The organism is Thermosipho japonicus (assembly GCF_014201655.1).
GTDB lineage: Bacteria > Thermotogota > Thermotogae > Thermotogales > Fervidobacteriaceae > Thermosipho > Thermosipho japonicus.
On record NZ_JACHEX010000005.1, the window covers coordinates 57,672 to 115,342 of the forward strand.

The window sequence follows — 57,671 nt, forward strand, 5'->3', positions numbered from 1 at the left end:
ATTATTATCGCTCCATCCATTTTTGCAAGTTCATATAACTTTTCTGGTAAAAAGGGAATTTCTAATTTAAATCCCGCTTGAAAAATATCCGAATATTTTTCATATTTCTCCTCTGAAATAAAAACAATTAGTGCTCCAAAATTTGCTAATACTATGTCATCAAGTGCCTTCCTTAATTTTGTTCCTGGAGCAAGAAGTTTTATTTTTGAAATTAATTCCTGTGGAATACTCAATTTATTAACCCCCATTTAACATTTTCTTATCTAAAAAATATTATATCATATCAATAAACGAAAAAAAGGCCCCAATTTATATAATTGGGGCCTTAAAAATTTACTTATTAATCTTCACATTATTTTTTCACCATATTCAAAAAATATTCGTGAATTCTTGTATCTTCAGTCAATTCTGGATGAAATGATGCTACAAGAACATTATTCTGTCTTAATAGCACTGGACTATCCATATAAGTTGCTAAAACTTCAACGTTCTCATCGTAATCTACTACCTTAGGCGCACGTATAAAAATTGCATTAAATGGTTTTTCAAATCCTTTTACCTCAATCTGTTCTTCAAAACTATCAACTTGTCTACCATATGCGTTTCTTTCCACCTTAATATCAATTACCCCTAGAGAGTCTTGAGGAAAGTTTACAACTTCTTTTGAAAGTAAAATCATTCCAGCACATGTTCCAAATACCGGAAATCCTTCTTTAATTTTTTGTTTAAGTTTTTCATATAAGTTAACCATTTTCATAATTCTAATCATTGTAGTTGATTCACCGCCAGGAATAACTAAACCATTAACTTCATCTAACTCTTCAGGTTTTCTTACTACCTTAACATCTATTCCAAGTTTTTCAAGCATAACTTTATGTTCTCTAAAATCTCCTTGGATCCCAGAAACACCTATTTTCAACTTTTACCAACCCCTCTCTTGGAGTTTTACATCAAGTTCTTCTATCTCTAAACCTTCCATTGGCTGTCCAATATCTCCAGAAATTTTTAACAACATTTCTGGATCATTCCAATACGTAACAGCCATAACAATTGCTTTTGCCATTTTTGCTGGATCTTTCGATTTAAATATTCCACTTCCAACAAAAACTCCATCAGCACCAAGCATCATCATTAATGCCGCATCTGCTGGAGTTGCAACACCACCTGCAGCAAAATTAACAACAGGAAGTCTTCCTAATTCTTTAACTTTTGCTACTAAATTTACGGGAGCACCAATATTTTTAGCAAAGGTAACCAATTCTTCATCAGGCATATTTTGAACCATTCTTATCTCGTCCATCACAGTTCTCATATGCTTTACAGCTTCAACAACGTTTCCTGTACCTGCTTCTCCCTTCGTTCTTATCATCGCAGCACCTTCGGCGATTCTTCTTAATGCTTCTCCCAAATTCCTTGCTCCACAAACAAATGGAACTTTAAAATCCCATTTGTTTATATGATACTTATCATCTGCAGGAGTTAAAACTTCAGATTCATCAATAAAGTCTACTCCTAAAGCTTCTAATATCCTTGCTTCTGCAATATGACCAATCCTAACTTTAGCCATAACAGGAATAGAAACAGCTTCCATAATCTCTTTAATTTTACTAATGCTAGCCATTCTTGCAACGCCACCAGCTTTTCTAATATCTGCTGGAACCCTTTCAAGTGCCATAACTGCAACTGCACCAGCTTCTTCTGCTATTTTTGCTTGCTCTGCAGTTGTGACATCCATTATTACTCCACCTTTAAACATTTCAGCAAAACCTTCTTTTACCATCCATGTTCCCTTTTGTGTCATTTAAAACACCTCCATATAATTAAATTATTATTGTCTCAGTATATTCACCAAATACTTCTCTTAAAGCATTACTTATTTCACCAACAGTAGCATAAGCTTTAACGGCTTCTAAAATATATGGCATTAAGTTTTCATCACTCGATGCGGCCTTTTTTACATTATTTAAAACCTTTTTAACCTTTTCATTGTCTCTTTTTTCTTTTAATTTCTTTAATTTTTGTTTTTGCTTTTCTTCTAATTCTGGATCAACCTTTAACACTTCTTTTTGAGAAAGATCCTCTTCAATTTGGAATTTATTTACACCTACGATTATATCCTCTCCATTTTCAATTGCAAGTTGCGCTTTATATGCACTTTCATGTATTTCTTTTTGTATATAACCCATTTCAATTGCTTTTACCATTCCACCCATCTGGTCAATCTTTTCAATATATTCCATTGCTTTTTTCTCGATCTCATTAGTCATTGTTTCAATTGCATAAGAACCTGCAAATGGATCAATTGTATCTGCAACCCCAGATTCGTATGCAATTATTTGTTGAGTTCTAAGTGCTATTCTAACAGATTCTTCAGTTGGAAGTCCTAATGCTTCATCGTAACTATTTGTATGTAGAGATTGAGTACCACCTAAAACTGCAGCTAAAGCTTGAATTGTAACCCTTACAATATTATTCATTGGCTGTTGAGCTGTTAACGTCGAACCACCTGTTTGAGTATGGAATCTCAAAAGCATTGCTTTAGGATTTGTAACGTTAAATCTTTCCTTCATTATTTTTGCCCAAAGTCTTCTTGCTGCTCTAAACTTTGCAATTTCTTCTAAGAAGTTATTGTGTGCAGCAAAGAAGAAAGATAGCCTTTGGCCAAAAACATTTGGATCTAATCCTGCCTTTATTGCGGCTTCTACATAAGCTATAGCATCTGCTAAAGTAAATGCAACTTCCTGAACTGCAGTTGAACCTGCTTCCCTTATATGATATCCACTAATGCTTATTGGATTCCATTTTGGCATGTTTTTAGAACAGAAATCAAAAATATCAGTAATAATTCTCATTGAAGGTTGTGGTGGGAATATATAAGTTCCTCTTGCAATATATTCTTTTAATATGTCATTTTGTATAGTACCTGAAAGTTTTTCCATTGGCACACCTTGCTTTTCAGCTACTGCAATATACATAGCAAGTAAAATTGCTGCGGTACTATTAATTGTCATTGAAGTACTAACCTTATCCAATGGAATTCCATCGAAAAGAACTTCCATATCTTCAAGAGAATCTATTGCAACACCAACTTTTCCAACTTCACCTTCTGCCATTGGATCATCAGAATCGTATCCAATTTGCGTTGGAAGATCAAATGCAACCGAAAGTCCCATTTGCCCTTGTTCTAAAAGGTATTTATATCTCTTATTTGATTCTTCAGCAGTTCCAAAACCTGCATATTGCCTCATTGTCCAAAATCTTGCACGATACATTGTCGGTTGAACACCACGCGTATATGGAAACATTCCTGGAAAACCCAAATCTTTTTCATAATCAAGATCTGCAATATCTAATGGGGTATACAATCTTTTAATTTCATATCCTGATGTAGAAGTAAATTTTTCCTTTCTTTCTGGGAACCTTTGTACAGCCTTCTCAACGTTTTGTTGATACTTTTCCATTCCCAGCTTTATCTTCTCCAATTTTTCTTTTTCAAACATCACTTAACCCCCTCATTGCTTATTATTTCTAACATTATTATCTTACATCTTTCTCAATCTGTCTATAACTATTCAAATACTTATTCCTAAGCATAATCGCGTCCTCTTCACTAAGCGTTGAAAATTTACCAATATTCAAAGCATATAAATATATTTCAGCTGTTTTTTCACAAACTAAACTTGCAGTCAAAGCTTCTTTAATATCTACACCTACGGTAATAAGTCCATGATTCTTAAGCAAAACAGCATTATTATTTCCAAGTGCTTTTACAACATTTATGGCTAAATCTTCGGTACCAGCAAGTGCATATTCGGCTACCAATATTTTAGAGCCTAATATCATAACAGAATCTTCTATCAATGGAGGAATATGATCTGCAACCAATGAAACTGTTGTTGAAAAAATGGGGTGCGTATGAACAATTGCATTAACATCTTCGCGAGTTCTATATATTTCTAGATGAGTTGGAAGTTCTGATGAAGGATTTAAACCTTCGATATGATTTCCCTTTAAATCTACAACACTTACCATATCCTCAGTTAATATATCATAAGGAATACCAGAAGGGGTTATATATATTTTATCTTCATACCTTATAGATATATTACCCCATGTGCCTTTTACTAAACCATTTTCAACAATAAATTTCGAAGCTTCTAATATTTTCTTTTTCATCCTTTTCCTTTAAACCTCCCACCAGTATTATTTAGGCCATCAATACCTCCATAGCCTTTTAAAGCCTTCTCACCTAATTTTATATTCTTTGCTTGAACTCCAAGTTGTTCCATCATTTCTAAAATCTTATTTTTCCTTTGCTTATCTTTTTTTAATATCAATTTTGCAAGTTCTTTACTTATACCTTTTTTTAGAAGATTTTCTCTCTTTTCAAGAAGTTCATTTAGCAACTGAAAATTCTCTTCTTCAATAGCTTTATCAATCATTTCCTCAATCTTTATAATTTCTTCATCTGCCAATTTATTACCTCCCAATTTTCCTCAAGACTAGAGTAATATTCATTCATACTCATATTAAAAATAGGATCCACAAAATCTTTTGCAATTTCGTACATGGGAGCTATGAAAAAATCTCTATTTTTGAAATCATAATGAGGAACCTTAAGATTTTCATTTTCTACAACCAAGTTTCCATAAAATAATATATCAATGTCTATATTTCGCGGTCCCCACTTTATTTCTCGTTTTCTCTTCATTATCCTTTCTATTTCCATAATTGTATTTAATAATTCAAATGGAGATAAATCAGTGTCAACCTCTATTGCTATATTAAAAAAATCATCCTGCTCAAGATATCCATAAGGTTTTGTTATATATATACTTGAAACTCTTAAAATGTTTATTCCAAAATTTTCAATATATTCTAAGGCTTTCTTTAAATTTTCTTCTCTATTTCCTATATTACTACCAAGACCTAAAAATATCTTTCCTTTAACTTTCTCAAGAATTACCATGGAACTTGCAAACTTATCGTGAGAAAGTGTAATATGGCAAAAATTAAATCCTTTAAAATCTTTATGCATAACAAAATAAGGCCTCCCATTTTTGTTACTTAAAAAAGAAATATCTTTAAATGAATTGTTAGATACTCCAGTACCAATTGCTTTAAAAAATGATTCCTTTAGAGAAAAACGCCCAGCAAGATATTGGGCGTTTAATTTTTTGTTCTCTTTTTCTATATTTGTTAAAATTCTATCAACAAGTTTTAGATCAAATCTATTTATCTCTACAATATCATTTCCCAAACCTACAATCAAACAGGATAACCTCCCCCAAGTTCATCAACAAGCTGAAGATCAACTTTAATTTTTTCTTGATACTTATTATATAAATATTTTCTTCCTACTTCTCCAAGTAAAATATAAATTAATAACTCTTCATCAGTTTCTGCTAAAACCCCAATTTCTTTTCTTGCTCTTTCAACCTCAGGTTCAATTAAATCAGCTGGCCTACAATCTATTGGTTTCTCATCGCCGAGAATTTTTCTCTTGAGTTCTTCGTCAATTGGTGCAGGTGGTTTTCCATACATTCCTTTAACATAGTTTTTTACTTCATTAGTCACTTTCTTGTACCTTTCACCTGTTAGAACATTTAAAACTGCTTGAACACCTACAATTTGACTTGTAGGAGTTACAAGTGGTGGATAACCTAAATCTTTTCTTACTCTTGGAATTTCATTTAAAACATTTTCAAGTTTATTTAGCATTTTTTGTTCTGAGAGCTGTTTGACAAGATTTGAATACATACCACCAGGAACTTGTGAAACTAAAATTCTATAATCTATGCTTTTCATCATAACATCATAATCTTTATACTTTTCTCTAACTGCTTTAAAATGCTCAACTAAAACTGATATTTTCTTCCAATCTATATCAGGTAAATTTCTATATTCCCTTACAGCATAATACATTGCTTCAAACGGTGGTTGAGATGTTCCAAGAGCAAATGGAGATAGTGCCGTATCTAAATAATCTGCCCCCGCTTCAACCGCAGCTAGATAATTCAAATCACCGAGCCCTGCTGTACAATGAGTATGTACTTCAACCGGTACATTAAATCTCCTTTTTAACTCACTAACTAGTTCGAACGAAGATTTTGGAGTCAAAAGTCCTGCCATATCTTTAATACAAAGTGAATTAACGCCTTTTTCAACTAACTGTTGAGCATAACTAAGATAATACTCAAGTGTATGAACAGGACTAATTGTATAAGAAATCGCACCTTGAACATGTACACCATTGGCTAAAGCAATTTCAATACTTTTTTCCAAATTTCTAATATCATTCAATGCATCGAAAACCCTAATTTTGTCTACTCCATTCTCTATTGCTTTTTTGACGAACAATTCAACTACATCATCGGCATAATGCCTGTAACCTACAAGATTTTGACCTCTTAACAGCATTTGAGTCTTAGTTTTTTTCAAATGTGATTTGATAGTTTTTATTCTTTCCCATGGATCTTCATTTAAAAATCTTACACATACATCAAAAGTAGCCCCCCCCCAGACTTCCATCGCCTCAAATCCTAACTCATCCATGTCATTCAAGGCTGGGAGCATATCTTTAATACTCATTCTTGTCGCGATAAGTGATTGATGACCATCTCGTAAAGTCGTATCTACAAACATCTTTATTCCTCTCCTTTGTCTTCCTCAAAAGTTAGCTTTCTTGCCACTTTCTTTAATACTGAAAATTCAAGTTCATCTCCCTCTTTTATATCATCAAAATTTTCAAGTTTTATTCCACATTCTTGAGGTGCATCAACTCTTTTAACATCCTGTTGATAATGCTTTAAAGATTCTATCTTTCCTTCATAAACTAGTTTACCACTTCTGTAAACTTTAACAAGCCCTTCTTTCTCCACATAACCTTCAATCATTTGAACACCTGCTATGGAACCAACTTTTTTTATCTTAAATACCTTTTTAATTTCACCACGACCAGTTATTTCCTCAACTTCTTCCGGCTCTAACATACCTTCTAATGCTGCTTGTAATTCCTCTATTAGTTTATATACAATCGTGTATGTTTTAATCTGAATACCTTCAGCTTCAGCCATTTTTCTTGCTTGACTGTCTGCCTTAACCCTAAAACCAAGAATAATTGCATCTGATGCAGTAGCTAACATAACATCACTTACAGTAATTGAACCAACCCCAGAGTGAATAATATTTATACTAATTTCCTCACTCTGCAATTTATTTATAGCACCAGATAATGCCATTAGTGAACCTTGAGTATCTGCCTTTAAAACCAATCTCAATTCTTTTTTCTCAGATTGCTCCATCATTTTCAAAATTTCTTCCAATTTCATATGTCTTTTTCTTCTAAGTTCTTTCTGTTCAATTTCTCTCATCTTTTCAGAAATTTCTCTTGCTTTATCAAGTGAATCAACACTATATACTATTCCATGAGAATCTGGTAGTTCTTCAAAACCAACTATCATAACTGGAGTAGATGGTCCTGCTACTTTTATTCTCTTTCCCTGATCGTTAACAAGAGCTTTTACTTTTCCCATTACTTTTCCTGAGATTATATAATCACCAATCTTTAAAATACCATCTTTAATTATCACGTTTGCAACTGGTCCAAAACCTTTGTCAAGTTTTGATTCAATAGTTACAGCTCTAACAGGCCCATCAGGAATTCCCTTAATTTCTTGCATTTCAGCAACTAAAAGGATCATTTCAAGTAATGTATCAACATTCTGTCCTTTCTTTGCAGATATTGGAACAACTATTGTATCCCCACCCCATTCCTCTGGAATGAGGTTTAATTTGTTTACAAGTTCTTGCTTAGTTTTTTCAACATTTGCATTTGGTTTATCAATTTTATTAATTGCAACTATAATAGGAACATTTGCAGATTTTGCATGGTTATATGCCTCAATAGTCTGAGGCATTACACCATCATCAGCAGCAACAACTAAAACGACTATATCAGTTGCCTGTGCACCACGTGCTCTCATTTCCGTAAAAATTTCGTGTCCTGGTGTATCAATAAACGTAATTTTCTTGCCGTTAACTTCAACTTGATAAGCACCAATGCTCTGGGTAATCCCGCCTTCTTCTCTTTCAGCAACTCTTGTTTTTCTTATATAATCAAGCAACGTTGTTTTACCATGATCAACGTGCCCCATTACCGTAACTACTGGTGGTCTTTCTTTCAAATTTTCAGGATCTTTGTACTTTTCTTCAAAGTATTTTTCTATTCCACTTAGAGGATTTTCTATAACTTCTTCCTTTTCCTCAGTTTCAAATGAAATTCTCACATCATACATTTTGGCAATTTTTTTCGCAAGTTGCAGATTGAGCGACTGACCTGGTTTCAGGATTTCACCTTTCATAAAAAAGTCCTGTATAATCCTGTTTTGTGGTACTCCAATTTTTTCAGCAAATTTGTCCAATTTTAGATCTTCTTCAGTTATTTTTACTGAATTTTTCTTTTTGTTTGTTTGTAGCTTTTCTAAAGAACCTTCTTTGTTTTTAAAGTGTTTCCCATTAACTTCTTCATCAATTTCTTCATATTCTTCATACTCTTCAATAAGTTCCTCTTCTTCCTCATTAGTCCCATACATCTCGAGAAGAAGATTAACTGTTTCTTCATCGATATAACTCATATGACTTTTTATCTCTATTCCCAATTCATGTAACTCCTTCATTAACTCTCTTGTATCCATCTCTAGCTGCCTAGCAAGTTCATATACTCTTAATCGAGCCAATAGAATCACCTCCAAAAACATTTCTCTACTTCTGCTTCGTCTTTTTCATGAATTCATGCTCCTTTTCAATTTCAACTATCAAATCTGATAGTTTCCATTCTAAATTAGTTGGGGTCGTCGTTGCAAAAATCAGCTCCTTTTCTGGAAAATTATCTTTTAATAGCTTTATTAATTTAAATAATTCATCCTTTTGCTTAAAACCATGTATTATTAAAAAAGCTTTTTCTTTCATTAATTTCCTTCCTTTCTACAACTTTAAATCTTTTAAAGAATTTTGTGCTTTGACAATAGAACGAATAACTTTACTAATCGTATTAAATTCATTAGAAGTTTCACCCAAAATTTCTACAGCATTTGACAATAGTTCATATTCATTTTTCAAACTTTCACTCGTATTCTCATACAACTTTTTTGAACTTTCCAACACCTGAATATTATTTTTCATATAATTCAATGCTTCGCTTAACGAATTTTGAACAGCATTAAACAATCCTTCTATTTGCTTCAAAGAATTAATTGATTCATTCACAGAGTTTGAAATTTCAGAAATTATCTTTGAAATATTAGTCGACGCTTCTTGTGATTCTTCAGCCAACTTTTGAATTTCAGCAGCCACAACCGAAAAACCTTTTCCATATTCACCGGCTCTTGCAGCTTCAATCGATGCATTTAATGCTAACAAATTTGTTTGCTTTGCAATTCTTTGTATTGCTTTTATAAGTTCTTCAACTCTTGAAAATTTTTCAAAAGTTTCCGAAGTTTTACCTATTGTATCTTTAAATTTGGATGAAACGTTATCAACATCAGTTCCAAGATTTTTTAAATCATCATTAATTTTTTGATTAACCTCGGTTGCATAGTTCACATTTTCAACTATACTCTTACTTTCTTTCGAAAAATTATCAAGAAGATTAAAAATGTTATTATTCAACTCTTCAAATTTATTGGTAATTTTTTCAATATCAGATTTTAAATTCGTTATTCTTGAAACTAATACTTCATCTAACTGTGACATAAAAGATAACATTAAATTTTGTACATAAAAAGCTGATGATAAAGTATTTAATGTTTTTTTATCCATTTTCATACATATCATCTCCCGTAAAATTGTTCAATTATATCACTACCACACTTCAAAGTCTTAAACCAGTTTAAAAATTCTTTAATTACATTTCCCTTTAAAACGGCACCATGCTGTGGAGCAATCATATCTATTTCATATTCTGATACTCTATCAACCCAACGCTTACAAGCAGCATTTGAGGTCATATACCTTCTATGAAAACCTTCCATGGCATTTTCTAAACTTTTAAAGTCTCCTTCAAAAATTTGCACTCTTTGATTAAATGGTAGTAAAGAAACACCTATATCACCACTGAACAATATTTTAGATATTGGATCATAAACATTAAATTGTCCTGGAGCATGTAAAAAATGCGCAGGAACAAAATCAAGTGTGTAGCCAGAAAATCTAACTCCTTTTTCTCCACTATCCTTTAGCCCGACTATCCTCTTTTTATCAAAAACACCAAAATGAGGTAAAAATCTTATCCAAAGTTCTGAAATATAAATTTTTGCTCTACTTGCAATTGTAAGCCACATCGTTATTCCTGAAGAAACGTCTGGATCCTGGTGTGAATAAAATATTCCTTCAATATTTTCCGGTGCAATAATTTCAGAAACATTTGCAAGTACCCTTGGAAAAACATGAGCTCCCCCTGGATCTAATAAGAAACCCTTATTTTCATGTACAATTAGGTATTGATTAGTTGGAACCATATTTGCATCCTCTGTTTCTTCCCATCCAAGAAGGTAATATTTATGCTTACCATTATCATATAAACATATGCTTTTCATATTCTTTCCCTCCCTTTTTACTACTTTACTATTTATTATACCAGAAAAATAAACATTTTTCAGTTTTTTTGAATTATAAAAAATATTAACAACACAAACTTTTAAATTTATAAATATTTAAGGTTATTAACTTTATTTTTACTTGAAATCTATTACACAATGTTATAGAATAAGATGCTAAATGAATTGTTAATTTATAGACAAGGAGGTTGATCATGGAAAAATCACAGGAAAAATTAATACTTCTAACAGGATTATTTACTGCCGTCATTATCATCTCAAACATAATAGCAGGAAAACTAGTTAATATTGGCCCATTTGTTATCACTTTATCAGTTTTGATTTATCCACTTAGTTTTGGAATATCTAACATTATATTTGAAGTTTACGGTTCTAATATAGCTAAAAAGGTTATCAAAATAGGCTTTTTAGCTTCTCTTATCTTAGTTGCATATTCATATCTAGTAATATTTTATCCACCATCGAATATTTTTGATAAAAATGATGCATATATTACAGTCTTTAATTCAACGCCAAGAATAATTCTAGCAAGTTTTCTAGCCTATCTTTCTGCACAATATACAAATATTTGGGCATTTAATTTACCAAAAAGATTATTTAAATATGAAAATATTACATTTAGAAATGTTTTTTCAATGGTAATAACCCAATTTATTGATTCCATAGTATTCGTTGTAGTATCATTTTTTGGATTATATGATCTTAACGTATTGTTTAATATGATATTATCACAGTATATAGTAAAGCTGGCTTTATCAATTCTCAACAGTCCAATAATCAATATGAGTGTAAAAAAAATCAAAAACGAATTTGCTTTCGAAGAATAATACGCAATTAATTGGCTTTTTCTAAAATAATTAAAGATTACAAAAATTATAATTTTTGTTATAATTCTCTAGAAAAGTGAATATTATTTTGGAATAAAGGTGCCTATTTGGCTTAAAAGGGAAGCTGGTGAAAAACCAGCGCGGCCCCGCCACTGTAACCGAGGACGAAATCCACAACATGCCACTGGGAATATTCCTGGGAAGGCGTGGAGAGTAGGATGATTCGGAAGCCAGGAGACCTGCCTTTATTCCAAAACGTTTCTCAATCTCGAGGGAAGATTGAGAAAAAATTTTTTATTTAATACTTTGGAGGTGAGATAGTGAAAATTCATGAGTTTGTTGGCAAAAAACTTTTAAAAGAATCAGGAATTGAAACACCAAAAGGCTATGTAATTAAAAACTCAGATAGTCTACAAGTAAAATTTCTTCCAGCAGTTTTAAAAAGTCAAGTCCTTGTTGGAAGTAGAATGAAAGCAGGTGGAATATTATTTGCAAACACAAAAGATGAATTTTTCACCAATGCATCAAATTTATTAGAAAAAGAAATTCGTGGTGAAAAACCTTATGCAATTCTCGTTGAAGAAAAAATAAATATTAAACATGAATATTATATTTCTTTATATATTGACAGAATAGAAAAAGATATAAAAATTCTTTTCTCAGAAAATGGTGGTATAGAAATTGAGAACAATAAAAATAATATTTTAAATCTAAGCATAAATGATTATAAAAAGCTGCCCGATAAATTTCACGATATTGTTATTAAGCTACATAAATTATTTACTGAAAAAGACTTGATTCTTCTTGAAATTAATCCTTTTGCAGAAGATGAAAATGGCAAGTTAATCGCGCTTGATTGTGTAATGCATCTTGATGACAATGCATTATTTAGACAAAAATGGGCTCGAGAATTTGTAAATGATTCATATCCATTTCATTTCGTAAAATTAGATGGTGATATTGGCATTATCGGTTGTGGGGCTGGAATAGTTATGGCAACAATGGATGCAGTAAATCTATATGGTGGAAAACCTGCCAACTTTTTGGATCTTGGTGGTGGCGCAAATTCAAATGTGACTTTAGAAGCGTTGAGATTACTAAAGTCACTAAATGTAAAAAAAATCATAATGAATATATTTGGTGGTATTACAAAATGCGACGAAATAGCAAAAGCAATCGTAAAATTCAAAAACGAAAATAAAAATCTTCCTATATTTGTAAGAATTACCGGAACTAATGAAGAAGAAGCCAAACAAATATTAGACGAAAATAACATAGCTTATTTTGATGATATGTACGAAATGATTAAATTTGCAATAAGGGGGGAGTATCAATGATTAATGGAAATGAAAAAGTCTGTGTTCAAGGTATTACTGGAAAATATGGTAAATTTCACACAAAAAAAATGATTGAATATGGAACAAATATAGTTTGTGGAGTTTCAAAAAACAATAAAGTAACAAATATTGAAAATATTCCTGTTTTAGATAACATGTTCGAAGCCGTTAAAAAATATAAATGTGATACTAGCATTGTTTTTGTTCCGGCCCCTTATGCTAAAAGTGCTATATTTGAAGCCATTGATTCAGGAATTAAAAAAATTATCACAATAACTGAACACATTCCAATTCACGATATGATCGAAATACATAAAAAAGCAAAAGAGAAAAATATAACATTTGTAGGTCCAAATTGTCCAGGAATTATTCTTCCAGGAATAAGTAAAATTGGAATAATGCCATCATCTGCTTTCAAACCTGGGGATATAGCAATTATTTCAAAAAGTGGTACTTTAATGTACGAAGTATCCAATTACCTTTCAAAAAAGTCCACTGGCATTAAAATTGCAATTGGATTAGGCGGTGATCCAATAATTGGAACTTCAATAGATGAAGCTTTAGAATTTGTTACGCATTTAAATCCAAGAAAAATCGTTATCATCAGTGAAATAGGCGGTAATGATGAAATAATAGGTATAGAAAAATTTCTAAAAAAAGGTTATAATGCTAATATACAAGTATTTTTTGCTGGAAGAACTGCTCCAAAAGGTAAAAGAATGGGACATGCAGGAGCTATTATTGAAGGCTATGAAGGTTCAATAGAATATAAAGAAAACAAATTAAATAATATAGGGATTTTTGTTGCTAAATATATCGAAGAATTATTGGAGGGGTAAAATGAACAATCCATTTTTTCTATTATTCATTTCAATTTTAAGTGGGTTATTGCTCGGAAAAATTCATTTTAAAAACTTTAAACTAGGTGCTTCAGGTACACTTTTTGCTGGTCTTTTCTTCGGCTGGCTATTTCCATTGTTTACAAACTCTCAAAAAGAATTAATTAATATTCAAAATACTTTAAACACGTTTTTTAATTTCTCACTTATTTTGTTCGTCTCTTCCATAGGTTTAATTGCTTCGAGTGATATTAAAAAAATTCTCAAAACTCACGGCTTTAAATTTATAATTTTAGGTTTTTTAATAACTTTTTCAGGATTTATTTCAACATTACTTTTTACCTACTTTACCAATTTAAACAACCTTAATCTGTTAGGAATTTTTTCTGGGAGTATGACAAGCTCACCTGGTCTAGCTAGTGCTCTTGAAAGCGTAAAAGAAGGCTCTGCCGATATCATTTATGGCTATACAGTTGGTTATATACCTGGTGTTTTAGCAGTAATATTTTCAATCTATTTTATCCCGATAATTTTTAAAATTAATATATATGAAGAAAAAGAATCATATAAAATTGAAAGTATCGATAATTCTAAAAATTACAATTTTAATTTTATTAGCTATTCAATAGTTATAATTTTAGGTATATTAATTGGAAATTTAAATTTTAACCTTAAATTTGCATCGCTTAAACTTGGAAACACTGGAGGAATATTATTAAGTTCTTTATTTTTGGGCTCACTTGGAAAAATAGGCAATCTAAGTTTTGAATTTAATAAAAATATACTTAAGGTCTTCCAAAACCTAGGACTTGTAATATTTTTATCATCAATTGGTCTAAGGAGCGGTTATAAGGTAATTTCAAATTTCAACAGAGAAAGTTTATATCTTATGGTGATTTCATTTGTCTGCGCCATCTTTTCAATTTTAGTTGGTTATATAATAGGAAAATATATCTTCAAACTTGATTGGATAATACTTGCTGGTGCAATAACTGGTGGTATGACTAGTACTCCAGGACTAGGAGCTGCTTTGGACTCAACAAAAAGTGAACTTGTAACAGCAGGATACGGTGCAACGTATCCTTTTGCACTGCTTGGAATGGTTATATTTAACAAACTATTTTCTATATTAACTAATTTGTAACATATATTTTCTATAATTCTGTTATAATAGCTAATAAATACGATCGGAGGCGCGTCCGAGATGAGTAAGATTCTCCATCAACGGGAGAATATTGGGAGAATCTGAAAGGCGAGGACGCCGAAGGGTGTAAGGTTTCTCCCGCCTTACATACCTGGGGGTACAGGGAATACCTGTGCCACTGTCACGGAAATATCCGTGGAGAGCCGATCGTTGAGAATAATTTTATATTTTCTCAACGAACGCCTCTTCACGAGGCGAGTTTTTTTATTAGGAGGTGTTCAAATGAAAATTGGTATAGTTGGTGCAACAGGTGAAGTTGGAAGAACAATGATTAAAGTACTAGAAGACTTTAAAATTCCTGTAAAAGAATTAAAACTCTTTGCATCTAAAAGATCTTCTGGAAAAACTTTAACTTTTAATAACACTTCAATTGTCGTTGAAGAATTGACTGAAGACTCAATGAAGCAAAAATTCGACTTTTTACTGTTTTCAGCTGGTTCAACTGTTTCAAAAATCTTTGCACCAATTGCTGCAAAAGCAGGAAATATAGTAATAGATAACTCATCCGCTTTTAGAATGGAAAACGAAATTCCTTTAGTTGTTCCTGAAATTAATGGGCATTTATTAAAAAACTATAAGGGAATAATAGCTAATCCAAATTGTTCAACAATTCAAATGGTTTTATCTCTATATAAAGTTCATGAAAAGTTCAAAATCAACGAAATATTTGTTTCAACATACCAAGCTGTTTCAGGAGCTGGTCACAAAGCAATTGCAGAATTGCAAAGACAATTAGCTGGGGATAAATCAAAAACAATTTTTCAAAAGCAAATTTCTCACAATGTTATTCCATTAATCGGTGAAATCGAAGAAGATGGTTTTACTACAGAAGAACATAAAATGATTAATGAAACAAGAAAAATCCTTGATGATTACTCAATAAACGTCTATCCTACTACCGTAAGAGTCCCTGTATTTTATGGACATTCAGAAACTATTGTTGTTAAAACAAAAATCCCTTTTAATAATATTTCATTAATTGAAAATCAAATTAAAAATTCAAAGAATGTTATTCTTACTAATGAAATAATAACTCCTATCGATGTAGTAGGAAGTGATTATGTATATGTTTCAAGACTTAGAAAAATTGATGAATTTACATTTTCTTTTTGGAATGTAGCAGATAACATTAGGGTAGGAGCAGCAACAAATGCGATTAGAATTTTAATGCTAATGGTGGGATTGTTATGATAGTTGAAAAGTTCACAGCTACTGGAAATTCATTTATAGTATGTGATATTTTAGATTCAAAATTAAGCGATGAGGAAAAAAGTAATTTCGTACTTAAAAATTCAAAAGATAGAGATGGCGTAATTTTTGCTGAAAAAAGAGATGGTCAATTTTTTATGGATTATTTCAACAAAGATGGAAATAGAGCTTCATTCTGTGGTAATGGAGCAAGAACATTTTTATATTACTTGATGAAAAAAGGGTACGTTAAAGAAAATTTTGTTAAATTTAATACATACGCTGGAGAAATTACTGGAAAGCTCACAAAAAATGGTGTCATGATTAAAATGCCTGCACCAAATATGCCACAAAAACTAACAATCGATTCTTTCAGTGGTTTTCTTTTAAATGTTGGAGTACCACATTTTGTAATTTTTGTTGGTAACGTAGAAAATATAGATGTTAGCAAAATTGGAAAACATTTAAGAGAAAAGCTAAATAGTAACATTAATTTTGTCCAAGAATTAGATGGAAAAACAATTAAAATTAGAACTTTTGAAAGGGGTGTTGAGGCTGAAACCCTTGCATGCGGAAGCGGAACAACAGCTAGTGCATATGTCTTCAACAAAAATAACTTAGAAAAAATAGAAGTAAAGGCACGTGGCGGAACTCTTTTTGTTCATTTCTTAAATGATGGTATCTACCTTGAAGGAGGTGTGGAAAATGTTTGAAGGAATAGGAACTGCAATTGTTACACCTTTTAAAGAAGGGAATTTAGATATAGAAAGCTATGAAAAACTATTAAGTTTCCAAATTAACAATCAAATTAATGCAATAATAGTTTTAGGAACAACAGGTGAAGCCCCAAACATTTCTCTAGATGAAAGAGAAATATTGATAAAAAAAGCAAAGGAAGTATCTGGTAATAAAGCCCAAGTTATTGTTGGTGCCGGATCAAATGGATTAAATCATACAATAGAATTAATTAAAAATGCCGAAAAAAACGGGGCAGATGGTCTTTTAATTGTAACCCCTTACTATAACAAGCCAACCCAAAATGGGTTGTATGAATATTATAAATATATCGCTGAACTTACAGATTTAGATATAATTGTATACAATGTTCCTAGCAGAACTGGCATAAATATACTCCCAGAGACCGTATACAAAATTGCTAGTGACTGCAAAAATGTTAAAGCATTAAAAGAAGCAAATTCATCATTTGAACAAATCAATAAAGATTTACTATTATTAAAAGAATTAAAAGATTTTAAAATCTTTTCAGGAAATGATGATACGGCTTTTCAACTACTTGCAAGCGGTGGAGATGGTGTAATTTCAGTAGCATCAAACGTTATACCTTTACAAATGGTTCAAATGTTTAAGTTTATAAAAAACGGGGAAATAGAAGAAGCTAGAAATATTCATTTTTCATATTATAAGCTATTTAAAAACTTATTTATTGAAACTAATCCAATTCCTGTAAAAGCTGCTTTATCAATAATGGGATTTATAAATAATGAATTGAGGCTGCCACTTGTCCCGGCTTCAGAGCCAACAATGAAAATAATAACTGAAACACTTAAAGGATGTGGTGTTATATGAGATTTGGAGTTGTTGGCTTTAAAGGGAAAATGGGAAAAGTAATTTTAGATGTCTTTTCAAATGATGGACACACACCAGTTTTACTCATTGATAAAGATGAAATAATCGAAGAAGATTTTCCAGAAGTTATTGTAGATTTTTCTACACCGGATGCACTAGAAAAAACTTCAAGTTATTGTGAAAAATACAATAGCAATCTGGTAATTGGAACTACTGCACTTACTGAAAAGCATTTAAAAATATTAGAAAATTTATCAAAAAAAGTTGCTGTTGTGCAATCGTACAATTTTTCAATTGGTATTAATATACTTTTAGATCTTTTAGAAAAAGCAACAAAAATGCTTAAAGATTGGGATTGTGAAATAACTGAAATTCATCATTCAAAGAAAAAAGACAAGCCTTCGGGTACTGCTATTTTATTAAAAAATGCTTTAAATAGAGAAGTAAAAATTCATTCTCTTAGATTAGGTGGAATCCCCGGGGATCATACTGTTTTGTTTTCAAACGAAGGGGAATTAATTGAAATAAAACATAGAGCAATCTCAAGAAAAGTTTTTGCATTAGGAGCACTAAAAGCCGCAAAGTTTATTTTAAATAAAAAAAGTGGTTTTTATACATTCAAAGACATTATAAAGGAGGCTTCCATATGAATACACAGGAAATTATAAATTTAATTGCAAATTCAAAAAAGAAAACTTTAACAGTTGCTTACTTAACAGGGGATCTCAAAAATATCAACTTTAAATCCCTTGAATTTTTTGGAACTGAAAATTTTGGAATTTTATTTGGTGAGTATGAAGAAATAGTTAAGTTAATTGAAAATAACAAAGAACATATCGAAAAATACAAGTTAGAAATCAAAGCAAGAAATTCTGCGACCCCCCTTGCTAACTTAGCAAAATACAATGCAAGGATTGAACCCGGAGCCATAATTAGAGATTTAGTCGAAATCGGCGACGGTGCAGTAATAATGATGGGAGCAGTTATCAATATAGGAGCAAAAATAGGCGAAGGAACAATGATAGATATGAATGCAGTAGTTGGCGGAAGAGCTATAATCGGCAAAAATTGTCATATTGGTGCTGGTGCTGTTATAGCTGGTGTAATTGAACCTCCCAGTGCTCAACCAGTAATTATTGAAGATAACGTAATGGTTGGTGCAAACGCAGTAATTCTTGAAGGAGTACATATTGGACAACACAGTGTAATCGCCGCCGGAGCTGTTGTTATAGAAGATGTTCCACCAAACTCAGTAGTAGCTGGTGTTCCTGCAAAAGTTATTAAAAAAGTTGATGAAAAAACAAAACAAAAAACACAAATCGTAGAAGGATTAAGAAAATTGAGGTGATCAAATGATTGTTGTACAAAAATATGGTGGATCATCTGTAGCAGATGTGGATAAAATTTTAAAAGTTGCAAAAAGGATTAAAAAAAGAATTGAGAAAGGTGATAAAATAATTGTAATTGTCTCTGCAATGGGAAAAACTACCGATAACCTTATTAATCTTGCTAAATCTTTAAGTAAAAATCCTCATCCTAGAGAAATGGATATGCTTTTAACAACTGGAGAACAAATGTCTGTAGCTTTACTTTCAATTGCATTAAATGAACTTGGAATTAAATCAAAATCGTTAAACGCTTTTCAATTAAATATAAAAACAACAACCGATCATACAAAGGCTAGAATAATTGATATCGATATAGATAAATTAAATAATGAGCTTCAAAAAAATGAAGTTATTATTGTAACCGGTTTTCAAGGTATAACAGAAGATGGTGATCTAACAACACTTGGAAGAGGTGGATCTGATACTAGCGCAGTTGCAATAGCTGCAAAATTAAATGTTAATTGTGAAATTTACAGTGATGTAGATGGAGTATATACTTGCGATCCAAGAATAGTTAAATCAGCTAAAAAATTAAAATACATAACATATGATGATATGTTAGAATTATCTTCTCTTGGTGCAAAGGTATTACATTCTAGAGCTGTTGAACTTGCAAAAAAATACAATATAAAAATATATTGTGCTTCATCTTTTTCTGAAGAGGAGGGAACTTGGGTGGTTGATAAATTACCAGAATGGCTAGAACAACCTGTAGTTACAGGCGCAACTATAGAAAAGGATCAAATAAAAATAACTTTAAATAACCTTCCCAAAGACAAAAAAATAATTGAAAAAATATTTAAAACATTAAGTGATAATAAAATAAACATTGACATGATTTCAATGTTTGCTGATAATGAAAAATTCCATTTATCATTTTCAGTATTAAATGATCTTAGAGAAACTATAGAAAAGTCAATAAGGACAGCAAATCCATTAATTGAAATGTCTTATCAAGGAATGTTTGATAAAGTATCGATTGTTGGAGTTGGCATGAAATCAAGTCCAGGTGTTGCCGCAAGATTCTTCAAAGTTCTTTATGAAAATAACATTATTCCAGAATTAGTTACTACTTCAGAAATAAAAATATCTGTCTTAGTTTCTAAAGAAAAATCTGAAATATTGTTAAAAGAACTTGCAAAAGAATTTTCACTTGGAGGATGAAAATATGTTTATTTCAAACACTTACAAAAGATTACCAATAAAAGTTAAAAATGCTAAAGGTATATGGATTTATGATGAAAGTGGTGAAAAATACCTTGACACATTTTCTGGAATAGGAGTTCTTTCATTTGGGCATTGCGATGAAGAAATTAATGAAGCAATTTCAATGCAAATAAAAAAATATACGCACATTTCAAACTTTTTTATCGATGAAAATGCAATTATTCTAGCAAAAAGACTTGTAGAAGAAACTAAAAAAGATGGTACTGTATTTTTTGCAAACTCTGGAGCAGAAGCAAACGAAGCAGCTTTGAAAGCTATAAAGAAATTAAAAAAAGGAATTATTATTTCATTTGAAAATAATTTTCATGGAAGGTCTATTGGTTCTCTTTCTATAACTGGATTTCTAAATTTAAGAGAGCAATTTGAACCATTACTTTCAAATATTGCATTCTTACCATTTAATGATTCAAAAAAACTTGAAAATTTTATTGAGAAAAAAGGTAAGAAAATATCAGCAATTTTTGTCGAATGTGTACATGGAAGTGGTGGCCTTGATACCGTCAACAAAGATTTTGTAGATGTAATAAATAAGTATAAAGATATTTATGATTACATTATCATTGCAGACGAAGTTCAAGCTGGTTTAGGAAGAACTGGAGAATTTTACTCATATCAAAATTTTAATCTTAATTCTGATATTGTGACAGTCGCAAAATCACTTGGCGGCGGCTTACCACTATCTGCCGCTATATTTACAGGGAAATATAAGGATGTTTTTTCTGTTGGTGATCATGGTTCAACTTTTGCACCAAATCCTGTTTCTCTTGCTGCAGGAAAAACTGTTATCAATAGAATAACAAAAACATTTTTAGATAGTGTGAAAGAAAAATCAAGCTACCTAAAAAATAAATTATTAACTTTAAAGAAAAATTATCCAATAATTAAAGAGATTAAAGGTATTGGTTTAATGCTAGGTATTGAAATTAATAATAACAATTATTCAGAAAAAATCATTGAATATGGTTTAAACGAAAAAATACTACTAAATGTTGTAAAAGGTAATACTATTAGATTACTTCCAGCACTTAATATTACGCATCATGAAATAGATGAAATGCTATACAGACTTGAAAAAGTAATTAAAAAACTTAATTCATGTTAAAATCATGTTAAAATAGAATTATATAAATAATGAATATGTTGAAAATATGTACTACTGTTTTGGAGACAGTTTAACAGAAAGGAATACCAGGAGTGTCATACGTAAAATATTTAGGAAAAGAATTTCTTAATTATGGAAAAGGCGGGGATACTACTCTTGGTCTATACAATAGGCTTAAAAATTTTCTAAATAGTCAAGCTGTAGAAAATATCATAATCGAAATTGGAACTAATGATATACTTTTGCCATTCTTATATAACTACTCACCAGAATGGCAAAAAACAGTTAAAAAGATTATTGCTTCAGGAAGAATTCCCTCAAAAAACATAGAAGAATTTGAAAAAAAAACTATAAAAACTTATTAGAACTATTGGTAGATAAAAACGTCTTAGTCATAAATATACCATGTATAGGAGAAGATTTAAATAATGAGTTAAACAAAAAAGTTGATGAATACAATAAAATAATACATAAATTATGTAAAGATTACTCGTTTAAATTAGTTGACTTCAATTTCTGGAAAAAATCTCAATTAAAAACTAATACAAACAAATATTTTATTCCTAAAAAGCCGTTTAAGATGGTACTTGATTTTATTTTTGTTAGATCTCCAAAAATTTCAAACATTGTCAGCAAAAAAAGAAATCTTGTTCCAACAATTGATGGTGTACATCTTAATGATCATTCTGCAAGAAAGTTAGCAGAATTAATAAAAGAAAAAATTTCTAGCAAATGATATAAAAATAAAAACAAAAAAGACTTTTTCTTATCAACGCAACTAAATCTGCTAATTTATTATTATTAAACTGCCTGACTTATCTATGTTTCCTCCATAAACCACTAAATTTATCCATTGACTAAAATATAAGTTATTTTAGTTTATCTTTCTAAAAAAGTTAATACCTGCAAATTTTCTAATAACTGTGTTATACTTATTAGTGAATTAAAACTCAATAATTAGGGGGAATTAGATGAAAATACCACTTTCAAATGCTTCGATTTCAAAAGAAGATATTGATGAGGTTTTAAACGTTTTAAAAAGTGGTAGATTAGCGTTAGGTCCTTACCTAGAAAAATTCGAAGATATAGTAGCAAAATATATCGGAGTAAAATATGCTATTGCTGTCAATAGCGGAACTTCAGCACTACATTTGATACTAAAATCATTATCTTTTCAAGAAGACGATATAATATTAGTTCCTTCATTTACTTTTATTGCCTCTGCAAATGTTGCACTTTTTGAAAAAGGCGTTCCAGTATTTATAGATATTGAAAAAGATACAGGTAATATAGATCCAGATGCTATAGAAGAATTCATGGAAATGGTACATTCAGGTAAAACAAAATATGATCCTAAAAAAGTAAAGTTTTTAATGGCCGTAGATATATTTGGGCATCCATTAAATTGGGAAAAAATTATAAAAATTGCGGAAAAATATAACATTCAAATCATTGAAGACTCATGTGAGGCTTTGGGAAGTGAATATAAAGGAAAAAAATGTGGCACTTTTGGTAAAGCTGGTGCTTTCGCTTTTTATCCTAACAAGCAAATAACCACTGGTGAAGGTGGAATAATAGTAACCAACGACGAAAAAATAGCTCATCTTTCCAGAGCTATGCGTAATCAAGGAAGAACAAACAATGGCTGGCTATCTCATGAAATAATTGGTTATAACTATAGGTTAGATGAAATGTCTGCTGCTCTTGGATATTCACAAATGAAAAAAATTGACTATATTATTGAAAAAAGGAATAAAGTTGCAATGTATTATAACAAAATTTTAGATTTTGTTGAAACTCCAACTATAAAAGACTATGTTACAAAAATGTCTTGGTTTGTTTACGTTGTAAAATTGCCTGAAGGTGTTGATATAAATAAGGTTATAAACTATTTAAGTGAAAATGGCATAGAATCCAGAAACTACTTTTCTCCAGTACATCTTCAACCATTATACAGAAATTTGGGATACAAAGAAGGTATGTTACCTGTAACAGAAGAACTTTCGAAAAGAACACTTGCAATTCCATTTTACACAGATCTAAAAAAGGAAGATCAAGATAAAGTTGCTTATTATCTAAAAAAATCTATTGAATTATTCTCATAGGTGGGATAGTTATGATTTTTGCAATAATCTCATCAATTCTTACAGCACTTTCAATGCCAGGCTTTTTATGGGGCGGTATTGTTTGGTTTTCACTAATATTTTTATTTAAATCAATGGAAAATAGGAAACTTTCATTTTTGTATGCATTTTTATATGAATACTTATTGATTTTTATCTCAATGTATTGGGTAATTCCAATTCTTACAAAAAATCTTCCAGAATTTTTTGGAAAATTTTCTTCTGTAACTGGTTTCTTTGTATATTTGCTTTTATGTCTAGTTGAAGCTATTCCTTTTCTATTATTTGGCGCATTATATAGTTATTTTATAGACAGAATAAAAGGCGATATTCCAAAAGCTCTATTTGTATCTTCTGCATTTACATTTTCAGAGTTTTTACGCGGAATTGGTGAACTAGGGTTTACTGGTATTCGACTTTCCGATGCATTATATAAAGATATTGGTATTATTCAAATTGCATCAATTACAGGAACCCTTGGAATAGTGTTTTTAATAGTATTCATTAATTACATACTCTACATTAAAAAGTCAAAAATACAAGTAATTATAATTACAATTAGCTTTATATATCTTGCAAATTGGATAGTTTCAACTAACCTTCCACTTAATAGCGCTAATGTTCCAATAGTTGCAGTTCAAACAAACTACGAACAACAAGTAAAATACACATCAAAAATCGAAAAAATTATGTACAACATTGAAAATTTAATTGCTAATACCCCCAATAACTACCTTCATATCTTGCCAGAGGCAGTTTTTGCAACTGAGGATATCAGAAATTCTCAGCTTGAAGAAAAATTAAAAAATATAAGCAAAAGAAAACCTATTATTTTAGGTTTTCCAACTTATGACTTACAACCTAAAAATAGTGCTTTAGTTTATGCCAACGGAAATCTAGTAGGTAAGTACGATAAAATAAAACTTTTTCCATTTGTTGAGTTCTTACCCTATGAAAAATTCTTTAAAAAGTTTGAATTCTTAAAAGGAGTAGCTTATTTTACTCCAGGAGATGAATTCAAAACATTTAAAATCGATGGATTCCCTGAATTTGGTATTCAAATTTGTTTTGAAAGCTATTTCCCTGAAATTTCAAGAAATCTTTCAAATAATGGGGCAAAAGTTTTGTTTGTTATTACAAATGACGGTTGGTATAAGCATGATACTGCTTTATGGCAACATTTTTCAAAAATTGTTTTTAGAGCAATAGAAAATCAAAGATATGTAGTACAGGTTTCAAACACAGGTATAAGTGGTGTAGTTGATAATTTTGGAAGAATTCAAAAAATCCTTCCACTTAGAAATCAAACAACTGGAATTTTAAACATAAGTGTAAAAAACACAAGAACATTTTATCAAAAATTCGGTGATTGGTTTTCTATACTCTCAATACTTTTAACTTTATTAATTCCATTACTTTATAAAGACATAAGAAAAAATAGGATATAAAAAAGGAGGAAGATTATGACTAGACTTCATCCAAAGGTATTTAAATTACCAATTGATAAAATAAGAATGGGATATTATTCTGATAAGTATTTTACAAGGTATGTTGAAATTTTAAAACAAGATAACCACCATCCAAGAGTTTACTACCAATTCTTTCCACGCCAAGATGCAACTATATGTGGTATTGATGAAGCACTTGCAATATTAAAGTTCTGTACTGGATACTATAAAGATGAAGATAAAGCAAGAGAATTATTCTCAAAAATGCTTGAAATAGATAAAAAGATGCAAAGTCTTAGTATTGAAGGAGATATAAATGAAATAGTTAAATTAACTGAAAACAAATGGCAGCTTAGATTAAAACTAAACGATCTCTGGGTAGATAAGTGGGATGAAATTGAAGTAAGAGCAGCATATGATGGAGATGATGTGAAAGAAGGGACGCCTATTTTAACAATAGAAGGTGATCCTACATATTTTGGCTATCTTGAAACTGTATTGCTAGGTGTTATTGCAAGAGCTTCAAGTACAGCAACCGCAGTAAAAAGAGTCGTAAATGCTGCTAATGGAAAGCCAATCCTATTTTTTAGTGCACGCTTTGACCATTACTGGGTTCAAGCCACTGATGGCTATGCTGCACTAAAAGCTGGAGCTTTCGGTGTTTCTACAGATGCAAATGCTGACTATTGGGGTATTGAATCTATGGGAACAATCCCTCACGCCTTAATTGCCGCTTATAACGGACAAACAGATATTGCATCAATTGCTTTTGATAAATATATGCCAGAACATGTAAATAGAATTTTCCTAGTAGATTGGGACAACGATGTAATAAACACAACTTTTAAAGTAGTAAAAAGCTTTTATGAATATGTCACGGGGAAAAAATTCATTTTAGGTCAGACAGATCCATCTATCATTATTGGAGAAGGTAAAAATAAAATTTGGGGTGTAAGATTTGATACTTCAGGAAATTTAAGAGATAAATCCGTAGTTCCAAAAGATGAAAGTTCTTTTGGGGTTTGCCCAGAACTTGTCTGGCGTGCAAGACAAGAATTTGATAAAGTTGGACTAAAGGATTTGAAAATTGTAGTTTCTGGTGGTTTTGACGAAGAAAAAATAAGACTTTTTGAAAAGTTACAAGTTCCTGCCGATGTATATGGTGTTGGCTCAAAATTATTAAAGAAAAAGATTGATGTAACAGCAGATATAGTTGAGGTTAATGGAAAACCTTGCGCAAAAGTTGGGCGTTATAAAAAAGATAATTCCCATCTAAGTATAGTTCCAAAAAGGTTTTGGGAGAATTAACATAAATTAACACGACAAAGAATGAACATAAATATTTTTAATAATTGCATTTTATTGTTCATAACTGAATTTTAACAGTTTAAATTCTGGTGTTAGAATATGAATGGAGATGAAATTGTGTGGAAAAAACTTTTAGAAGTTGATGGAGAAATAAACGCAAAGTTAATTGAAGGAATGCTAAAAACAAACAATATCGATTGTGTCATAAAATCAGTTGATGAACCATTTCCCAAAGCTTACTTTGGTTCAACTTCTTTTTTTGAAATTTATGTACCTAAAGATCTTTTTGATGAAGCAAATAATTTGCTTAATTCTTTTAAAAAGGAGGAATTATATATGAAATATACACCATTGTATGAGCAGCATGTAAAGTTAGGGGCCAAGATGGTTGATTTTGCAGGTTTTCAAATGCCTATTCAATATACTGGGATTAAAGATGAAGTAATTGCTGTAAGAAAAGATGTTGGTATGTTTGATGTTTCTCACATGGGACAAGTATCAGTTGAAGGAAAAGATTCAACTAATTTTGTTAATTATTTAATTACCAATGATTTTAAAAATCTCTCAAATGGTGAAATTGTTTATACAGCGATGTGTAATGAAAATGGAGGCTTCATAGACGATTTGCTTGCTTATAAAATCTCAGACGAAAAAGCTTTCCTTGTTATAAATGCTGCAAATATTGAAAAAGACTTTGAATGGATGAAAAAAGTAGCATTAAACTTTGATATCAAGTTAGAAAATAAATCAGATGACTATGCGCTTATAGCAATACAAGGCCCAAATGCACAAAAGACTTTGCAAAAATTGACTGATATAGATTTAGAAAGTATAGGATACTATACATTTGCTTTTGGAAAAGTAAAAGATGTTAAAGCTTTAATATCTAGAACAGGTTATACAGGAGAAGATGGTTTTGAAATTTATACTACTGATAAAGATGGAATAGTAAAAATATGGGAAGAATTACTTAATTTAGGTGTTAAACCCGCAGGACTTGGCGCAAGAGATACTTTGAGGCTTGAAGCTTCACTACTACTATATGGCAATGACATGGATGAAACAGTAACACCACTAGAAGCAGGTATAAAATGGGCCGTAAAATTTGACAAAGAATTTGTCGGAAAAGCTGCTTTAGAAAAGCAACTTGAAGAAGGTTTAAAAAGAAGATTAAAAGGTTTCAAATTAATAGATAAGGGAATAGCAAGACACGGTTACAAGGTTTTCAAAGATGGAAAGGAAATTGGTATAGTTACAAGTGGCACCTTTTCACCTACGTTAAATGAATCAATTGGTATGGCATTAATAGAAACTGGTTATAAGTCAGGAGATACAATTGAAATAGAAATTAGAAACAAATTGGTTAAAGCTGAAATAGTTAAAATGCCATTTTATAGGGGAAGTGTAAGATCAAAAAAGAAAAAATAATAAAAGAAAGGATGAGTGAATATGCATAGATATATTCCACATACTGAAGAAGAAATAAAAGAAATGTTAAAAGAAATAGGTATTAATTCTATAGAAGATTTATATATGGATGTTCCAAAAACAATTGAAGAATACAATCTTGAAAACGGAAAAGATGAATTTTCAGTTTTAAAAGAAATTAAATCATTAAGTAAACTCAACAAAGTCTTTGAACCAGAAAAGGTTTTTGCAGGTGCTGGAATATATTTTCATTACATTCCAACTGTAGTTGAAACATTATCCAATAACCAAAATTTCGTTACTGCATATACACCTTATCAAGCTGAAGTATCCCAAGGAACCTTGCAAGCTTTATTTGAATATCAAACAATGATGTGTGAACTTACTGGAATGGATGTAGCAAATTCTTCAATGTATGACGGAGCAACTGCCCTTGCTGAAGCAATGTTAATGGCTGTTAGAATTAATAATAAAACAAAAATTCTTGCCGCTGGTTCTATAAACCCTGAATTTTTGGCTACAAGCAAAACATATTGTACTCCCCAAAATATTGAAATTGAAACTGTTAAATGGACCGAAAGTGGAACAATAGATCTAGAAGATCTAAAATCTAAGATTGACGATAACACCTCGGCTGTTGTAGTTGGTTATCCTAACTTTTTTGGAATTGTAGAAGATTTAAAACAGATTAAAGAAATACTTCCAGACAATGTGGTTTATATAGTAGTAAGTGAACCAATAGCGCTTTCAATCTTGGAAGCTCCTGGTAAATTTGGTGCTGACATTGTTGTTGGTGAAGGTCAATCTCTTGGAATAACACCAAATTACGGCGGACCTGGAATAGGTTTCTTCACAACTTTAGCAAAACACGTAAGAAAGATGCCTGGAAGAATAATTGGCGAAACAAAAGACGTTGATGGAAAAAAAGGTTACGTTATGATTTTACAAACCAGAGAACAACATATTAGAAGAGCTAAAGCAACTTCAAACATTTGTTCCAATCATGCATTAATGGCTCTTAAAAATGCAATTTATATGTCTGTTATAGGACCTGAAGGACTTAGAAAAGTAGCAAGAATGTCTTATAACGCTACTCATTATCTTGCAGAAAAATTAGTTGAAAAAGGTTACAATTTGACATTTAATGGACCTTTCTTTAACGAATTTGTATTTAATGCAGGAGAAAACTATTATGAGAAATGGAAAACAATGGCCAATGAAGGAATTCTTGGTCCTCTGCCATTAGAAAAGGCAATGCCAAACTTTAAAAATTCTGCTCTTGCATGCTGTACTGAAGTAAACACAAAAGAAAGCATTGATGAGCTATTAAAACATTTTTAATAAGATTGGAGGGAAATAAATGACAATTTTTGAAATCTCCAAAGAAGGAAGAATAGGTTTTCAGTTACCTGACAACAATATAAAAGATTTCGAAATAAATCTCCCAGAACATCTTTTAAGAAAATCTTTGCCAAGACTTCCTCAAGTTAGCGAAGTTGACGTTGTAAGACATTATACCAATCTTTCTACAAAAAATTATTCAGTTGACGTTGGTTTTTACCCACTTGGTTCATGTACAATGAAATACAATCCAAAAGTAAATGAGAAAGTAGCTTCATTTGAAGAATTTAGTATGATTCATCCATTTCAGCCTCATGAAACTGTTCAAGGTGCTTTAAAGTTAATGTATGATCTCAAAGAAATGCTCTGTGAGATTACTGGAATGGATGATATGACGTTAATACCATCTGCAGGTGCTCATGGTGAGTTAACTGGAATGTTAATATCAAGAGCCTATCACTTAAGTCGTGGTGATACCAAAAGAACAAAGGTAATTGTACCTGACAGTGCTCATGGAACAAACCCAGCTTCAGCTAGAATGGCTGGATTTGATGTAATTGAACTAAAATCAGGACCAGATGGAAGAGTTGACTTAAATGAACTTGAAAAAGTTTTAGATGAGACTGTTGCAGTAATCATGCTTACAAACCCAAATACTCTTGGATTATTTGAAAAAGATATATTAAAAATTGCACAAATGGCACACGAAAAAGGTGCTCTTCTCTATTATGATGGAGCAAATTTAAATGCAATTTTGGGAAGAACAAGACCTGGAGATATGGGATTCGATATTGTCCACCTAAATCTTCATAAAACATTTAGCACTCCTCACGGAATGGGAGGACCTGGAAGCGGACCAGTTGGTGTAAAAAAACACCTTGCTAAGTTCTTACCAATTCCAGAAATAGTTAAAACTGAAGATAAATACACATTAAATTATAATAAACCTGAAAGCATAGGATTTATAAGAAGCTATTTTGGAAATTTCTCGGTCATGGTTAGAGCATATACATATATTAAAACAATGGGAAAAGATGGATTAAAAAGGGTTGGAGAAATGGCTGTTTTAAACGCCAACTATTTGAGAGTTAAAGTAAGCAAAATAATGGATATTGCATATCCAGGTATATGTATGCACGAATTTGTATCTACGTGTGAAAAATTAACAAAAGAGACCGGTGTGAAAGCATTAGATATTGCTAAAAGATTATTAGACTACGGAATCCACGCTCCAACGATGTATTTCCCATTAATTGTCCATGAAGACTTTATGATTGAACCTACTGAAACTGAAAGTAAAGATACATTAGATAAATTTGCTCAAATACTTGAAAAAATATTTAACGAAGCACGTGAAAATCCTGAACTCATAAAAGGTGCACCATATAACACTCCTGTAAGACGTCTTGACGATGTAAGTGCTTCAAGAAAACCAGTATTTAAATACAATTTTGAGGAGTGATAATATTGAGATTCTTTCTTCCAACAAAGGTTTTCTTCGAAGACAACTACAATGAATCAATAGATGAAATAAAAAAGTTAGGTGAAAGCTTTTTAATAATAACAGGAAAAAGCTCTAAAAAAAATGGAAGTCTTGAGGAATTAACAAATATCTTAGAAAAATTGAACAAAAAATATGAAATTTTTGACGAAACACTTGAAAACCCTCCTAAAGAGATGATAGAAGAAATTATAAGGAAATTTGGTAAAAATTGGGATGTAATTGTTGGTCTTGGCGGCGGTAGCCCAATGGACACCGCCAAGGCTATTGCTGTCTTGTGTAAAAACGATATTTCAATTGAGGATCTTTATGATCAAGATAAATACAAAACTGCATCTAAAATAATTTGTATTCCAACAACCTCGGGTACAGGAAGTGAGGTAACACAATATTCTGTACTAACTATCAATAACGTAAAAAAAGGATTTAAACATGAAATAGTATTCCCTACATTGTCAATTCTTGAGCCTAAATATACTTTAACCATGTCAAAAGAACTTACAATTTCTACGGGTCTTGACGCCTTGTCACATGCAATTGAGTCTGCACTTTCTCTGAAGTCAAATTCTTTCTCCGACCTTTATGCATTCAAAGCAATTGAAATCATTTCTCAAGATTTACCAAAACTCGTTAACAATCTTTCTGACTATTCATTAAGAAAAAATTTAATGCTTGCATCAATGTATGCAGGGGTAGCTATAAGTGTTACTGGAACAACAATAGCACATTCATTGGGATACTCTCTTACAACTGACAAAAATATTAAACATGGTCTTGCCACAGCAGTTTTTCTACCTTTTGAAATCGAAAACTCAGGCTCAAATAAAGCCGAAGAGATTAAAGCAATCATGGGAAATACCCTTGATTTTCTTAAAAAACTAGAAATCAAATTAAATTTTGAATTTAGTGAAAATGAAATTGAAAAATGGGCAGAAAGAGTTAAAAATTCTTCTCATGTAAAAGTTACACCTGGAAATTATACTAAAGAGAAAATTATAAAAGCTTATAAATGGTTCTTTGATGAATCTGGTTTATTTGGAGGGTAATAATGAAAGTTTATTTAAAGAAAAACATTAAAAATAGAGTTAAAAATGGACATCCATGGATTTATGAAAATGAAATCGAACACATTGATGGAACACCTCAAAATGGTGAGGTTGTTAGTGTCTTTAACCATGAAAAGCATTTTGTTGGTAAAGGTTACATTAATTTTAACTCTAAAATAAGGGTTAGAATCTTAACAAGATTAAATGAAGAAATAGACAAAAGTTTTTTTGAAAAAAGAATAAAAGAAGCATTATTTAGGAGAAATCCCAAAGAAAAAAGCTTTAGAATAATTTTTTCAGAAGCCGATAATTTACCTGGAATCATAGCAGACAAATTTGGAGATTATATAGTAATTGAAATTAACACTCTTGGAATGGAAAAGTTTAAAAACGAAATTTTAGATATTTTGATAAATACTTTTTCACCAAAAGGAATATTTGAAAAATCAGAAAGTACATCAAGAGTAAAAGAAGGACTTCAAAAACATGTTGGTTGGATCTATAAATCAGGGCCTGAATTAATACCTTATAAAGTAAATGATATTTTATTCTTTGCTGATACTTTAGGACAAAAAACTGGGGCATTTTTAGATCAAAGATTCAATGCATTATCACTAAAAAATTATTCAAAAGATGCCATATGCCTAGACGCATTTTGTTATACTGGAAATTTTGGAATGCATATGCTAAAGTTTGGTGCAAAACATGTAACGTTTTTAGATTATTCTGAAAGAGCAATTGAAGTGGTAAATATTACTGCTAAGAAAAACAATTTTAAAAATTACGACACTATAATCGGAAATGCCTTTGACATTTTAAAATCTTATGACAACAATTCAAAAATATTTGATATTATCTCAATTGATCCACCAGCTTTTGCAAAAAATGCGAATAGCAAAGCTAATGCAAAAAGAGGTTATAAAGAGATAAATTTAAGAGCTATGAAAATACTTAAAAATAATGGACTACTTGCAACATCATCCTGTACTCAAGTAATAACAGAAGAAGATTTTAAAAATATTATATTTTCAGCAGCAGTTGATGCTGGAAAATTAGCAAGAGTGCTCTTTCGTGGAGATCAACCATATGATCACCCTTATGTATTAAATATTCTTGAAACAAAATATCTTAAATTTTTACTTTTACAACTTGAAAATATGAAAGGTGTGTAAAATGAAAAAGCTATTATCTATACTATTTGTTTTTCTTACAATACTTTTATTTTCTCAAATTTATTTTCTTACTGATGATGGGATTTATAAATCAACGGATAAAATATTGGATGGAAAATTTAAAGATATTTGCTTTTTAGACAACAAAATTTATGCAATTTATAATGATTCTATAGTTGATATTTTTACAAAAAAAGAAATTTATATAGAATCTCCAATCTACATTGGAGAAGGTTATTTTTTATCTAACAATAGATTATATAAATTTGAAAATGGAAAACTTGAATTAATAAGAATCATTTCGAATCTTGAATATCCTTTTGTTTATAAAAACGTTATATTTGGTATAAATATGGGAAATGTTGTTGCTTTAGATAACGGAAAAATTGTATGGTCGCTCAGCCCTAATAATGGAAAAATACATAAAATTAGAATTATAAATGGAAAACTTGCAGTTTTTTCTTCTTCAGATTTATCAATTTTTGATATTGAAAATCCTAAATTTCCAAAATTCATAAAAAAATTCAATATAGCTGATGATTATGTATACAACGGTTATCATGTTATTTTAAAAAATAACTTATTACAGTTTTACGATGAAAATAATAAACTAATATTCTCCAAAAATGTTAATGGCAATAAAATAATTACCGATGGCGAAAATATAATAGTAGGCAATTACCTAATTACAAAAGATTTTAATGTTACAACTTATCCATTCAAAATAATTGCTTTTATTAATGTAAATCATGAAATTAATTTTACAACTAATAAAGTTAAGCTCCTATGGCAAATAAACCTTGATCAAGAGATAACATCAAAACCCGTTGCCAAAGATGGAACTCTCTTCGTTGCCGCGACAAATGGGAAAATATTCAAAATCGAAGATGGGAAAACTACATGGAATTATACTTTACCTTTCATTGTTACTGGACATCTTACTCTAAATAATGATGGGCTATTAATTACTTGTTGGGATGATTATTTATACCAATTTGATTTTAATGGAAATCTAATATGGAAAGTAGAACTTGACTCTGATTTAACTTTAGGAGCTGCTTTCGATGGTCAAATAATTTATGTGGTATCTGACGATGGAATCTTATATGAAATTAAAGATGGGAAAATTTTGAACCAATATGAAGTTGGAAAATGGCCCATTTCAGGTCCTTTTGTTTCATTATCAGGAAGTGTTTACATTGTAGATGGTATGGGATATTTATGGAAAAACAATAAAAAAGATAGGTTTGTTGGAAATGTCAAAAACTTAGCTTTTTCATTAGAAAACCCTCAAATCCCCCCAGAAAATTCTTTCATATTGCTCGACATACTAAATAATAGATATACATTTAAAGAAAATAATATATACAAAAATGATAACTTGATATTATCACTTGATGATAATATTCAAGATGGTATTATTGGAAATAAATTTCTATATGTTTTAACAAGCGGTAGTAAATTGTATGTAATTGATTTAAAAAATTATAATATAGTCTACAATAACTTCTTTGAAAACTCAAAGTTTCTGGTAATGGACAATATTGGAAATCTATTTATAATTGGAAAAAATATTTATGCATTATCAACAAATGACATGCCAAGTGATTCTTGGTACAGCATTTACAAAAATCATTTAAACTCATCTTCTGTAAATTTCTAACTGAGGTGACAAATAATGTTTATAGGTGCAGAAGAATATGCTGTTGTAGTTCCTATAGTTAACAAAAAATATTTTTTATTAGAAATTAGATCAAATTTACTTAGAGTACAACCAGGGGAAATTGCTTTTCCTGGCGGGAAAATAGAATATGGAGAAACCCCAAAAAGTGCTGCAATAAGAGAAACAGTAGAAGAAATTGGTGTACGACCAAATATAATTTCAAATCTTCCTCCAGTTTATACTCCATTTAATATTATTATACATCCCTTTATTGGTATTTTAGAAAGCTCTAATTTAAATATAAACAAATATGAAGTCGAAAAAACTATTGAAGTGCCAATTGAAATTTTTAAATCACCTAAGTATACATATGACTTAAAAGTAAAAATCATTCCTCCTAGTTCTTTCTCATTTCATCTAATTCCAAATGGAAAGGATTATAAATGGAGAAGTGGAAAATACAAAGTTATGTTTTTTGAATATAATGATCATATTATCTGGGGAATGACAGCTTTAATTGCACACGAAGCATATAAAAGAATAAATGAAAAGGGGGAAAAACAATGAAAGAAAAGATTATCAAAAGAGTTGAAGAAATTCAAGAAGACATTAAAAATTCGATGAAAAAGTTTATTTCAATCAACTCAGTGAACCCAAGATCTGGAGGCCCAGGTGAAAAAGAAATGGCTGAATGGCTTCAAAGTTTAATAAAAGACTGGGGTTTTGATTCAATTGAAAGGTATGATGCTAAAGATGATATTGTTCCGTATGGATTCAGGCCAAATATCGTTGCAAGATATAATGGAACAGTTGGAAAAAGAACAATTTGGATAATTACACATATGGACAAAGTACCAGCTGGAGATTTAAGTTTGTGGAAAAATGATCCTTTTACACCTGTAGAGAAAGATGGAAAAATTTACGGGCGAGGCGCGGAAGATAATGGTTCTTCTTTAATTGCATCTTTATTTGGTTTGAAGACAATAATGGATCTAGGTATTCGTCCAAAAGATAATATTGCTTTAGCTTTTGTTTCTGATGAAGAAACTGGTTCTGATTATGGTATTAAATATCTTGTTAAACAAAATCTCTTTAGTAAAAATGATTTGTTCATTGTGCCTGATTCAGGGGAACCTGACGGTTCATTTATTGAAATAGCTGAAAAATCAATACTTTGGTTTAAAGTAATTGTTTCCGGAAAACAAGCTCATGCTTCAAGGCCTGATATTGCTAAAAATGCTCACAGATACGGAGCAAAATTTTTAACAATTTTAGATGAATATTTAAATTCAAATTATAACAAAGAAGATTTACTTTTTGATTATCCAAAAAGTTCATTTGAACCCACAAAAAAAGAATCCAACGTTGAAAATGTAAATACCATTCCTGGTACAGATATTTTCTATTTTGATTGTAGGATATTACCACAATATAACTTAGAGGAAATTTTTAAAAACATTGTAAGTTTAGGTAAAAAATTTGAAAAAGAAAATGGAGTAAAAATCCAAATTGAAAAACTCCAATTTGAACAAGCGGCTCCTCCTACTGATAAAAATTCAGAAATAGTAGTTAAATTAATAAATGCAATTAAAGAAATGAGAAATATAACACCAAGAGTAGGTGGAATTGGTGGTGGAACTTGTGCTGCAATTTTAAGAAATGAAGGTTTACCAGCTGCTGTGTGGGCTACTATTGATGAAACTGCCCATCAGCCTAATGAATATGTCGTAATTAAAAACTTAATTGAAGATACCAAGGTCTATGCCTATTTAATTGCAAATTCATAAAAGAAAAGGGGGAAAAACTATGGAAAGAATTATTAGAGCACCTAGGGGGACAACATTATCGTGTAAAAGTTGGCAAACGGAAGCTCCAATGAGAATGCTTATGAACAACCTTGATCCAGAAGTTGCAAGAGATCCAGCAAATTTAATCGTGTATGGTGGGACCGGTAGAGCTGCAAGAAACTGGCAATGCTTTGATAAAATAGTGGAAACACTAAAAACTTTGGAAATGGATGAAACATTACTTGTACAAAGTGGAAAGCCTGTTGCAGTATTTAAAACAAGTGAATGGGCTCCTCGTGTCTTGATTGCAAACTCAAACTTGGTACCAAAATGGGCAAATTGGGAATATTTCAGAGAGTTAGAAGAAAGAGGCCTTATTATGTATGGTCAAATGACTGCTGGAAGTTGGATATATATAGGAACTCAAGGTATTTTGCAGGGAACATATGAAACTTTTTATGCAGTCGCTAAAAAATATTTTGGTGAAACTTTAAAAGGAAAATGGGTACTTACTGCTGGACTTGGCGAAATGGGTGGAGCTCAACCTCTTGCAGTAACATTAAATGATGGTGTTGTACTCGCTGTTGAAATAGACAAAAGAATGATTGAAAGAAGACTTAATACTGGATATCTAGATACTTGGACGGACAACTTAGACGAAGCACTCGAAATGGTTCAAAAAGCAGTTAAAGAAGAAAGACCATTATCAGTTGGTCTTCTTGCAAATGCAGCAGAAGTTCATCCTGAACTTGTCAAAAGAGGAATAATCCCTGATATAGTTACTGACCAAACTGCAGCGCATGATCCACTAACTGGATACGTTCCAGCTGGAATGTCATTTGATGAAGCATTAAAATTGAGAAAAGAAAATCCTCAGAAATACTTAGAATTAGTTTATGAGAGCGTTGTAAAGCACATTAACGCAATCCTTGAAATGCAAAAACAAGGTGCAAAAGTATTTGAGTACGGTAATAATATTAGAAGACTTGCATATGATCATGGTGTAAAAGATGCATTTAATATCCCAGGATATGTACCCGAATATATTAGAGATTTGTTTGCCGAAGGAAAAGGACCATTTAGATGGGCAGCTCTGTCAGGAAATCCTGAAGATATTTACAAAACTGATAAGAAAGTGCTCGAGCTATTCCCATATGATGACCATCTAAGAAAATGGATAGAACTTGCACAAAAGAAAGTAAAATGGCAAGGGCTACCTGCAAGAATTTGCTGGCTTGGTCAAGGAGAACGTGCAGAATTTGGACTTGCAATTAATGAAATGGTCAAAAAAGGTGAATTAGAAGCACCAATTGTTATTGGAAGAGATCACCATGATACTGGCTCAGTAGCAAGTCCATATAGAGAAACTGAGGCTATGAAAGATGGAAGTGATGCAATTGCAGATTGGCCAATCCTAAATGCAATGTTAAATGTAGCAAGCGGTGCAACATGGGTATCATTCCATCACGGTGGAGGTGTTGGTATTGGTTATTCCTTACACGCAGGTATGGTTATAGTTGCAGATGGAACAGACCTTGCACACAAAAAACTTGAAAGAGTCTTGACAAATGATGTTGGTTTGGGTGTTGTAAGACATGCTGATGCCGGCTATGAAATTGCAATCGAAACTGCTAAAAAACATAATTTAAGAATGCCAATGCTTGACTAAAACTTCTTACTATAAAAAATGGCTTTGGGGTTTACCCAAAGCCATTTTTTTAATTACTTTTGTTTAACTGCTAGTAATCATATCCTTCTGTTAGAATTTCATTAATTCCATCAAGTATTTCTTCAGGGGTAATTAATTCTCCACCTACTTTATTAATAAATTTAACTTTCGTTCCTGGTTTTACCAACCTTAAAATTTCCCTTCCATATTGCCCCAAATTCATTTCTGGAATTATTACTGCCTCGACTTTTGAAAGTCTTTTTCTAAGTTCGTGAACTGGAAGTGGCCATATTGTTATTGGTTTAAACAACCCTACCCTCATTTTATCATTTCTTGCAATTTTCACGGCTTCTTTTGCGCTTCTTGCAACTATTCCATATGCAATTACCAAAACTTCTGCATCTTCTGTTAAATATTCATCATATATTGAGATTTCATCAATATGTAATTTTATTTTGTTAGATAATCTTTTAATAAGCTTTTCTGCTGTATCATATGCCGCATTTGGAAAACCAGATTCATCGTGTACGAGACCAGAAACATGGAATCTTGTCTTTCCCATCTCAACTAACGCAGTTGGTTTTGGCTCTGCATATTCACTTTCAACATATGGGACAAATATTTCTTCTTCCTCTAGATCTTTTTCAGAAATTCTATTTACAATTTCAACATTCTTTAAATCAGGCAACTCAAAAGCTTCCCTCATATGACCAAGTGTTTCATCCATTAAAAATACTACTGGAGTTCTATATATTTCAGCTAAATTAAATGCTTCTATCATATATCTATATACCTCTTCAACAGTTGAAGGATACAAAGCTATTATGGCATGATCCCCGTGAGTTCCCCATCTTGCCTGCATTATATCGCCTTGAGCGGGTTTAGTTGGTAAACCTGTTGAAGGCCCACCCCTCATTACATTTACAAATACGCAAGGCGTTTCAGTCATTACTGCGTATCCTAATGCTTCTTGCATTAAGCTAAAACCCGGTCCACTTGTTGCAGTCATTGATTTTACACCAGCAAGAGAGGCACCTATTATAGCAGCAGCACTTCCAATTTCATCTTCCATTTGTATAAAAACACCATTTACTTTTGGAAGCTCTCTTGCCATAGTTTCTGCAATTTCTGAAGATGGAGTTATAGGATATCCTGCGTAAAATCTACATCCTGCCTTTAAAGCCCCATAGGCTGCAGCTTCGTTTCCCTGCCAGAAAACAAGTTTACCCATTTTTTTCACCTACTTTTTCAGTTATATCTACAATATTTATAGCAAAATCTGGACACAAATTTTCACATATAAGACAGCCAATACAGGTTGAATGATCTTCAACTACCGGTCTTTTAAGTTCTCCCTCCTTGATAGTTTTTGTTGGGCACATATGATAACAAATTCCACAGCTTTTACACCAATCATAATTTATATCTACTCTAAAGCTTCTTTTTGCCATCTAAAACCACCTCACTTAATTAATGATAAGAATATTCCTGCGGCAACAGCTGAACCAATAACACCAGCAACATTTGGGCTCATTGCATGCATTAAAATAAAGTTTGTTGGATCTTCTTCTTGTGCAACCCTTTGTGCAACCCTTGCAGAATCTGGAACCGCGGATACTCCCGCTGCACCAATCAAAGGATTTATTTTATCTTTTAAGAATAAGTTCATTAACTTTGCAAATAAAATCCCAAAAGTTATAGCAGTAACAAATGCAACTGCTCCCATCCCAAAGACTAAAAGAGATTTAGGCGTTAAGAAAATATCTGCTCTTGCAGATGCACCAACCGAAACACACAATAAAATTGTTACTGTATCTAAAATATACCTACTTGCAGCTTCTACTAATCTCTTAACAACTCCAGCCTCTCTTAAAAGATTTCCAAACATAAGCATTCCTATCAATGGCAATGATTTTGGAATTATCAAAGCAACTATTATAGTCGTTATAATTGGAAATAATACTCTTTCAGTTTTTGTTACTTTTCTAGGTGGTTTCATTCTTATTTTTCTTTCTTCCTTGGTTGTAAGCAATTTTGAAACCATAGGTTGTAAGACAGGAATTAGTGCTATATATGAATATGCTGAAATTGCAATTATTGATAATAGTTCTGGTGCAAACTTAGAAGTAATATATATTGATGTAGGTCCATCTGCCCCTCCAATAATCCCTATCGAAGCAGCTTGCTTTAAAGTAAATCCGAAAAACCTAGCTAAAAGGAATGTTATAAATATCCCCATCTGTGCCGCCCCACCAAGGAAAATTGTAATCGGATAAGATAGCATAAATGAAAAGTCAGTTAAAGCACCTATACCTAAAAATATCAATGGAGGGTAAATTCCGAGGACCAAGCCCTGTTGCAAATACCAGAGCACACCACCAGGTGAAGTTTCTGTAGGAGGATTTAAAATTCCAGTCACATCTGGAGGTACATTTGCAAGAATAATTCCAAAAGCTATAGGTATTAATAACAATGGTTCAGCATCTTTTGCTATTGCTATGTATATTAAAACGCCAGCAACAGCAAACATAACTAAATTACCAATAGATAAATTCATAAACGCCGTACTTTGAAAAAAAGCCATTAGTGATTCTAACAAGTCCAACTCCTCCTTTATTTTTATTTCTACTCTTATTATATATCACTATTTAAAATAATGAAAGAAATATTAACCTTCATTATTCTTAAAAATTTTCATTCTTGCTTTATAGCATCATTTAAGCTCAACAATATAAAGTAATACGTAAGTTCATAATTATAATTTGCAACTTTTGAAGATAATATTGAAGATAACACCTTTGCAAATTTATAATCACAACTAAACTCCTCACATATCCAGAGGGCTATTTTAGATAATACTTTTAAAAAATTAAAATCTTTTATACTTGATAAACTAGCAACAAAATTATTAATCTTCTTAGCATCTTCCAAGCTTTCTTTCACTTTTAAGTAAAGTGAATAGCAATAACTAGGACTTACTTCAAAATTTTCAATTTCAACGATTTTCAAATTATTTGCCTTTATTTCATCTACTTTGTCTGGAAACTCAATTGCTAGTTTTTTTAATATAAAATCCTGTAATCCTAATAAAATATCTTTTGGAACACTTACATAATACTTTTGCAATCTACTTCTAATAGTTGGATATAATGCTTTCCAATTAGTAGTTGTAAGAACTATAAGTGAATATGAAGGTGGTTCTTCTAATGTTTTTAACAAAGCATTTTCAGCTTCTGGAAGCATTTTTTCTGCATTAAAAATAACTACAATCTTTTTTCCTTTATCAGATGAAAATGATAAAAACTCTTGAATATTTCTAACTTGATCTATCTTAATATTATTTTCATCAATCATTAAATATCTTTGTATATTATAATTAGTAACATCTAAAACTGCTTGCTTTACTTTATCATTAACATATCTTTTATTTTCACCAACAATGGCTATAGAATTTCCAGAATTATTCTCAATTAATTTTCTTATTTTCTCCATATTGCTCCACCTTCTTCATAGTACTCTTCTAATACTTTTTCTAATGCTTCTCCATCATATTTTACAAGACCATCTTTCATTAAAATTACTCGATCAGCTATATCATTAAAAATCTCTACATGATGTGTTGCAAGTATTATACCAATACCAGTTTTTTTTAATTGCTCAACTAATCTTTTAATAATCATTCTATCGTACTTATCCAACATTGCAGTTGGCTCATCAAGTAGCAAAAATTTTGGCCTCATTGCTAAAATAGAAGAAATTGCAAGCTTTTGTTTCTGACCTCCAGATAAACTATATGGATCAAAATCTTTATAATCTAATAATCTGGTAGTTTTCAATGTTTCTAAAGCTCTTTTTTCAATTTCTTCTCTTTCAAGTCCTATATTTTCAAGTCCAAAAATTACATCTTCCCAAACAGTACTGCCAACAATTTGCGTTTCAGGATTTTGAAAGACATAACCAGTTGCCATATAAAATGGCTTACCATCGCTAGATATTATTTCACCTTTAAAATTTACCACACCCGCAAGGGCTTTTAAAAATGTTGTTTTTCCACTGCCGTTATGGCCTAATAATAATACTAATTCATTCGTTTTGAATTTTATATTTATAGGGCCAATTATTTTCTTATTTGTATAAAATACTTCCAAATTATTAGTTATTAATTCTATAATATCAACTCCAATAAATCTCCAGTATTGAATTTTAATATATCATTTGCTCTATATTGATTTGCAGCAATTTCAACATATCCAGTACTATCATTATGTATCAGTAATTGTCCTTTTTCAACTTCAGAATAATAATTTGCTATGGGAATTTCTATTCTCTTTCTATTTTTAACTATTGTAACTTTTTCAAAATCCTTAATCCAATCATAAGGAATATTTGTTTCAATATTTCCAAATTTATCAATATAAGCAATTTCTCCTCGAATATTATTCCCAGATTTTTTTGGTCTAATATATGGAAGAGTTCCATAGTTATACAATTGATCTCCAAGTTGTTCAAATTTTCCTAGGTGAATGTATGCAGCAGCTGGAGAAAAAATATCTCTTCCATGAAAGGTTTGAGAATCTCCATAATAAAATTCTTTATTATTAAGCTCTCTTATCTCTATTGGTTTTTCAATTTCAAAGGTAAGTGTAAATACACCATTATCCGGTCCTACAAAGTAATAGTTCTCAGTTTTTGCTGCTATAGCCTTTCTAGAACTTCCTACACCATAATCAACCACACATAGGAAAATACTTCCCTTTGGAAAATGAATAAAAGAGCGCGAGAGGATGTACATTGCCTCTCGCACATTAAATGATGAAATATCATGAGTTAGATCTACTACCTCTACATTGGCAATTTTTCGCATAACCCCTTTGCAAATTCCAACATAATGAGATAAACCCCAATCAGTCATAAATACAATCATATTATCACCTTAATAAAATAACTTGGTTAACTCCTTTAAATAATAATCTACAGGTCTGTAATTTAACATTGTCTCTGAATAAGGAATTTCAGTAATAGAAAACCCTTTTACACCAACTGCATGATAAACTTTTCCCATTTTTATCATTTCTATTGCATGTGCAGCCATCTGAGTTGCGATAATTCTATCCATTGCTGCTGGAGATCCGCCTCTTTGTAAATAACCAAGATTAGTATATCTCCATTCAATCCCAAACTTTTCTTTTAATTTTTTTTCAATATACTTTCCAATAATTTCTGAAGAACTTAACTTCTCAAATCCATCACACTCTTTCTTTATCTCTTCAGGTAATTCAACTCCAGATTCCACTACTATTAATGAAAATCTTTTTTTACCTTCATATCTTCTCTTTATAATTTCAATCAGTTCATCAAAGTTTGGTTTTTCAGCAGAAGTAATTATATAATCAGCTCCACCTGAAAGTCCTCCAATTGTAGCAATCCAGCCACCAGGTTTTCCCATTGTCTCAACTATCATAACCCTATGATGTGATTCAGCTGTAGAATGAAGAACATCCAATGCATTTTTAACATGCTCAACTGCAGTGAAAAAGCCTATAGAAAAATCAGTAAATGCTAAATCATTGTCAATCGTTGCGGGTACCAAAACTGAGGGAACTCCTATTTTCATCAAATTTATTGCTGCCTTTGCACCAAGTCTTCCTCCTAAAATAAGCAAGGATGAAATCCCATACTGTTCAACTTTTTCCTTAACTTTTTCCACATTTTTCTCAGGAACATATAGTGATGTTCCAAGCATAGTTCCACCTTGATGTAATATGTTTGATACATTAGGTCTCAATAAAACTTCTAAATCATCTCTCAATAACCCTTCAAATCCATCTTTTATTCCCATAACTTCAATATTTAGGTCTAACCCTCTAACTACAGCTGAACGTATTGCTGCATTTATACCTGGGGAATCATTTCCTACACATAATACACCTACACGTCTCATATAATTACTACCCCCTTACAATTGTCATTAATACTATTGATGTAATAGCCATTAATTTTATCAGTATATTAATCGAAGGTCCTGAAGTATCTTTATATGGATCTCCTACTGTATCTCCAACCACTGTCGCTTTATGCGCAAAGGAACCTTTACCTCCAAAATGTCCCTCTTCAACAAATTTCTTTGCATTATCCCATGCTCCACCAGAATTAGCCATGAATATCGCCAACATAACTCCTGAGACTGTAGCTCCAATCAACAATCCACCAACACCTATTGAACCAAAAAGAAAATATAGTAATGTTGGTGAAAGAATAGCTAATACTGCAGGAAGTACCATTTTCTTTAATGCACCTTTAGTCGCAATTTGTATACATTTTTGATAATCTGGTGTAGATTCACCACTTAATATTCCAGGAATTTCTTTTATTTGACGTCTAATTTCCTCAACCATATCATCTGCAGCATCACCAACAGCATGCATAGTTAACGCTGAAAAGAAGAATGGCAACATTCCACCAATTAAAGCACCTAAAAATAGATATGGATTACTCAAATCTACTGAGCTAACATTTGATATTGCGCTAAAGTTAGCAAATAACGCAAGTGCAGTAAGTGCTGCTGAACCAATTGCAAAGCCTTTACCCATAGCTGCAGTTGTATTACCAACAGCATCAAGAGAATCTGTAATATCCCTGACTTTAGGATCCAATCCTGCCATTTGTGCTATTCCACCAGCATTATCCGCTATTGGCCCATAAGCATCCACAGATAAACTTATACCTAAAGTAGAAAGCATGCCAACACCTGAAAGTGCAACACCAAAAAGTCCTAAAATTTTATATGACAGTACAACTGCAAGTGCTATTAACAAAGTTATAATAAATGTTGACTCCATTCCAAGTGCAGTTCCACTAATTATTACATTTGCAGGGCCCATAGTTGACGTTTTTGCAAGATTTTCAACCTTTTTTCCTGAAGTATACCACTCAGTAATCAACCCTATTAATAATCCAACAAAAACTCCAAAAAAGACCACATAAAAGATATTCAACCAATTTACTAAATAACTATATACAAATGTTGCTGTAAGTGTTAAAACGCCAGCAAAAATTGTTCCAAACCTCAAAGTTTTAGCAGGATCAGCAGATTTTTTTGCCCTCAATAAAGTTGTAACTATTCCAACAAGTGAAGATAATAATCCAAAAATTACAACAAACACAACTGAAGTAAAGCCTTTCTCTCCAAAAAATAAACTTCCAAGAACAATTGCAGAAAAAATTGATCCTACATATGACTCATACAAATCAGCACCCATTCCAGCAACATCACCAACGTTATCTCCAACATTATCAGCAATAACTGCTGGATTTCTAGGATCATCTTCTGGAAGATTCGCTTCAGTTTTTCCAACAATATCTGCTCCAACATCAGCGGCTTTAGTATAAATTCCACCACCAACTCTTGCAAACAATGCAACAAATGATGCACCTAACGAATAATAACTTATTAATTCAATATCTTTTGTAACATAATATGTCAAAGAAAGTCCTAAAATTCCAAGCGTGGATACAGTTAATCCCATAACGGCTCCACCAGAAAATGAAACACTTAAAGCTTCACCTAAACTTTTGGTTGCTGCCCAAGCAGTTCTTGCATTTGCTCTTGTAGCAATAGCCATTCCAAAATAACCTGCCAAAACAGAAAAGGCTGAACCTATAAGTAAGGCAATACTTGCCTTAATACCCACTATAAAATAGAAAAATATAGCTAGAGCAAAAATAACTGGAAAAAATACTTTGTATTCCTGCAGTAGGAAGGACTTTGCACCCTTTTGAATAATCTCTGATAGCTGAGTTGTCCTCTCATTTCCTGAGGATTTTTCCAAGATTTTAAAAGCAAGAATCAAAATAAAAACAACTGAAATTGCTCCAGTTATCAAAAAATAAGCCAAAATCTCACCCCTTTAGATAAAGTTGAGGGCCTCCAAAAGCCCTCAATTTAACTTATTTTTTATTCACTTTTTTATCCATCTTATCACAATTGGGCTTGCTATATATAGGGATGAATATGTTCCAACTATAGTACCGATTGTCATACCAAACGCGAATGGTTTTATACTATTTCCTGAGAACAACAATAGTATAAATATTACTATGAAAGTTGTCAAGGATGTATTTATAGTTCTCTTAATAACTTGATTAATACTATTATTCACCAATGTTTCAATAGTACTACCACGTGATCTTCTTAAATTTTCCCTGATTCTATCGTAAACAACTATAGTATCGTTTAAAGAATAACCTATCAAGGTTAAAACGGCTGCCACTGCCGCAACATTTAATTCATAGTTAAAGAATGAATAAAATCCTAAAGTTATGATAACATCATGTATCAATGCAACTACTGCACCTACACCAAAGACAAACTGGAATCTTAAAGTTATGTAAATTAAAAGTGCAAGTAATGTAAATACAATTGCTTTCCAAGTAAGATTCTTAATCTCTTGCGCTGCATAACCACTTGTTTCGTTAAATCCAATTACCTCTGCTGTATAATTATTATTCTTAAATGCTTCAACTATTTTTTGGCTAAGTACAGATTTTTCTTCTCCAGTGTAAACTTTTAATTCTCCATTTTCATCTTTTGGTGAAACTACAATTGAAAACTTAGAAATTCCTTTTGGATCATCAACGCTTTTTATTTGGGTAATTCTGGCATTTTCAAACTCAGGTGCCAGGTTCTTTATTATTTGTCTAACGTCTGATTCACTAACTTCTGCATTTACTTTTAAAATTATTTCCGAGCCACCTAAAAATTCAACACCAAAGTTAAAACCTTTAGTAAAAATACTTATCAGAGATGCCACTACTAAAATTAGTGAAATTACTATAAATATTTTTCTTTTTCCAACGAAATCAATCATGCCCTGGCACCTCCCTTGCTAGCACCTTTAACTTTAATTGCTCCAGAGAATAATTCAAGGAAAAATCTTGAAACAACAAGGTTAACAAACAAACTACCAAGAACACCAATAATTAACGTTATAGCAAAACCTTTCACTGTTCCTGTACCAAAATAATACAAGAACAAACCAGCTATAATTGTAGTTAAATTAGCATCAAACAAAGTTATAAATGATTTTGAAAATGCAGTTGAAATTGCTGCTTTTACAGAACTTCCTCTTCTGATCTCTTCCTTAATTCTTTCATAAATAATTATATTTCCATCGACAGTAGTACCAATTGTCAAAATGATACCTGCAATTCCAGGTAATGTAAGTATTGAACCAGTTGCAGCTAAAATTCCAAGTAATAAGAAAGTATTATATAAAAGTGCAATATCAGCTACAATTCCCATTACTCCATAGAATATTATCATGTAGATTAAAACTAATATAATTCCAATTATACCTGCCTTGAGAGAAGCTGAAACAATATCTGCTCCTAAAAGAGGTGCAACCCATCCAGATGAAACCTTTTCAAGTCTTGCTGGCAACGCACCACTTTTTAATATAGCAGCAAGTTGTTTTGCTTCATCAAGTGTAAAATTACCTTTAATTAAAGCACTTCCATCTGTAATTTTTGCTGTAACAAACCCAGCAAATTGCACTCTATCATCCAAAACTATCGCAAGTCTTTTTTTCAAAGCTTGCTGGTATGCTACACCACCTTGGTTAATTAAGTCTTCTGGAACATATAATTTTTCCGTAATTCTTTTAAAAACGTCTGCATACTGCTTATCCAATTTGAATGTTACAACATAACCTGCAACATTATTTCTATCAACTTGTGGAATTGCTTCTACTATTTTTGGAGAAACAAGTTTCAAATTAGAAATATTTGCTATTTCCTTTTTTACCAAGTACCAAGTTTTGCCCTCTCTATCAAGTAGCCATTCTGCCTTTTCCCTTTTTGCTTCATTTATAAGATTTGGATCAATATTTGGATCTGATGTTGTAGAATCAATAACTTGACCAAACCAAAGAAGTCCTGTAGAACCTATCAATTGTTCTGCACGGGCTGTATCAGTAGCTCCAGGAATTTCTACAATTATAAATGTATTTTCCTCACGAAATGTTTGTTTTACAACCGCTTCCGTATAATTTGCCATATCAAGTCTGTTTCTTAAAACGGTCCAAACATCTTCTGCTACTTGTGAAGGATTCTCAACTGATTTATCAATATCTACTTTATATTCAATTCTGGCTCCACCACTTATGTCAAGTCCAAGTTTTATTCTACTGAAAAGACTTGCAAGTCCCTTGTATCCTTCACTTGTTGGCCAGAGCAGCGAAAGAAAAGCAAGTGCGATAACGATAAGTGTAATAATTCCCCTAACTTTGTTATCTTTCATCTCATTACCTCCCCTGGCTTATTCTTTATTGTCTTCTTGACTAGATTTAGAATTTTCTTCTGTTTTATTTTTATTTTTCAAAACTTTTGAAATATATACTTTTGCTACTTCAAGTTCGGTAGTATTACTTGTCTTTATTTTCAAAGTGTCTTTTTTTACATCTATGACTTTTCCAACAATACCACCAGAGGTTATAATTGTATCTCCTCTCTTAATTTCAGAAATCATCTTTTTAAATTCTTTTTCACGCTTTCTTTGTGGTAGAATTACCAAAAAATACATCATTACAAAAAAGATCAATAAAAGAAACAACATTTGAAATAATCCACCTGCAGCACTTGGAGCAGCAGCTGTTGCACCACCCGTGCTTGCTGATGGATCAGGGACACCTGAATAAACAATATTTGCCATAAAAACACCTCCTGTATTTTAAAAATTCATTTTTTCTGCTGATTTTACAACATGTTCCATTAATAATGCAGTAGTTATCCTACCAACACCTCCTGGGACAGGTGTAACTTTTGCAATTTCAGATACTTCTTCCTTCACATCTCCTACTATTTTCCCATCAACTACATTTATTCCAACATCGATAACAATTGAATCAGCGTTTACCATTTCTTTGGTTACAAGTCCTGCTTTTCCAGCAGCTGCAACAATAATATCAGCGTTTCTAGTAATTTCTGCAAGATTTTTTGTTTTTGTATGACATACAGTCACTGTTGCACTTCTATCTCTTCTTAAAAGCATTGTTGCTAGAGGTTTTCCAACAGTTGTACTTCTTCCAATAATTACAACATTTTTACCCGTAATTTCTGTAACATTTTCTAAAATCTTTACTACTGCTTCAGCAGTACATGGAGCAAAAAACTCATTTCCATACATTAACATTCCAAGATTATACGGATGTCTTCCCTCAATATCTTTTTCAGGAGACAGATTTTCAAAAACCAACATTTCATCTAATTCGGGTAAAGGATGAGTTACAAAAATCCCATTAACACTTTTATCTTCAGATAAATTCCTCAATTTTTCTAACACTTCACTTGAATTAGAAGCCTCAAAAATTTCGTAATCTAGCCCAAACCTTTTTGCCGCTTTCTCTTGACTTTTCAAATAACTTATTGTTGAAGGATCTGGCTTATAAGTTACTGCAACCAATTTTGGTACTTTTTTTAACTTAGACATGCGGTCCATGATTGAATTTTTAATTTCAGAATATAATGGCTTAACATCAATTAACAATTTGCTCATCCCCCTTGAGTACTGTTTTAAAATTTATTTATTGGTTTAAGACCATGCTTATATAAAATACCACAGGTTTCAAACATGCCATATTTTGTAAGGATCAAACTTATACCGTTTAATTCTGCTATTTTTATAGTCTCAGGCATTATCTCTCTATTTCTGACAATAATTACCGCTGGTATTCCTACAACACTTGCAGTTCTTACGCACTGAGGGCTTGCAAGCCCTGTTACAAGCAATGAACCTTCCTCACCAAATGCTAATACATCACTCATTAAATCAGATGCAGCAACTTTTTCAACTTCAATATTTTCTATTCCATTATCAACAATTAGTTTAGCATTTAAAAGATTTATAATCTCTTTTAATTTCATTATTCCCCCCCTTTTAGCAAATCACCTTTATACGCAAACTTTAAAAATGCTTCAAAAGTCCAAGGACATTTTTCTCTAAAAATATTTGCAATATTCAACGCATATTGCTGTATTTCCCACTGAGCATGAGAATCCGCTCTAAGATTTAAAAAGTTCATCAAACTTCTTGCATTAACGGTCCAATAAAATTGTGTATACGAAGACATTGGAAGAACAATTCTTGCCATTTCTCTTGCTACACCCATTTCTAAAAGCTCTTTATACACTTTATATGAATTTTCTATTGAAGATTCTATTAAATCTAAAGCCTTTTGTTTTAACTGTTCATCATCAACTCTTATAGCTTTTTGTTTATCTTCAACTACGTTTTTTCTTACATGATCTGGGATATAAAATTCATCCTTAAGTTCTGTATACCTTAAGCTTGCTTCATTAAAAGATCCAATCCTATGCCTAAACCATTGCCTTGCTACAAAAATAGGCGCTTTTACATGAAATGTAAAAACTATATGCTCAAATGGTGTTTCATGCCCATGCTCCATAAGATAAAATATAAGATTTCTATCTTTTTCAGGTGTCTTAATACCTTTTCCATAAGAAACACGAGCAGCTTTAACAGCTGCATAATCATCTCCCATCATATCCACAAGCCTTAAAAATCCCTTATCTAGTATCTTGTATTCCAAAAAGAGGCACCTCCATTTTGCTAATTATTTTTTCATACCTTTCTTCATCTATCATACCACTTTTATACCATTCTTCAAGTTGAGTTATACTTAATAATTCCATAACAGGTTTATAAGTCAATCTATGCAAGGGAGTCAACCCATGTTCTTTAATTAATTTTAAATGAAGTTGCGTTGGATAGCCTTTATGCTTCTCTAGCTTATAACTTGAAAACTTTTTTGCATATGAAACAATTATCCTATCTCTAACTACTTTAGCTAATATTGATGCAGCAGAAATTTCCTTTACTAATGAATCGCCTTTCACAATACATTTAAAAGGAAATTTCAAATTTAAATTTTTTCCATCAACAAATGCTATATCAAAATCTACCTTTTTCTTTAATTTTTCTAAAGCCCTATTCATAGCAATTTCTGTAGCATGCAAAATATTATATTTATCAATCTCATCAGCAGTTGCAATCGAAATTGCAAAATAGCTTTTTTTAATTATTTCCAAAAACAACTTCTCACGTTTTCTGCTTGTAAGTTTTTTAGAATCATCTAGTCCATCAATTTCTTCATTTAAAACTACTGCAGCTGCTACAACAGGGCCAAACAATGGACCTCTTCCTGCCTCATCAACACCTGCAACTACCATCATTGAATCATCCCATAAACTTTATTAATATATTCAAAGAATTCTTTAGAATTATTCCCTGTTATTACAAACAACCAATTTCCTTTCCACCACGTAATAACATTAAGGTCTTCAAACTTTGTTTGCAAATAACCTCTATCAAATAAACTAAATTTAAAATAATTAATTTTCAGAATACTTCCAAATGTCTTTATCAATCTATTCCAGTCATTTTTAGTAAGTTTTTCATCTTCATATTTAAATACGTAAAACATTCCATCAAAGTTTTTAAATACTCCATACATTCCTCTATTTAGCTGCACACCATACAAAGAATTTATCTTTCCTGCCTCTACCAACGGATATTCAAAGCTATCTAATAAACTAATTGCACTCTTTAATGAAAAACTACCAGGCAAAGAAGGTGTTTTAATTATTAAAGTACAGCTAAATGCTATTAATAGCACTAAAACTATTGCTACTAAAAGTTTTCCCATTAAACTCCCTCCCCAATAAAACCAAAGAACTCAGCTGCCTTTTCTATTATATCACGCCTCATTGCAAGGTCTGCATGATTTGCACCATAAAATATAAAATTAATATCACTATCCTGAGTTGCGCTAAAAACTGGAACCATTCCGTCATTTTCTAAAAAAATTGAATTCTCAGGATAAATATTATCCACAATATACTTTAAAAAATATAGTCCTGTAAAATATATCGGATTTGATTTTAAAATATCATCAATAGTCTCAACACTAACCTCTAATCTTCCAACAAAATTTACTCTTTTTACATAATCAGGAATAGGAGGAAATTTTTTACCAAAAATTAAATATTTATAATTTGGGGCTAAAATATAACCATTAAAAAAATTTGCAAGTAAAAGCGCTCTCTTTATAAGCTCTACTTTTGGTGTTGTGAAAAAATTCAAAATACTAGTCTTTAAAAATATTAATTGTGCCAGTGGGCTTCCAACATGTGATGTACCTGCAAAAATTACTTTTTTTACCTTCCTTGAAAACTCTTTATCTTGAAGAGCAAATCTTAGTAAAATCCCACCCATGCTGTGTGCATAAACATAAATTTCTTTAAAAGAATCTGTCAATTCAATCAGCTTTTTAGAACTATATTGTAAATCTACCGAAAGGGACGGATAAAGAAAAAAATATATACCAACATCATCTGGCATTACTTCTTTAAAAGAATCAATCATACTTTTTTTGTAAAATCCCAACTTCTCATCTACCTCTTTGGGAGCTATTCCATGAATCAAGATCAGCTTTTTTCTACCTTCTCTAACGGTAATCAATTCAGGTTCAAATGGAAAATAATCTTTAACTTCCACCTCATCATATTCAAAAAACGGTTTAATTTTTATGCCTAAACTTCTAAAAACCACAACCCCGCTCATTTTATAACTATATAACGGAATAGATAAGACCACTGTTGAAACCGCTAGTAAAAATAAGATTAATATAAATCTTTTCAATCAACAACCTCCTCAAAATATTTAGCAATTTTTTCAAACGTTTTAACTATATCATCATATATGATAATGTCTGCATAATCATCTAACGGTGTCTTATCTTTATTTATTATCACTAAAGTCTTATTTTGTTTTTTAGCATAAATTGGCAAATACGCAGCAGGATAAACTTGAAGTGAGCTTCCAACTACAATTAAAGTTCTTGAATTATCAATCAAAGAGTAAGATTCTTCTAAATATCTTACACTTTCTGAAAAAAATACAATATCTGGCCTTATTAATCCACCACACTCACAAATATAACCATCAAAAATGTTTTTTGATTGTTTTCCACATTTTGTACAGTAAAATCTTGTAGCATTTCCATGGAGTTCCAATACATTTTTCGAGCCTGCTTTGTAATGAAGATTATCAATATTTTGAGTTATAATACCATTTATATATCCATTTTTTTCAAGCTTTGCAAGAAACATATGAGCAAAATTTGGTCTTGCATCATACATTTTTGGAAACTCTTTGTATACAAAACTATAAAAAGCAGAAGGATTTTCAAAGAAAAATTGAAGATCAAAAATTTTCTCTCCATATTTTTGATACAGTCCATCTTCACTTCTAAAATCTGGTATTCCGCTCTTGGTACTAATACCAGCGCCTGTCAAAACTACAATCTTACCATTTTTTATTATCCTTATTAATTCTTTTAACATAATAAAAACTCCCCACTAAAAAAATAAATATATATATTGAAAATTTTCTAAAAAATACCGCAAAAAGGACTGAAGCTAACAATATAATAACTTTTAAAAGATTCCACTTTTGAATTTTCACTATAGAATACAAAACACCAAGAACTAGGCCTATTATAGAAGCATAAACTCCCTCAAAAAAACCATGTAATTGGGCTGAATATTTTCCAATTATACTTCCTGCTAATATAATTATTGACACAGGAGGGATTAATACACCTAAAACAGAAAGCAATATCCCACTAAATCCAATTACTTGCTCGCCTATTAATATAGCTAAATTTATAGCTATTGGCCCTGGCATTGATTGTGCAAAAGATAAAATTTCTGCAAATTTTTCCTCATCAATATACTTGGAAAATTTTCTTTTTAAAACTGGAACCATAGCATAACCACCTCCCAAAGTAAAAAGGGAGGTTATGAAGAATTTTCCAAACAATTCAAAACTTTTTTTAAAATAATTCTTCTTCATTTTCTTTTTCTATCCTCTCTAAAAACTCCATATATTTTTTATCTATTTCCTCTTTCTCCTTTTTAAAATTTATAAGCTTTTTTCTTGCAACTGCAAGCAAATCAACCGCTTTTCCATACAACTTTATTGCAACTTCAATATCAACATCATTTTTATGAAAATAATTCTTTACAATCTCTATTTTTTCAACTAATTCATTAAAATCTAATTTTTCCATATCTTCAATTTCTAAAGAGAGTATGTCCTCCATAAAGCTCCTCCTTTTTTATTTTTTTCTCTGTTACAACCTTAGTTTTTACTTTTCCGTCCTTCAAAAATAAATCTAATTTATCTCCTATTTTCATCTGTCTAATACTTTTTACAAAATGTCCACTTTTCATAACTAATGCCCCACCAAATAAAAGTGGTGCAAATTCTTCTCGTTTTAAAAGCTCTTGAAATGTTTCATTAAGCATTGTTTCTTTATTTGAAAGTAAAATTGATATATCTCTTTCAAGTATTTTTTCAAAATTTTCAACACTATCTTTTTTGGATTTCAACTTATTTTCGAGAGAATTAGATATAAACCTTAAAAAATCTTCAGATAATCTCTGAGATGAATCATTTATTTTGTAACTAACAAAATTTTCAATCTTTTCATAAGTTTCATCCAGATCTTTTACTATCTTTATAAAATCACTTCCTATAACTTTCTTCATATAATCTATCAAACCTAATTCTACTGTTCTTTCATAGACTTTAAAAACATTAGAAAGTAAAATTCTTAAGTCATTATAACTATCATCTAATTTTTTTACATTATCTTCTATTTGCTTTGATATAGCTCTTGCAACTTCTGTTGGAGTAGCAAATCTCTTCCAGGCAACATAATCCGGGATTGTAAAATCTCTTTCATGCCCTATACCCGACAAAATAGGGCAATACTCATTAAATTTTGCAATCTCTATTCCAAGCGACAAATCATCAAAATACATCAGATCACTTCTTGCACCACCACCACGAGCAATGACAACAACATCATAGTCTATATTCGATTTTCTTATACGATTAAGCGCTAAAATGATACCGGAGGCAGTTTGTGCCCCTTGCATAGGTGATTCATAAAGATGCACAATAGGACGGTACAAATAATGAACTGTCAAGTTTTTTAAAAAATCTTCGTAACCAGCTGCACTTTTAGATGTTATAATAGCAATCTTTTTTATCGGTGGCAATTCAGAAAGATCATGCTTTTCTTTCATTAATAAATTCCTAACCTCAAGCTCTTTCAATATTTCTTTTCTTCTTTTTTCAATCTCAGATTCTCCCATCGGAGCTATTGTATCTGCATAGAAGGTAAAACTCATTCTATCTCTGAAAAAAGAAAGTTTTCCTTGAAAAATCCATTTTTTCCCAACAAGCTCCTTAACATTAGAAACCTTTATAACTTCCAAAATTTTTGGTGCAAGATATCTAGGTACATACACTGTAATTTCAATATTTCTTGTTCCATTCTTTGCAGTATAAGGTTGTGAGACATCAATATACAAACCTGTAGAATGGTTATTTGCTCTTACAACATCAGCATAAAACCTAAAGGTCTCGCTTGTAAGACCCGTCATTTCTATTTTTTTTGTAACATATTCATTTAATTCTATAAGATCTTTAAATTCCTTTACCCCTGCCATTATTCCCACTCTTTTCCATAATAAACATCTACTTTTAAAGGAACATCTAGCTTGACTGCATTTTCCATCTCATCTTTTACTATATCTTTTACAATCTCTAATTCATTATCGGGCACTTCAAAAACTAACTCGTCATGAACCTGCAATATCATTTTTGAACGTAGATTTTCCTTCTTCAATCTATTATGAATATTAATCATAGCTATCTTTATTATATCAGCTGCTGTTCCTTGAATCGGAGTATTTACAGCTATTCTTTCTCCTTCTTGAACTCTATTACCATTTTTCGATTTTAACTGTGGAATATATCTGCGCCTTCCAAAAAGCGTTGTAACATAACCTTTTTTCTTTGCTTGTTCCTTCATTCTTTTTAAATACTCAAAAACTCCTTTATAGTATCTAAAATAGTTATCTATTATTTTTTTTGTCTCTGAAACATTAAGACCAATTCTCTTTGAAAGACCATACGGTGAAACTCCATAAATAATTGCAAAATTTACCATCTTTCCAACTCTTCTCATTTGTTCACTAACAAACATCTCTGAAACACCAAATATATTGGCAGCAGTAATTGTATGAACATCTAAATTATCTTTAAATGCTTTAAGTAGATTTTCATCTTTACTTACATGCGCCAAAACCCTTAATTCTATCTGAGAATAATCAGCACCTAAAATCCACCAATCTTGTCTTTGAGGTCTTACTGCTTTTCTTATTTCTTTTCCCTCTTCGCTTCTTGTTGGAAGATTTTGCAAATTTGGATTTGAACTACTTAATCTTCCAGTAGAAGTTCCTGTTTGATGAAAAGTAGTATGGACCCTGTTTGTTTTTCGATTAATAGATAACGGTATTGAATCAATATATGTACTTTTTAATTTTTGATACTTTCGATACTCCAGTAACAATTTTGCAATTTCATGTTCTTTTGAAAGTTCCTCTAAAACTTCCGCATTAGTTGAAAACTTACCAGTCGCTGTTTTTTTGTAAGGAGCAATATTTAATTTTTCAAACAGTATATATGCTACTTGAGCTGAAGAATTTAAATTGAACGTTTCACCAGCTATCTCAAAAACTTTTTCTTTAATTTCATCCATTTTTTCTTGATATTTTTTTGATAATTCTTTTAAATAGTCCGCATCAAAATACACTCCATTTAGTTCCATTTCTGAAAGAACATCTATTAAGGGCATCTCAATTTCATAAAACAAGTTTTCCATCTCATTTTCATATATCTTCCTACCAAGCTTTCTAAATATTCTGTATGTCACATCCGCATCTTCGCAAGAATACTCCACGGCCTTTTCTAGTGGGACATATGAAAAGTCATTTCCAAACAATGGTACATTTTCATTTACTAATTCATCAAACGCGATCATTTTATAACCCAAATATTTTAAGGATAACTCTTCAAGATTAAAACGTTTTTCATCTGGATTTAAAAGATAGGCTGCAATCATCGTATCAAAATGCGGAATATTTGGAGAAAATCCCATGCTTTTAAATATTTCATAGTCAAATTTTAAATTCTGACCAACGATATTATAATCTTTCTCTTGCAAAATTTGTTTTAGAAATTTATCTATTAAACTTTTAGAAATATTCTTAGCTCCAAAATGAGATACTGGAATATAATACGCCTTACCTTCCATTGTGGAAATAGAGACCCCGACTAGTTTAGCTTCAAATGGATCAAGTGAAGTTGTTTCCGTATCTATTGAAAAAGTTTTGTATTTTTCTATTTCATCTGCTAGTTTTTTCAATTTATCTTCATTATCTACCAGTATATATTCTTTTTCTAATTTCTCCTGTAAGTTTAATTCTTTAATTATAGATGAAAATTCATACTTTTTTAATACCTTTAAAAGCTTATCGGAGTTATATCCCCTATAAATTATTTCATCTTTTTCCAAATCCACTGGTACATCATATATCAACTCCACAAGTTCTACACTTTTTTGCAAATCTTCCTTTGAATTTTCCAAAAGCCTTCTTAATTTCTCCGTCAAAAGGTTAATATTTTTTAATACATTTTCCAAGCTATTATATTTTTTCAAAAGCGAAACAGCTGTTTTCTTTCCTATTCCTTTAACCCCTGGAATATTATCAATCTGATCACCAACAAGAGATAAATAATCTTTGAATTGTTCTGGGTAGATTCCATATTTTTCAAAAACTTTATTTCTATCGTACAATACCAAATCTGTTATTCCTCTTTCAACTCTCCAAACAAAAACCTTATCAGAAATAAGTTGTAAAAGATCCTTATCTCCAG

59 protein-coding genes and 2 riboswitches (2 of these 61 cut by a window edge) are annotated in these 57,671 nt (G+C 31.2%); of the genes, 25 read left to right on the forward strand and 34 right to left on the reverse strand.

Annotated features, from left to right (window positions below):
* From disA to HNP65_RS08350, 12 genes are all read right to left on the reverse strand, one after another.
* Window positions 1-248 carry the 5' end (the start) of a DNA integrity scanning diadenylate cyclase DisA gene (gene disA, locus HNP65_RS08295; protein ID WP_184619802.1) on the reverse strand. 841 nt of this gene lie to the left of the window's left edge, so the window shows 248 of its 1,089 coding nt (coding positions 1-248); its start codon is at window positions 246-248; its stop codon lies off the left edge, out of view.
* Between the two features lie 104 nt (window positions 249-352).
* Complete coding sequence (gene pdxT / locus HNP65_RS08300) at window positions 353-919, reverse strand: pyridoxal 5'-phosphate synthase glutaminase subunit PdxT (protein WP_184619803.1); 567 nt, start codon at window positions 917-919, stop codon at window positions 353-355.
* A 3-nt stretch (window positions 920-922) separates the two neighbouring features.
* Window positions 923-1,801, reverse strand: coding sequence for a pyridoxal 5'-phosphate synthase lyase subunit PdxS (gene pdxS, locus HNP65_RS08305; RefSeq protein WP_184619804.1), 879 nt, complete (start codon window positions 1,799-1,801; stop codon window positions 923-925).
* 19 nt (window positions 1,802-1,820) lie between these two features.
* Entirely contained in the window at window positions 1,821-3,500 is a 1,680-nt protein-coding gene (locus HNP65_RS08310; RefSeq protein ID WP_184619805.1) for an acyl-CoA mutase large subunit family protein, read from the reverse strand.
* Window positions 3,501-3,537: 37 nt separating this feature from the next.
* A complete protein-coding gene (locus HNP65_RS08315) occupies window positions 3,538-4,176 on the reverse strand; it encodes a class II aldolase/adducin family protein (RefSeq protein ID WP_184619806.1) in 639 nt (212 codons plus the stop codon).
* Window positions 4,173-4,475, reverse strand: coding sequence for an RNA-binding protein (locus tag HNP65_RS08320; protein WP_126993906.1), 303 nt, complete (start codon window positions 4,473-4,475; stop codon window positions 4,173-4,175). The genes HNP65_RS08315 and HNP65_RS08320 overlap by 4 nt, the downstream gene beginning before the upstream one ends.
* Complete coding sequence (gene folK / locus HNP65_RS08325) at window positions 4,454-5,272, reverse strand: 2-amino-4-hydroxy-6-hydroxymethyldihydropteridine diphosphokinase (protein ID WP_184619807.1); 819 nt, start codon at window positions 5,270-5,272, stop codon at window positions 4,454-4,456. Before folK ends, HNP65_RS08320 begins: the two co-directional genes overlap by 22 nt.
* Window positions 5,269-6,645 (reverse strand): pyruvate carboxylase subunit B, encoded by a 1,377-nt coding sequence (locus HNP65_RS08330; protein WP_184619808.1) that lies wholly within the window; start codon window positions 6,643-6,645, stop codon window positions 5,269-5,271. Before HNP65_RS08330 ends, folK begins: the two co-directional genes overlap by 4 nt.
* Window positions 6,646-6,647: 2 nt before the next feature.
* Complete coding sequence (gene infB / locus HNP65_RS08335) at window positions 6,648-8,738, reverse strand: translation initiation factor IF-2 (RefSeq protein ID WP_184619809.1); 2,091 nt, start codon at window positions 8,736-8,738, stop codon at window positions 6,648-6,650.
* A gap of 25 nt (window positions 8,739-8,763) precedes the next feature.
* Window positions 8,764-8,970 (reverse strand): DUF3783 domain-containing protein, encoded by a 207-nt coding sequence (locus HNP65_RS08340; RefSeq protein WP_184619810.1) that lies wholly within the window; start codon window positions 8,968-8,970, stop codon window positions 8,764-8,766.
* 15 nt (window positions 8,971-8,985) lie between these two features.
* A complete protein-coding gene (locus HNP65_RS08345) occupies window positions 8,986-9,825 on the reverse strand; it encodes a methyl-accepting chemotaxis protein (protein WP_184619811.1) in 840 nt (279 codons plus the stop codon).
* A gap of 5 nt (window positions 9,826-9,830) precedes the next feature.
* Window positions 9,831-10,595, reverse strand: coding sequence for an oxygen-binding di-iron domain-containing protein (locus tag HNP65_RS08350; RefSeq protein WP_184619812.1), 765 nt, complete (start codon window positions 10,593-10,595; stop codon window positions 9,831-9,833).
* A 215-nt stretch (window positions 10,596-10,810) separates the two neighbouring features.
* Between HNP65_RS08350 and HNP65_RS08355 the strand changes: the two genes are divergently transcribed.
* The 25 genes from HNP65_RS08355 (at window position 10,811) to hutU (ending at window position 37,801) form a co-directional block, all read left to right on the forward strand.
* Complete coding sequence (locus HNP65_RS08355; RefSeq protein ID WP_184619813.1) at window positions 10,811-11,443, forward strand: queuosine precursor transporter; 633 nt, start codon at window positions 10,811-10,813, stop codon at window positions 11,441-11,443.
* A gap of 80 nt (window positions 11,444-11,523) precedes the next feature.
* Window positions 11,524-11,704, forward strand: a riboswitch (cobalamin riboswitch).
* 59 nt (window positions 11,705-11,763) lie between these two features.
* Window positions 11,764-12,780: an ATP-grasp domain-containing protein gene (locus HNP65_RS09975; RefSeq protein ID WP_184619814.1), complete on the forward strand. Its 1,017-nt coding sequence runs from the start codon at window positions 11,764-11,766 to the stop codon at window positions 12,778-12,780.
* Complete coding sequence (locus HNP65_RS08365; RefSeq protein ID WP_184619815.1) at window positions 12,777-13,619, forward strand: succinate--CoA ligase subunit alpha; 843 nt, start codon at window positions 12,777-12,779, stop codon at window positions 13,617-13,619. Before HNP65_RS09975 ends, HNP65_RS08365 begins: the two co-directional genes overlap by 4 nt.
* Before the next feature lies 1 nt (window position 13,620).
* Window positions 13,621-14,763, forward strand: a complete 1,143-nt coding sequence (locus tag HNP65_RS08370) for an aspartate-alanine antiporter-like transporter (RefSeq protein WP_184619816.1) — start codon at window positions 13,621-13,623, stop codon at window positions 14,761-14,763.
* Between the two features lie 36 nt (window positions 14,764-14,799).
* A riboswitch (Lysine riboswitch) is annotated at window positions 14,800-14,977 on the forward strand.
* Window positions 14,978-15,045: 68 nt separating this feature from the next.
* Window positions 15,046-16,014, forward strand: coding sequence for an aspartate-semialdehyde dehydrogenase (locus tag HNP65_RS08375; RefSeq protein WP_184619817.1), 969 nt, complete (start codon window positions 15,046-15,048; stop codon window positions 16,012-16,014).
* The gene (dapF, locus tag HNP65_RS08380; protein WP_184619818.1) at window positions 16,011-16,724 is read left to right on the forward strand and encodes a diaminopimelate epimerase; all 714 of its coding nucleotides are present in this window, start codon (window positions 16,011-16,013) and stop codon (window positions 16,722-16,724) included. Before HNP65_RS08375 ends, dapF begins: the two co-directional genes overlap by 4 nt.
* Complete coding sequence (gene dapA, locus HNP65_RS08385) at window positions 16,717-17,598, forward strand: 4-hydroxy-tetrahydrodipicolinate synthase (protein WP_184619819.1); 882 nt, start codon at window positions 16,717-16,719, stop codon at window positions 17,596-17,598. Before dapF ends, dapA begins: the two co-directional genes overlap by 8 nt.
* Entirely contained in the window at window positions 17,595-18,248 is a 654-nt protein-coding gene (locus HNP65_RS08390; protein WP_184619820.1) for a 4-hydroxy-tetrahydrodipicolinate reductase, read from the forward strand. Before dapA ends, HNP65_RS08390 begins: the two co-directional genes overlap by 4 nt.
* Window positions 18,245-18,946, forward strand: coding sequence for a 2,3,4,5-tetrahydropyridine-2,6-dicarboxylate N-acetyltransferase (gene dapD / locus HNP65_RS08395; RefSeq protein ID WP_184619821.1), 702 nt, complete (start codon window positions 18,245-18,247; stop codon window positions 18,944-18,946). The genes HNP65_RS08390 and dapD overlap by 4 nt, the downstream gene beginning before the upstream one ends.
* Window positions 18,947-18,950: 4 nt before the next feature.
* On the forward strand, window positions 18,951-20,150 hold the full coding sequence (locus tag HNP65_RS08400; protein ID WP_184619822.1) for an aspartate kinase: 1,200 nt from the start codon (window positions 18,951-18,953) through the stop codon (window positions 20,148-20,150).
* 4 nt (window positions 20,151-20,154) lie between these two features.
* The gene (locus HNP65_RS08405; RefSeq protein WP_184619823.1) at window positions 20,155-21,315 is read left to right on the forward strand and encodes an aspartate aminotransferase family protein; all 1,161 of its coding nucleotides are present in this window, start codon (window positions 20,155-20,157) and stop codon (window positions 21,313-21,315) included.
* A gap of 92 nt (window positions 21,316-21,407) precedes the next feature.
* Complete coding sequence (locus HNP65_RS09870; RefSeq protein ID WP_246348244.1) at window positions 21,408-21,680, forward strand: SGNH/GDSL hydrolase family protein; 273 nt, start codon at window positions 21,408-21,410, stop codon at window positions 21,678-21,680.
* 5 nt (window positions 21,681-21,685) lie between these two features.
* A complete protein-coding gene (locus HNP65_RS09875) occupies window positions 21,686-22,051 on the forward strand; it encodes an SGNH/GDSL hydrolase family protein (RefSeq protein ID WP_246348245.1) in 366 nt (121 codons plus the stop codon).
* Between the two features lie 235 nt (window positions 22,052-22,286).
* Window positions 22,287-23,420: a DegT/DnrJ/EryC1/StrS family aminotransferase gene (locus HNP65_RS08415; RefSeq protein WP_184619824.1), complete on the forward strand. Its 1,134-nt coding sequence runs from the start codon at window positions 22,287-22,289 to the stop codon at window positions 23,418-23,420.
* Window positions 23,421-23,431: 11 nt separating this feature from the next.
* Window positions 23,432-24,886 carry an apolipoprotein N-acyltransferase gene (gene lnt / locus HNP65_RS08420; RefSeq protein ID WP_184619825.1) on the forward strand — a complete coding sequence of 485 codons (1,455 nt, stop codon included), beginning with the start codon at window positions 23,432-23,434 and terminating at the stop codon, window positions 24,884-24,886.
* 15 nt (window positions 24,887-24,901) lie between these two features.
* Window positions 24,902-26,194, forward strand: a complete 1,293-nt coding sequence (locus tag HNP65_RS08425; RefSeq protein WP_184619826.1) for a nicotinate phosphoribosyltransferase — start codon at window positions 24,902-24,904, stop codon at window positions 26,192-26,194.
* Between the two features lie 117 nt (window positions 26,195-26,311).
* Complete coding sequence (gene gcvT / locus HNP65_RS08430; RefSeq protein WP_184619827.1) at window positions 26,312-27,622, forward strand: glycine cleavage system aminomethyltransferase GcvT; 1,311 nt, start codon at window positions 26,312-26,314, stop codon at window positions 27,620-27,622.
* Between the two features lie 21 nt (window positions 27,623-27,643).
* Complete coding sequence (gene gcvPA / locus HNP65_RS08435; RefSeq protein ID WP_184619828.1) at window positions 27,644-28,963, forward strand: aminomethyl-transferring glycine dehydrogenase subunit GcvPA; 1,320 nt, start codon at window positions 27,644-27,646, stop codon at window positions 28,961-28,963.
* Window positions 28,964-28,982: 19 nt separating this feature from the next.
* Window positions 28,983-30,425 carry an aminomethyl-transferring glycine dehydrogenase subunit GcvPB gene (gene gcvPB / locus HNP65_RS08440; RefSeq protein ID WP_184619829.1) on the forward strand — a complete coding sequence of 481 codons (1,443 nt, stop codon included), beginning with the start codon at window positions 28,983-28,985 and terminating at the stop codon, window positions 30,423-30,425.
* On the forward strand, window positions 30,422-31,510 hold the full coding sequence (locus tag HNP65_RS08445; protein WP_343043476.1) for an iron-containing alcohol dehydrogenase family protein: 1,089 nt from the start codon (window positions 30,422-30,424) through the stop codon (window positions 31,508-31,510). Before gcvPB ends, HNP65_RS08445 begins: the two co-directional genes overlap by 4 nt.
* A 2-nt stretch (window positions 31,511-31,512) precedes the next feature.
* The gene (locus HNP65_RS08450; RefSeq protein WP_184619831.1) at window positions 31,513-32,682 is read left to right on the forward strand and encodes a class I SAM-dependent rRNA methyltransferase; all 1,170 of its coding nucleotides are present in this window, start codon (window positions 31,513-31,515) and stop codon (window positions 32,680-32,682) included.
* 1 nt (window position 32,683) lies between these two features.
* Complete coding sequence (locus HNP65_RS08455) at window positions 32,684-34,345, forward strand: outer membrane protein assembly factor BamB family protein (protein ID WP_184619832.1); 1,662 nt, start codon at window positions 32,684-32,686, stop codon at window positions 34,343-34,345.
* 15 nt (window positions 34,346-34,360) lie between these two features.
* Entirely contained in the window at window positions 34,361-34,912 is a 552-nt protein-coding gene (locus tag HNP65_RS08460) for an NUDIX hydrolase (protein ID WP_184619833.1), read from the forward strand.
* Window positions 34,909-36,132, forward strand: a complete 1,224-nt coding sequence (locus HNP65_RS08465) for a M20 family metallo-hydrolase (RefSeq protein WP_184619834.1) — start codon at window positions 34,909-34,911, stop codon at window positions 36,130-36,132. The genes HNP65_RS08460 and HNP65_RS08465 overlap by 4 nt, the downstream gene beginning before the upstream one ends.
* A 19-nt stretch (window positions 36,133-36,151) precedes the next feature.
* Complete coding sequence (gene hutU, locus HNP65_RS08470) at window positions 36,152-37,801, forward strand: urocanate hydratase (protein WP_184619835.1); 1,650 nt, start codon at window positions 36,152-36,154, stop codon at window positions 37,799-37,801.
* A 70-nt stretch (window positions 37,802-37,871) separates the two neighbouring features.
* Here the strand turns inward: hutU and HNP65_RS08475 are convergent, their stop codons facing one another.
* From HNP65_RS08475 to polA, 22 genes are all read right to left on the reverse strand, one after another.
* On the reverse strand, window positions 37,872-39,032 hold the full coding sequence (locus tag HNP65_RS08475) for a 2-oxoacid:acceptor oxidoreductase subunit alpha (protein ID WP_184619836.1): 1,161 nt from the start codon (window positions 39,030-39,032) through the stop codon (window positions 37,872-37,874).
* Window positions 39,025-39,252, reverse strand: a complete 228-nt coding sequence (locus tag HNP65_RS08480; RefSeq protein ID WP_126993022.1) for a 4Fe-4S binding protein — start codon at window positions 39,250-39,252, stop codon at window positions 39,025-39,027. Before HNP65_RS08480 ends, HNP65_RS08475 begins: the two co-directional genes overlap by 8 nt.
* A gap of 11 nt (window positions 39,253-39,263) precedes the next feature.
* Window positions 39,264-40,400, reverse strand: a complete 1,137-nt coding sequence (locus HNP65_RS08485) for a sodium ion-translocating decarboxylase subunit beta (RefSeq protein ID WP_221236900.1) — start codon at window positions 40,398-40,400, stop codon at window positions 39,264-39,266.
* 95 nt (window positions 40,401-40,495) lie between these two features.
* On the reverse strand, window positions 40,496-41,293 hold the full coding sequence (locus HNP65_RS08490) for a hypothetical protein (RefSeq protein WP_184619837.1): 798 nt from the start codon (window positions 41,291-41,293) through the stop codon (window positions 40,496-40,498).
* Window positions 41,281-41,949: an energy-coupling factor ABC transporter ATP-binding protein gene (locus HNP65_RS08495; RefSeq protein WP_184619838.1), complete on the reverse strand. Its 669-nt coding sequence runs from the start codon at window positions 41,947-41,949 to the stop codon at window positions 41,281-41,283. The genes HNP65_RS08490 and HNP65_RS08495 overlap by 13 nt, the downstream gene beginning before the upstream one ends.
* A gap of 17 nt (window positions 41,950-41,966) precedes the next feature.
* Window positions 41,967-42,725: an SAM hydrolase/SAM-dependent halogenase family protein gene (locus HNP65_RS08500; protein ID WP_184619839.1), complete on the reverse strand. Its 759-nt coding sequence runs from the start codon at window positions 42,723-42,725 to the stop codon at window positions 41,967-41,969.
* A 9-nt stretch (window positions 42,726-42,734) separates the two neighbouring features.
* Window positions 42,735-43,742 carry a 6-phosphofructokinase gene (locus HNP65_RS08505; RefSeq protein ID WP_184619840.1) on the reverse strand — a complete coding sequence of 336 codons (1,008 nt, stop codon included), beginning with the start codon at window positions 43,740-43,742 and terminating at the stop codon, window positions 42,735-42,737.
* A gap of 7 nt (window positions 43,743-43,749) precedes the next feature.
* Window positions 43,750-45,696 (reverse strand): sodium-translocating pyrophosphatase, encoded by a 1,947-nt coding sequence (locus HNP65_RS08510; protein WP_184619841.1) that lies wholly within the window; start codon window positions 45,694-45,696, stop codon window positions 43,750-43,752.
* 63 nt (window positions 45,697-45,759) lie between these two features.
* Window positions 45,760-46,668, reverse strand: a complete 909-nt coding sequence (gene secF, locus HNP65_RS08515; protein ID WP_184619842.1) for a protein translocase subunit SecF — start codon at window positions 46,666-46,668, stop codon at window positions 45,760-45,762.
* A complete protein-coding gene (gene secD, locus HNP65_RS08520) occupies window positions 46,665-48,098 on the reverse strand; it encodes a protein translocase subunit SecD (RefSeq protein ID WP_126993014.1) in 1,434 nt (477 codons plus the stop codon). Before secD ends, secF begins: the two co-directional genes overlap by 4 nt.
* 18 nt (window positions 48,099-48,116) lie before the next feature.
* The gene (gene yajC, locus HNP65_RS08525) at window positions 48,117-48,509 is read right to left on the reverse strand and encodes a preprotein translocase subunit YajC (protein WP_184619843.1); all 393 of its coding nucleotides are present in this window, start codon (window positions 48,507-48,509) and stop codon (window positions 48,117-48,119) included.
* A gap of 18 nt (window positions 48,510-48,527) precedes the next feature.
* Window positions 48,528-49,343 carry a bifunctional 5,10-methylenetetrahydrofolate dehydrogenase/5,10-methenyltetrahydrofolate cyclohydrolase gene (locus HNP65_RS08530; protein WP_184619906.1) on the reverse strand — a complete coding sequence of 272 codons (816 nt, stop codon included), beginning with the start codon at window positions 49,341-49,343 and terminating at the stop codon, window positions 48,528-48,530.
* 26 nt (window positions 49,344-49,369) lie between these two features.
* Complete coding sequence (locus HNP65_RS08535; RefSeq protein ID WP_184619844.1) at window positions 49,370-49,720, reverse strand: DRTGG domain-containing protein; 351 nt, start codon at window positions 49,718-49,720, stop codon at window positions 49,370-49,372.
* Window positions 49,720-50,406, reverse strand: coding sequence for an FAD-dependent thymidylate synthase (gene thyX, locus HNP65_RS08540; RefSeq protein ID WP_126993012.1), 687 nt, complete (start codon window positions 50,404-50,406; stop codon window positions 49,720-49,722). The genes HNP65_RS08535 and thyX overlap by 1 nt, the downstream gene beginning before the upstream one ends.
* Window positions 50,384-51,049, reverse strand: coding sequence for a ribonuclease HII (locus tag HNP65_RS08545; RefSeq protein ID WP_246348246.1), 666 nt, complete (start codon window positions 51,047-51,049; stop codon window positions 50,384-50,386). Before HNP65_RS08545 ends, thyX begins: the two co-directional genes overlap by 23 nt.
* Window positions 51,046-51,522: a DUF3242 domain-containing protein gene (locus tag HNP65_RS08550; RefSeq protein ID WP_184619845.1), complete on the reverse strand. Its 477-nt coding sequence runs from the start codon at window positions 51,520-51,522 to the stop codon at window positions 51,046-51,048. The genes HNP65_RS08545 and HNP65_RS08550 overlap by 4 nt, the downstream gene beginning before the upstream one ends.
* A complete protein-coding gene (locus tag HNP65_RS08555) occupies window positions 51,522-52,517 on the reverse strand; it encodes an esterase/lipase family protein (protein ID WP_184619846.1) in 996 nt (331 codons plus the stop codon). The genes HNP65_RS08550 and HNP65_RS08555 overlap by 1 nt, the downstream gene beginning before the upstream one ends.
* Window positions 52,514-53,221, reverse strand: a complete 708-nt coding sequence (locus tag HNP65_RS08560) for an NAD-dependent protein deacylase (RefSeq protein ID WP_184619847.1) — start codon at window positions 53,219-53,221, stop codon at window positions 52,514-52,516. Before HNP65_RS08560 ends, HNP65_RS08555 begins: the two co-directional genes overlap by 4 nt.
* On the reverse strand, window positions 53,184-53,732 hold the full coding sequence (locus HNP65_RS08565; protein WP_184619848.1) for a chromate transporter: 549 nt from the start codon (window positions 53,730-53,732) through the stop codon (window positions 53,184-53,186). The genes HNP65_RS08560 and HNP65_RS08565 overlap by 38 nt, the downstream gene beginning before the upstream one ends.
* Window positions 53,713-53,982 carry an exodeoxyribonuclease VII gene (locus HNP65_RS08570; protein ID WP_184619849.1) on the reverse strand — a complete coding sequence of 90 codons (270 nt, stop codon included), beginning with the start codon at window positions 53,980-53,982 and terminating at the stop codon, window positions 53,713-53,715. Before HNP65_RS08570 ends, HNP65_RS08565 begins: the two co-directional genes overlap by 20 nt.
* Window positions 53,954-55,399: an exodeoxyribonuclease VII large subunit gene (locus tag HNP65_RS08575; RefSeq protein ID WP_184619850.1), complete on the reverse strand. Its 1,446-nt coding sequence runs from the start codon at window positions 55,397-55,399 to the stop codon at window positions 53,954-53,956. The genes HNP65_RS08570 and HNP65_RS08575 overlap by 29 nt, the downstream gene beginning before the upstream one ends.
* On the reverse strand, window positions 55,399-57,671 hold the 3' portion of the coding sequence (gene polA / locus HNP65_RS08580) for a DNA polymerase I (RefSeq protein ID WP_184619851.1). The gene runs 406 nt beyond the window's last position; the window shows 2,273 of its 2,679 coding nt (coding positions 407-2,679); its start codon lies beyond the right edge, outside the window; it ends in the stop codon at window positions 55,399-55,401. The genes HNP65_RS08575 and polA overlap by 1 nt, the downstream gene beginning before the upstream one ends.

Excerpts from the sequence above, each read along its gene's own strand:
- pdxS (WP_184619804.1), bottom strand. The coding sequence starts at position 1,801 with ATGACACAAAAGGGAACATGGATGGTAAAAGAAGGTTTTGCTGAAATG.
- HNP65_RS08310 (WP_184619805.1), bottom strand. The coding sequence starts at position 3,500 with ATGTTTGAAAAAGAAAAATTGGAGAAGATAAAGCTGGGAATGGAAAAG.
- HNP65_RS08315 (WP_184619806.1), bottom strand. The coding sequence starts at position 4,176 with ATGAAAAAGAAAATATTAGAAGCTTCGAAATTTATTGTTGAAAATGGT.
- HNP65_RS08330 (WP_184619808.1), bottom strand. The coding sequence starts at position 6,645 with ATGTTTGTAGATACGACTTTACGAGATGGTCATCAATCACTTATCGCG.
- HNP65_RS08340 (WP_184619810.1), bottom strand. The coding sequence starts at position 8,970 with ATGAAAGAAAAAGCTTTTTTAATAATACATGGTTTTAAGCAAAAGGAT.
- HNP65_RS08345 (WP_184619811.1), bottom strand. The coding sequence starts at position 9,825 with ATGAAAATGGATAAAAAAACATTAAATACTTTATCATCAGCTTTTTAT.
- HNP65_RS08350 (WP_184619812.1), bottom strand. The coding sequence starts at position 10,595 with ATGAAAAGCATATGTTTATATGATAATGGTAAGCATAAATATTACCTT.
- HNP65_RS08355 (WP_184619813.1), top strand. The coding sequence starts at position 10,811 with ATGGAAAAATCACAGGAAAAATTAATACTTCTAACAGGATTATTTACT.
- HNP65_RS08365 (WP_184619815.1), top strand. The coding sequence starts at position 12,777 with ATGATTAATGGAAATGAAAAAGTCTGTGTTCAAGGTATTACTGGAAAA.
- HNP65_RS08370 (WP_184619816.1), top strand. The coding sequence starts at position 13,621 with ATGAACAATCCATTTTTTCTATTATTCATTTCAATTTTAAGTGGGTTA.
- HNP65_RS08375 (WP_184619817.1), top strand. The coding sequence starts at position 15,046 with ATGAAAATTGGTATAGTTGGTGCAACAGGTGAAGTTGGAAGAACAATG.
- dapF (WP_184619818.1), top strand. The coding sequence starts at position 16,011 with ATGATAGTTGAAAAGTTCACAGCTACTGGAAATTCATTTATAGTATGT.
- dapA (WP_184619819.1), top strand. The coding sequence starts at position 16,717 with ATGTTTGAAGGAATAGGAACTGCAATTGTTACACCTTTTAAAGAAGGG.
- HNP65_RS08390 (WP_184619820.1), top strand. The coding sequence starts at position 17,595 with ATGAGATTTGGAGTTGTTGGCTTTAAAGGGAAAATGGGAAAAGTAATT.
- dapD (WP_184619821.1), top strand. The coding sequence starts at position 18,245 with ATGAATACACAGGAAATTATAAATTTAATTGCAAATTCAAAAAAGAAA.
- HNP65_RS08400 (WP_184619822.1), top strand. The coding sequence starts at position 18,951 with ATGATTGTTGTACAAAAATATGGTGGATCATCTGTAGCAGATGTGGAT.
- HNP65_RS08405 (WP_184619823.1), top strand. The coding sequence starts at position 20,155 with ATGTTTATTTCAAACACTTACAAAAGATTACCAATAAAAGTTAAAAAT.
- HNP65_RS08415 (WP_184619824.1), top strand. The coding sequence starts at position 22,287 with ATGAAAATACCACTTTCAAATGCTTCGATTTCAAAAGAAGATATTGAT.
- lnt (WP_184619825.1), top strand. The coding sequence starts at position 23,432 with ATGATTTTTGCAATAATCTCATCAATTCTTACAGCACTTTCAATGCCA.
- HNP65_RS08425 (WP_184619826.1), top strand. The coding sequence starts at position 24,902 with ATGACTAGACTTCATCCAAAGGTATTTAAATTACCAATTGATAAAATA.
- gcvPA (WP_184619828.1), top strand. The coding sequence starts at position 27,644 with ATGCATAGATATATTCCACATACTGAAGAAGAAATAAAAGAAATGTTA.
- gcvPB (WP_184619829.1), top strand. The coding sequence starts at position 28,983 with ATGACAATTTTTGAAATCTCCAAAGAAGGAAGAATAGGTTTTCAGTTA.
- HNP65_RS08450 (WP_184619831.1), top strand. The coding sequence starts at position 31,513 with ATGAAAGTTTATTTAAAGAAAAACATTAAAAATAGAGTTAAAAATGGA.
- HNP65_RS08455 (WP_184619832.1), top strand. The coding sequence starts at position 32,684 with ATGAAAAAGCTATTATCTATACTATTTGTTTTTCTTACAATACTTTTA.
- HNP65_RS08460 (WP_184619833.1), top strand. The coding sequence starts at position 34,361 with ATGTTTATAGGTGCAGAAGAATATGCTGTTGTAGTTCCTATAGTTAAC.
- HNP65_RS08465 (WP_184619834.1), top strand. The coding sequence starts at position 34,909 with ATGAAAGAAAAGATTATCAAAAGAGTTGAAGAAATTCAAGAAGACATT.
- hutU (WP_184619835.1), top strand. The coding sequence starts at position 36,152 with ATGGAAAGAATTATTAGAGCACCTAGGGGGACAACATTATCGTGTAAA.
- HNP65_RS08475 (WP_184619836.1), bottom strand. The coding sequence starts at position 39,032 with ATGGGTAAACTTGTTTTCTGGCAGGGAAACGAAGCTGCAGCCTATGGG.
- HNP65_RS08480 (WP_126993022.1), bottom strand. The coding sequence starts at position 39,252 with ATGGCAAAAAGAAGCTTTAGAGTAGATATAAATTATGATTGGTGTAAA.
- HNP65_RS08490 (WP_184619837.1), bottom strand. The coding sequence starts at position 41,293 with ATGGAGAAAATAAGAAAATTAATTGAGAATAATTCTGGAAATTCTATA.
- HNP65_RS08500 (WP_184619839.1), bottom strand. The coding sequence starts at position 42,725 with ATGATTGTATTTATGACTGATTGGGGTTTATCTCATTATGTTGGAATT.
- HNP65_RS08505 (WP_184619840.1), bottom strand. The coding sequence starts at position 43,742 with ATGAGACGTGTAGGTGTATTATGTGTAGGAAATGATTCCCCAGGTATA.
- secF (WP_184619842.1), bottom strand. The coding sequence starts at position 46,668 with ATGATTGATTTCGTTGGAAAAAGAAAAATATTTATAGTAATTTCACTA.
- secD (WP_126993014.1), bottom strand. The coding sequence starts at position 48,098 with ATGAAAGATAACAAAGTTAGGGGAATTATTACACTTATCGTTATCGCA.
- yajC (WP_184619843.1), bottom strand. The coding sequence starts at position 48,509 with ATGGCAAATATTGTTTATTCAGGTGTCCCTGATCCATCAGCAAGCACG.
- HNP65_RS08535 (WP_184619844.1), bottom strand. The coding sequence starts at position 49,720 with ATGAAATTAAAAGAGATTATAAATCTTTTAAATGCTAAACTAATTGTT.
- HNP65_RS08545 (WP_246348246.1), bottom strand. The coding sequence starts at position 51,049 with ATGATGGTAGTTGCAGGTGTTGATGAGGCAGGAAGAGGTCCATTGTTT.
- HNP65_RS08550 (WP_184619845.1), bottom strand. The coding sequence starts at position 51,522 with ATGGGAAAACTTTTAGTAGCAATAGTTTTAGTGCTATTAATAGCATTT.
- HNP65_RS08560 (WP_184619847.1), bottom strand. The coding sequence starts at position 53,221 with ATGTTAAAAGAATTAATAAGGATAATAAAAAATGGTAAGATTGTAGTT.
- HNP65_RS08565 (WP_184619848.1), bottom strand. The coding sequence starts at position 53,732 with ATGAAGAAGAATTATTTTAAAAAAAGTTTTGAATTGTTTGGAAAATTC.
- HNP65_RS08570 (WP_184619849.1), bottom strand. The coding sequence starts at position 53,982 with ATGGAGGACATACTCTCTTTAGAAATTGAAGATATGGAAAAATTAGAT.
- HNP65_RS08575 (WP_184619850.1), bottom strand. The coding sequence starts at position 55,399 with ATGGCAGGGGTAAAGGAATTTAAAGATCTTATAGAATTAAATGAATAT.